This window comes from [Scytonema hofmanni] UTEX 2349 (assembly GCF_000582685.1).
GTDB lineage: Bacteria > Cyanobacteriota > Cyanobacteriia > Cyanobacteriales > Nostocaceae > Hassallia > Hassallia hofmanni.
Genome location: NZ_ALWD01000163.1, coordinates 115344 through 173014, shown reverse-complemented (window position 1 = coordinate 173014; position 57671 = coordinate 115344). Strand labels below are relative to the sequence as shown.

41 protein-coding genes and 2 pseudogenes (1 of these 43 only partly in view) are annotated in these 57671 nt (G+C 40.6%); 27 read left to right on the top strand and 16 right to left on the bottom strand.

The window, feature by feature from the left end:
* The 10 genes from TOL9009_RS41925 to TOL9009_RS0102310 all read left to right on the top strand — a co-directional run.
* Positions 1-250 carry the 3' end of a TrbI/VirB10 family protein gene (locus TOL9009_RS41925; protein ID WP_029630924.1) on the top strand. It extends 1757 nt beyond the left edge of the window, so 250 of the gene's 2007 nt are visible here — the last part of the coding sequence; its start codon lies off the left edge, out of view; its stop codon occupies positions 248-250.
* Between the two features lie 117 nt (positions 251-367).
* Complete coding sequence (locus TOL9009_RS37610) at positions 368-1153, top strand: hypothetical protein (protein ID WP_051502754.1); 786 nt, start codon at positions 368-370, stop codon at positions 1151-1153.
* A gap of 30 nt (positions 1154-1183) precedes the next feature.
* The gene (locus tag TOL9009_RS0102345) at positions 1184-3010 is read left to right on the top strand and encodes a hypothetical protein (RefSeq protein ID WP_029630923.1); all 1827 of its coding nucleotides are present in this window, start codon (positions 1184-1186) and stop codon (positions 3008-3010) included.
* Between the two features lie 8 nt (positions 3011-3018).
* The gene (locus TOL9009_RS0102340) at positions 3019-3585 is read left to right on the top strand and encodes a histidine kinase (RefSeq protein WP_144238121.1); all 567 of its coding nucleotides are present in this window, start codon (positions 3019-3021) and stop codon (positions 3583-3585) included.
* Between the two features lie 338 nt (positions 3586-3923).
* Positions 3924-5690 (top strand): type IV secretory system conjugative DNA transfer family protein, encoded by a 1767-nt coding sequence (locus tag TOL9009_RS0102335; RefSeq protein ID WP_242055223.1) that lies wholly within the window; start codon positions 3924-3926, stop codon positions 5688-5690.
* A gap of 454 nt (positions 5691-6144) precedes the next feature.
* Entirely contained in the window at positions 6145-6459 is a 315-nt protein-coding gene (locus TOL9009_RS0102330; RefSeq protein ID WP_029630917.1) for a hypothetical protein, read from the top strand.
* Complete coding sequence (locus tag TOL9009_RS0102325; protein ID WP_029630915.1) at positions 6459-8042, top strand: hypothetical protein; 1584 nt, start codon at positions 6459-6461, stop codon at positions 8040-8042. Before TOL9009_RS0102330 ends, TOL9009_RS0102325 begins: the two co-directional genes overlap by 1 nt.
* 178 nt (positions 8043-8220) lie before the next feature.
* Positions 8221-9990, top strand: coding sequence for an AAA family ATPase (locus TOL9009_RS42530; protein WP_029630912.1), 1770 nt, complete (start codon positions 8221-8223; stop codon positions 9988-9990).
* A gap of 46 nt (positions 9991-10036) precedes the next feature.
* The gene (locus tag TOL9009_RS0102315) at positions 10037-10369 is read left to right on the top strand and encodes a DUF5674 family protein (RefSeq protein ID WP_029630911.1); all 333 of its coding nucleotides are present in this window, start codon (positions 10037-10039) and stop codon (positions 10367-10369) included.
* Positions 10366-10728, top strand: a complete 363-nt coding sequence (locus TOL9009_RS0102310; RefSeq protein WP_029630909.1) for a hypothetical protein — start codon at positions 10366-10368, stop codon at positions 10726-10728. Before TOL9009_RS0102315 ends, TOL9009_RS0102310 begins: the two co-directional genes overlap by 4 nt.
* 227 nt (positions 10729-10955) lie before the next feature.
* Here TOL9009_RS0102310 and TOL9009_RS0102305 read toward each other — a convergent pair whose 3' ends face one another.
* Positions 10956-11894, bottom strand: a complete 939-nt coding sequence (locus TOL9009_RS0102305; RefSeq protein WP_144238120.1) for a hypothetical protein — start codon at positions 11892-11894, stop codon at positions 10956-10958.
* A gap of 633 nt (positions 11895-12527) precedes the next feature.
* Here TOL9009_RS0102305 and TOL9009_RS41920 point away from each other — a divergent pair.
* The 9 genes and pseudogenes from TOL9009_RS41920 to TOL9009_RS37590 all read left to right on the top strand — a co-directional run bounded on the left by TOL9009_RS41920 (position 12528) and on the right by TOL9009_RS37590 (position 25744).
* A complete protein-coding gene (locus tag TOL9009_RS41920; RefSeq protein ID WP_029630905.1) occupies positions 12528-16349 on the top strand; it encodes a tetratricopeptide repeat protein in 3822 nt (1273 codons plus the stop codon).
* Positions 16346-16531, top strand: coding sequence for a hypothetical protein (locus TOL9009_RS48715; protein ID WP_029630903.1), 186 nt, complete (start codon positions 16346-16348; stop codon positions 16529-16531). The genes TOL9009_RS41920 and TOL9009_RS48715 overlap by 4 nt, the downstream gene beginning before the upstream one ends.
* Positions 16532-16693: 162 nt before the next feature.
* Positions 16694-17551 carry a CHAT domain-containing protein gene (locus TOL9009_RS0102290; RefSeq protein WP_029630902.1) on the top strand — a complete coding sequence of 286 codons (858 nt, stop codon included), beginning with the start codon at positions 16694-16696 and terminating at the stop codon, positions 17549-17551.
* Positions 17552-17835: 284 nt separating this feature from the next.
* A pseudogene (locus TOL9009_RS37600) lies at positions 17836-19152 on the top strand (P-loop NTPase fold protein); the annotation flags it as partial.
* A 1958-nt stretch (positions 19153-21110) separates the two neighbouring features.
* Positions 21111-22328: a CHAT domain-containing protein gene (locus TOL9009_RS37595; RefSeq protein WP_051502753.1), complete on the top strand. Its 1218-nt coding sequence runs from the start codon at positions 21111-21113 to the stop codon at positions 22326-22328.
* The gene (locus TOL9009_RS0102275) at positions 22328-23104 is read left to right on the top strand and encodes a hypothetical protein (protein ID WP_029630901.1); all 777 of its coding nucleotides are present in this window, start codon (positions 22328-22330) and stop codon (positions 23102-23104) included. The genes TOL9009_RS37595 and TOL9009_RS0102275 overlap by 1 nt, the downstream gene beginning before the upstream one ends.
* On the top strand, positions 23101-24975 hold the full coding sequence (locus TOL9009_RS0102270; RefSeq protein WP_029630899.1) for a ligand-binding sensor domain-containing protein: 1875 nt from the start codon (positions 23101-23103) through the stop codon (positions 24973-24975). The genes TOL9009_RS0102275 and TOL9009_RS0102270 overlap by 4 nt, the downstream gene beginning before the upstream one ends.
* Before the next feature lie 116 nt (positions 24976-25091).
* Complete coding sequence (locus TOL9009_RS0102265; protein WP_029630897.1) at positions 25092-25355, top strand: hypothetical protein; 264 nt, start codon at positions 25092-25094, stop codon at positions 25353-25355.
* Positions 25352-25744 (top strand): annotated as a pseudogene (locus tag TOL9009_RS37590) (type II toxin-antitoxin system VapC family toxin). Before TOL9009_RS0102265 ends, TOL9009_RS37590 begins: the two are co-directional and overlap by 4 nt.
* Positions 25745-25770: 26 nt before the next feature.
* Here the strand turns inward: TOL9009_RS37590 and TOL9009_RS0102255 are convergent.
* Together TOL9009_RS0102255 and TOL9009_RS0102250 are read right to left on the bottom strand one after the other, a co-directional pair.
* Entirely contained in the window at positions 25771-26037 is a 267-nt protein-coding gene (locus TOL9009_RS0102255; RefSeq protein ID WP_029630895.1) for a type II toxin-antitoxin system RelE family toxin, read from the bottom strand.
* On the bottom strand, positions 26034-26282 hold the full coding sequence (locus TOL9009_RS0102250) for a hypothetical protein (protein WP_029630893.1): 249 nt from the start codon (positions 26280-26282) through the stop codon (positions 26034-26036). Before TOL9009_RS0102250 ends, TOL9009_RS0102255 begins: the two co-directional genes overlap by 4 nt.
* A 209-nt stretch (positions 26283-26491) precedes the next feature.
* On the opposite strand from TOL9009_RS0102250, the gene TOL9009_RS0102245 reads away from it, so the two are divergent.
* Together TOL9009_RS0102245 and TOL9009_RS0102240 are read left to right on the top strand one after the other, a co-directional pair.
* The gene (locus TOL9009_RS0102245; RefSeq protein WP_029630891.1) at positions 26492-28279 is read left to right on the top strand and encodes an Hsp70 family protein; all 1788 of its coding nucleotides are present in this window, start codon (positions 26492-26494) and stop codon (positions 28277-28279) included.
* A gap of 76 nt (positions 28280-28355) precedes the next feature.
* Complete coding sequence (locus tag TOL9009_RS0102240) at positions 28356-29660, top strand: clostripain-related cysteine peptidase (protein ID WP_029630889.1); 1305 nt, start codon at positions 28356-28358, stop codon at positions 29658-29660.
* 12 nt (positions 29661-29672) lie between these two features.
* Here TOL9009_RS0102240 and TOL9009_RS0102235 read toward each other — a convergent pair whose 3' ends face one another.
* Together TOL9009_RS0102235 and TOL9009_RS0102230 are read right to left on the bottom strand one after the other, a co-directional pair.
* Positions 29673-30110, bottom strand: a complete 438-nt coding sequence (locus TOL9009_RS0102235; RefSeq protein ID WP_029630887.1) for an HNH endonuclease — start codon at positions 30108-30110, stop codon at positions 29673-29675.
* A complete protein-coding gene (locus TOL9009_RS0102230) occupies positions 30103-30504 on the bottom strand; it encodes a hypothetical protein (protein WP_029630885.1) in 402 nt (133 codons plus the stop codon). The genes TOL9009_RS0102235 and TOL9009_RS0102230 overlap by 8 nt, the downstream gene beginning before the upstream one ends.
* A 96-nt stretch (positions 30505-30600) precedes the next feature.
* On the opposite strand from TOL9009_RS0102230, the gene TOL9009_RS0102225 reads away from it, so the two are divergent.
* Positions 30601-31383, top strand: a complete 783-nt coding sequence (locus TOL9009_RS0102225) for an HIRAN domain-containing protein (protein WP_038295755.1) — start codon at positions 30601-30603, stop codon at positions 31381-31383.
* A gap of 48 nt (positions 31384-31431) precedes the next feature.
* Here the strand turns inward: TOL9009_RS0102225 and TOL9009_RS44255 are convergent, their stop codons facing one another.
* The 6 genes from TOL9009_RS44255 to TOL9009_RS0102195 form a co-directional block, all read right to left on the bottom strand.
* A complete protein-coding gene (locus tag TOL9009_RS44255; protein ID WP_051502752.1) occupies positions 31432-33081 on the bottom strand; it encodes a hypothetical protein in 1650 nt (549 codons plus the stop codon).
* 56 nt (positions 33082-33137) lie between these two features.
* Positions 33138-33776 (bottom strand): Uma2 family endonuclease, encoded by a 639-nt coding sequence (locus TOL9009_RS0102215; protein WP_029630880.1) that lies wholly within the window; start codon positions 33774-33776, stop codon positions 33138-33140.
* Positions 33767-34969 (bottom strand): VWA domain-containing protein, encoded by a 1203-nt coding sequence (locus tag TOL9009_RS0102210; RefSeq protein ID WP_029630878.1) that lies wholly within the window; start codon positions 34967-34969, stop codon positions 33767-33769. Before TOL9009_RS0102210 ends, TOL9009_RS0102215 begins: the two co-directional genes overlap by 10 nt.
* Entirely contained in the window at positions 34959-35873 is a 915-nt protein-coding gene (locus tag TOL9009_RS0102205; protein ID WP_029630931.1) for an AAA family ATPase, read from the bottom strand. Before TOL9009_RS0102205 ends, TOL9009_RS0102210 begins: the two co-directional genes overlap by 11 nt.
* On the bottom strand, positions 35861-37444 hold the full coding sequence (locus tag TOL9009_RS48710) for a caspase family protein (protein ID WP_072022074.1): 1584 nt from the start codon (positions 37442-37444) through the stop codon (positions 35861-35863). Before TOL9009_RS48710 ends, TOL9009_RS0102205 begins: the two co-directional genes overlap by 13 nt.
* A gap of 72 nt (positions 37445-37516) precedes the next feature.
* Positions 37517-40744, bottom strand: coding sequence for an NB-ARC domain-containing protein (locus TOL9009_RS0102195; protein WP_029630876.1), 3228 nt, complete (start codon positions 40742-40744; stop codon positions 37517-37519).
* Between the two features lie 45 nt (positions 40745-40789).
* Here TOL9009_RS0102195 and TOL9009_RS0102190 point away from each other — a divergent pair, with 45 nt between their 5' ends.
* From TOL9009_RS0102190 to TOL9009_RS0102175, 4 genes are all read left to right on the top strand, one after another.
* Positions 40790-42946 carry a CHAT domain-containing protein gene (locus TOL9009_RS0102190; protein WP_029630874.1) on the top strand — a complete coding sequence of 719 codons (2157 nt, stop codon included), beginning with the start codon at positions 40790-40792 and terminating at the stop codon, positions 42944-42946.
* A 1-nt stretch (position 42947) separates the two neighbouring features.
* A complete protein-coding gene (locus tag TOL9009_RS0102185; RefSeq protein ID WP_029630872.1) occupies positions 42948-44591 on the top strand; it encodes a hypothetical protein in 1644 nt (547 codons plus the stop codon).
* Positions 44592-45005: 414 nt separating this feature from the next.
* Complete coding sequence (locus TOL9009_RS37580; RefSeq protein WP_242055219.1) at positions 45006-45479, top strand: hypothetical protein; 474 nt, start codon at positions 45006-45008, stop codon at positions 45477-45479.
* A gap of 117 nt (positions 45480-45596) precedes the next feature.
* On the top strand, positions 45597-46595 hold the full coding sequence (locus TOL9009_RS0102175; protein ID WP_029630870.1) for a tyrosine-type recombinase/integrase: 999 nt from the start codon (positions 45597-45599) through the stop codon (positions 46593-46595).
* Between the two features lie 205 nt (positions 46596-46800).
* Here the strand turns inward: TOL9009_RS0102175 and TOL9009_RS37575 are convergent, their stop codons facing one another.
* A complete protein-coding gene (locus TOL9009_RS37575; RefSeq protein ID WP_199341314.1) occupies positions 46801-47106 on the bottom strand; it encodes a helix-turn-helix domain-containing protein in 306 nt (101 codons plus the stop codon).
* Between the two features lie 187 nt (positions 47107-47293).
* Between TOL9009_RS37575 and TOL9009_RS0102165 the strand changes: the two genes are divergently transcribed.
* Complete coding sequence (locus tag TOL9009_RS0102165; protein ID WP_313770037.1) at positions 47294-47668, top strand: hypothetical protein; 375 nt, start codon at positions 47294-47296, stop codon at positions 47666-47668.
* Between the two features lie 136 nt (positions 47669-47804).
* On the opposite strand, the gene TOL9009_RS45000 is transcribed toward TOL9009_RS0102165, so the two are convergent.
* The 4 genes from TOL9009_RS45000 to TOL9009_RS41910 all read right to left on the bottom strand — a co-directional run bounded on the left by TOL9009_RS45000 (position 47805) and on the right by TOL9009_RS41910 (position 57649).
* Positions 47805-48116, bottom strand: a complete 312-nt coding sequence (locus TOL9009_RS45000) for a hypothetical protein (RefSeq protein WP_144238119.1) — start codon at positions 48114-48116, stop codon at positions 47805-47807.
* A gap of 119 nt (positions 48117-48235) precedes the next feature.
* Positions 48236-48862, bottom strand: a complete 627-nt coding sequence (locus tag TOL9009_RS37570) for a nicotinamide mononucleotide transporter (protein WP_084763072.1) — start codon at positions 48860-48862, stop codon at positions 48236-48238.
* A gap of 523 nt (positions 48863-49385) precedes the next feature.
* Positions 49386-51662 (bottom strand): caspase family protein, encoded by a 2277-nt coding sequence (locus TOL9009_RS0102150; RefSeq protein ID WP_029630867.1) that lies wholly within the window; start codon positions 51660-51662, stop codon positions 49386-49388.
* Between the two features lie 242 nt (positions 51663-51904).
* Entirely contained in the window at positions 51905-57649 is a 5745-nt protein-coding gene (locus TOL9009_RS41910; protein ID WP_051502751.1) for a CHAT domain-containing protein, read from the bottom strand.
* Between the last annotated feature and the right edge of the window lie 22 nt (positions 57650-57671).

Sequence of the window (57671 nt, the reverse complement as noted above, 5' to 3'; positions counted from 1 at the left end):
GATGAATCGACCCGATTTTGAATCATCGGCGAGTACAAGTGGCTTTAATTTTAGCACTTCCACCACCACTCGCAACTCGTCCCCCAATTTATTAGGTGCGGTATTAGAAGGAGGTTTTGCACCTCTCACCAAGCAAATTTTGCAGCGTAACCAGCGCGACCTTCAAGAAATACTACAGCGCCAAGACGTTTGGTATGTCCGTGCGGGGACAAATGTCCAGGTGTTTATAAATCAATCGTTTGAATTTTAAGTTATGGCAGTTTTATTTGATTTATGAGAATGAAATGTAACCGCACGCCCGCGCGGAGAACGCAGAGAAAGAGAACACTAGAGACGAATGATTTCAGGACTGATTTAGGAGTGTAAAATGAAAACCTCATTGCAGCAACGCATCATTTTAATTGCTTTGATATCGACTGGATTTGGATTGACCAGTGTCTTCTCTGGTCGCAGCGTATTTGCCCAAGAAAACCGTAGTTCGGTACGACGTGTTTCTGTCTCCATAGCAACAGGGCAAAGTGCAGCCTCACCAGTTTTGATTGAATTGTCTCCCGGATATGGAGTCAACATCAGTTTCATTCCCACCGGCGAGACAGTTGAAAAAGTGTGGTTCGATAATCCCTCCTTTGCTACCCTGGATGCGGATGGTTGTTTATCGGGTTTAGGGCGAGAGTGCCAACAAAATGCGGCAACTGTTTTACATCTGCGGCGGATTAATTCGTTAAATATGCCGGGACTCCCAAAAACAAATAGCACACTTTTAACTGTCGTTACTGCGGGTGCTGCTGGGCGACGGGTGTATATGTTCCGGGTGGCGATGGGTGGTAAAAACTCGCAATACCATACGGTCGAGGTTACACCCAAAAAAGCACCCGAAGTTATAGCGAATAATCCCCCACGTTTGACATCGGTTCTCACACAATATCAGGATTCGCAAATGATGAGTCGCGGTTTAATTGTTGCTCAACAACAGCGCCTTATTCACCGTGACTCTCCATTGTGGAAGCGAATTGAAAACTTTTTGGTAAGCGTTAAAGCGGGTGAACCAATTGAAGTCGCCGCAGCGAAGAGTGGAATTTCTTTGCAGCTAGTTCAACGCCTTCAAGAATTAGGTAAAACCTCGCCTGTTCCACCTCAAATGCAGGCAAGTTAAATCATTGAAATAATTATCAAAGAAAAAGTAATGAAATTGCTGAGGAATTTGTGCGGGTTTGTCACGGGATTAAGTTTATCATTGGTGATTTCTGGTATTTTTATAAGTGATTACAGTGAGCGATCGCTGGCTGTAACTGAACCTAGTAGTCCAGTTCCTACAATCACTTGGCAAAACACCCAGTTACCAGATTGGAATCAAATTACTTTTTCATCTCTACCTGGTATCACCGAATCTGGTTCTTTCTTGGCACCATCAGGTGTATCTGAGCAGTTGGGATATGACCCGTCTCGCACTTGGGTTACGGGACAGACGCCCGCTCAATACATGAAACTAGGAGATTTTCAGGATAGTTTTAAACTCCAACAATTCAATCAAGAGTCCATTAGTGAAATTGTCGGGCTAGATTTAAGTAAAATTAAACTCTCAGACTTTGGAGTGATGCAGTTCCAAACTTTAGAAAGTTTAGTACAGGCTATTCCAGCTTTAAAAAATCTGCCTATTACGGAAGTCAAACCAATTTTTGATTTACTTTCTCAAGAACTGGCGACGCAGTTTGATAGTACGCAGACAATCGGACAATTATTGCAGCAGTCTCCACATTTAGGTCAGTTAGAGTTTGCCAATCTCTCAATGGACTCCTACAATTTAGATGCGATTCCAGGGTTAGATAGTACGCCGATTGGGGCTTTTAAAGATTGGCAAGGTGTCAACATTGATGAATTGGCTGGTTTAGGTGATGTGCCTTTTTCGCAATTTCCTAATCCTGCTAATCCCGTAGGTGCAGATGTGGGCATTGTTGATATCGCCTTTGGCACCGATGAACAGCAACGCTCTGGCACAATTTCTGGAAGTAACAAACAAGGATTTAATGTGCCGTGTGAAAAAGATTGCGCCCACATCGAATTATCTGGCTCACCCTTGGTTTTAGGCAAACAGTGGATTAGTGGCAAGTACCAATTGGTACAGGGTGGTAAAGGGATTTTGGCAAGCGTAAATGGCGGCAAAGAACCAACCGGACGCCACCCCTTTGGTGATGCTTTTAAAGTCGTCGTCTGGGACACCTCAGAAGTCGATGGCATGGTGTCCCAAGCTTTATTCTTCCGCACTTGTATGCGGAAAGGATTGGTAGATTTGGGATGTACACCTTACTTTATTGGTCCGATTCCCTGGTTGACTTACAAAGAAAATGAACCAATTTTTTTAGGATTGGTGACAGGTAGTGCTTTTAACAATTCAGTTTCTATCCCAACGGGTAAAAAAAGTAGTGGATTTAGTTTTAATAATCCGGTAAACACGACTACTAAAGCTCCTACTTTGTCAAGTTCAGGTAATTGTTCTAAACAATATAAAGGAGTAGAAATAGATGCTTTATCGGATGCACTTTCAGAGATTGAAGGCAATTACGATTCTGTGGGAGCGTATGTATGTGATGGCGCGGGTAACTGTGGTCGTGGCTTAGGAACAAAGCAATTTATGTCGTATCGTCCGGACGTGCGATCGCTTATATCAAGTAAGTCTGGTGGTCAAGAATTTCTTGCTCTTGTGGATAAAGGTGCAACGGTAACGGGTGAAGAAATGATGATGTATTTTACACCCGCTGAACAACAGGCGACCTTTGAATCTGACATAACGAAATTATTGGAAAAAGCCTCCCAACAGATTGATCCAACAACGGGACAACCCTTTACTAAAAAGCGATTAATTGAACGAGTGGCACAAATGCACTTTGGGGGTGCAGATATTCCCATTGATGCAGCGGTAAGTGATGTACACGGGCTTTTTTCAGTTAAGGACTATGGCGAAAAGGCAGCTGCTAACTACACGCAAGCCTTGCAATCAATAGGATGTTTTTAAAGAGAATTATGCAGTCAATAATCAATCGTTTTTCTACTATTAAATCCACCAAAAATCAAGTAATACTTGCGATTGGGTGTATGGCATTGTTCGTCGTTCCCGCCTTATTGGTGAAGGCGACTTCATCAAGAAATCGTGTTCTCGTGCTAACTTGGACAGATGCTCAAAATATTGTACCTGCATCACTCATTAAAAGGGCGTTGCGAGAAAACTCAACTGGTGATGTTGAAGCTAAATCAATCAAAGTTTTGCAAGTCCCGTCTCAAGGTGCAGGTAAATTATACATTTTTGATTTCCAGTTGCCGCAACTTTGTGGAACGAATGGTTGTGTTTATCCGGTTTACCAAGAGTCGGGTAAGTTGGTTCTTTCAGTAATTGTTAACCCAAACTTACCCAAAGGTGAAGTGTTAATTCGAGCTGATAATACAGTGCAAAATGGATTTTCGTGCCTTGTAATTACCCAAACTACATCTATTGAGGGTATGGTATCACGCTCTCAGTATTGCTATCAAGGTGCGGGATTTGTCAAATTAAACGAGGCTTTGACGAAAGTGGGTGAAAACTTTGGGGGGTAGGTCAAAACAAGTAAAAAGTAAAAACTACTCCCTTCCTGCTATAAAACTACCCCTTTTTTTGGTGTTCTTCTTTGCTTCTTTACGTCAGCTAAAACTCCTTTAATAATTTCGGTATTCTTTGGGTGGGATGGGAGTAAAACAACTTTTTTGCCTTTTAACTTTCCCCAAAAGAGATTGGGGCTTTAAACCATCTTTGTCTATCTTTATTTTGCCTTTTTAACTTTTAATTTGTCACAAAGTGACCGTCAGCCATGAATACGCACGTCTCAACTCACTACCTGATACAAGTGCCAGCATCCCCATCCCAGTCTCCGACTGCACGGGTGGGTGAACAACTTATGGGTTTACTCAAATCACAATCCGGGCTAATGCTCTTGGGTTGTTTGGTCGTAGTCGCAGCTCTGCAACTTTGGAGTGCTAAAAGTGCTAAAAAAGGCAAGATTGCTACTAGCTATTGGGGAAGTGGCAAGGAGAAGCAAAAAGCAGCGATTATAGCTAAAAAGCAAATGTTAAAAGTGACACGTAACAATGTGGCGCTGTATGTGGGTACTCCAAGAGAAATGCGCGATCGCCTAGAAAATGAATGGCTAAATCATGGATTGATTAAAACATCATCTTTCTTCAGGTGGACAAAGCCACTGCAATTGCTTAACGCTAACCCCACTTTATATGTCCCGGATGCCCAGCGCGGAATTGCTGCTATCGGTGCAGCGGGTAGCGGTAAAACTTTCTCCGTGATTGACCCCCTGATTCGTTCTGCTTTTGACCAAGGCTTTCCCATGTGTCTGTACGATTTTAAATATCCCGCTCAAACGAAACGAGCCGTTGCGTATGCCATGAAGCGTGGCTACACGGTGCGTGTATTTGCACCGGGGTTTCCAGAGTCGGAAGTCTGCAATCCCCTAGATTTAATTAAAGACGAAGAGGATGCGATCGCCGCAGGACAAATGGCGATGGTGGTTGCCCGTAACTTCGACCGTGGCGGTGGCAACTCTGGCGGTGATAAGTTCTTCGAGGAAGCTGGGGACAGTTTAGTTGAGGGGATTTTGCTTGTCACCAAGGCGATTAAAACTCTGACTGGGGAAGATAAATACTGCGATTTGATGATGGCGCAGGCGATTTTATCTTTACCCAATCTGCCAGCGCGATTAGAGGTGGCTTCCAGGGACAAACTGAAAATTTGGACAACTCGACCTTTATCTCAGCTAATCAGCGTCAAGGACTCTGAGAAAACCGTCGCCAGTATCATTGGGACGGCACAGCGAATCTTTCAGCGCTTCCTCAAAAAAGACTTTGTAGGCGCGTTCTGTGGCAAGACTACCCTCCCCTTGGATTTGGATGGCAAGCAACTAATCGTGTTTGGCTTAGACCGAAATAACCGTGACATTGTGGGACCGCTGCTGGCAGCTATCTTACACATGATTATATCTCGGAATGTATCGCGAACGATTCCTCGCAAAGACCCCTTGGTTGTGGCGTTGGATGAATTGCCGACTTTATATCTGCCAGCACTGGTGAATTGGCTAAACGAGAACAGAGAAGACGGATTTTGTGGGATTTTAGGCTATCAAAACATTGTTCAGTTGGAGAAAGCTTACGGTAAAGAATTGGCGAGAGCTATTTTGGGAGGAACGGCAACAAAGTTTATTTTTAACCCCCAAGATCCAGAATCTGCCAAGCTGTTTTCTGATTACTTGGGAGAGATGCAAGTTAATTTCAAATCTAAAGGAAGAAGCACTGGCAAAGGTGGCACAACTCAAAGCTTAAATGACCAAAACCAAAAACGGCATTTACTGGAAGCTGCTGAATTTGCCAAGTTGGGGACGGGACGGGCAGTGATTATCAACCCAGCATATACCCGTGGTAATGAAGCATATGTTCCCTTGCTGCAATCAGTGAAAGTTCCCCAAGCGGATATTGCTCAAATGAATTGGAGTGAGGCGAAGTGGGACTTGATTCGTCAAAGATTAATTGCCAGCAAGGATTCAGGTGTGACTGATGAAGAGCGTTCTCGGCAATTTCAAGAGCGCCGTGATTTAGCTGAACAATTATTTCCTGTACCAACAGAAACACCATTAGAACAAGATTTAGCAGCAGTGTTTTAAATTTGTTAACTCTATGAATGTCAGTTTCGTATAAATTAACGATTTTATCAGGATATAGCCTACGAAAAATCAAGATTTCACTCCCGATTGACCAGCCCTTCGGGGAAGGCAGAAGGCAGAGGGCAGAGGGCAGAAGGAAGACGTAAGTTTTAATACAAAGCGTGAACCCTCTGTTCTCTGTCCTGCCTTGCCCAAATCGGGTACAAGCCCCAACAAAACTGGAGGTTGGTGGTCAACAATTGCGTTGGGGTTCAAGCCAAACTGTATTTTCTTATACCTTCTGCCTCCTGCCTTCTGCCTTTCTTATTGACATTCATAGGCTTAATCTGTGAAGCCTACAAGTTCCATATTTTCACAGTTGGGTAAAACTAATCAATTTTTTTCCCTCTCTTTCTACCAGCCTAAACTTAGACAAATTACAACTTTAACAGCTTAATTGACCTATATGTAGCCCATGAATACATTTTTACTTTCACAACTAGCAGAATATCCCGAATGGCAGGAGCGCGTAAAACAAGCGATGCAGCTACCTCCTTTTAAAATAAATTACTCACCTTTGGTAACTGAAGTATTCGACCAGCAAGGGTTACTTGTAGGTGAAGTACTAGGAAGTGTTGTTTATGAAGGTGAGCGAAATATAGATGAGCCAAGCAAATTTATTGCCTGGTTTTTTGATGGCAAGCTAGGAGTATTTTACCTCTGTAATCAAGTAATTGTGAATCGCTTGCATATTTTGGCGGCTGCGTACAAAAATGGAGGTGAATTATAATGTCCGGTGTTTTTCCTATCTCTGCGGGTGAATCTGGCTCTTTTACCGAGCAGTATTTACGGCTGATTGAAGACTGGCTACGGGAGTTTGTTGACAAAAATAAACAGCAACAAGATGCAGATAATCAACCAGAAATTGAAATTACTGTTAAGGAGCGTATCGTTTACGGTCAAGGAGTTAATGACCTTAGTCCCTCTATACTTGAGCGGTTAGGTCAGTTGCAAAATACTCCTGTTGGTGGTGTTGTAGAGAGCGCTGTTTCAATGCGAGTTAAGCTAGATGGCAAGGTCGTTCTCGAATCTGATGAGTCGGGTAAGGTAATTACCAATTCATTCTATGAGCAACTTCGTGATAACAAAACTGCTCATAAAATCACTGATAAATATGCTTTGGATAATCCTTTTGTGAATGAGGAAGAATTACCAGATAAATATGCTTTGGATAATCCTTTTGTGAATGAGGAGGAATTACCAGATGAATATGCAGATTTTGAGAATCTTTTTATAAATAATGAATTACCAGATGAATATCCAGATTTCAATAATCTTTTTGTAAATGATGAATTAAAAGCTGAAGACAACCAAATTGTCAATGGTGAACGAGAGCCTAATTTAGAAAAAGTTGTACCTCAACAACCTGATTCAGTAGTTACATATCCCACACCACCACAATTACAACCACAACCACAACTACAAACTCCTGTTGTTACAGAAACTGGCGGAGCAAGAGTAAAGACTGCTCTTGAGGCATTGCCCGATAGCAGTTTAAAACAGCTTTTAACTGCCCAACTAAGCCAAATGCAGGAGTTGCAACGCTCTGAACTACAAAATCAACAACGGCAGTTTGATGAGTTAATTAAAGCGCGGTTTACTGAACCTAAAAACACTAATTGGTGGCAACAAGCAGCGCATTCTGTGGCAAATACTGCTCAAAGTGCGTGGGCTTCTTTAGTAAGGCGATCGCGTGATGTAAAAGCAGCAGTTGCGATTAAAACTTTGTTTGATAAAAGTACATCACCAAGCACAACTGCTTATCACACTGCTGACTATACCATCGCCCGTTCTGGACAATCTTATAGCTTGAGCGATCGCTCAGGTAAAACATTAATGCAGTTTGACGCATCCCCGATTGGAGTGCGTGTCTCACCATCAAGCCAGCTGACAACATCAGCGCATCAAGACCTCAAACAACTCCGCATTTCTCTTTTGCGGGGTGAAGAACCTGCTGGGGCATTTGCAACAGTGGGTAAAAAAGAAACAGAGTATTTTGCCAGAGTCAATGCGATTACCACAGCTTTAAATCAATACGCTCAGAAGCAAGGAACGAATGTTCAAGTTGATGGTCAATTTTCGTACAAGTGGAAAGCCACTCCCGATGGCAAAGTGCGGATTGATGCTAAAGATGGGCGCGGTTCGCTGTTGATTAAAGCCCAAGGGCAGATGAAAACTCGCATGAGCGAGAGAGACTTAGCTTACTTCGAGCAAATGTTGCCAATTCTTCAACAATCTACACCACAACGTCAAAGTCAACTGTCTCCAATACAATCTCAAAAACAGTCTCAAAAACAACTAGAGAGAGCTTAATTAAAGCGGTGTTTTCTAATACGTGCGTTGCATTCACACAGAGAATGTTCTCTCTCCCTATCTCTTTTTCTGTGTTCTGGTACGCTTCAATTTGGAGTTTTTTATTATCTCTGAACGCAACGCATGTTTTAGCCTGTTTTCAAGAGAAGATCCTCATAAATAGAAATATTTTAAACGAATGAATTTACAAGATTTAAAAATACTGATTGCTGCCGATGAAAGGGTAATTTCTGTTGTTGCACCTGTAAGGGAGCGACTAACAATTTTATCATTGCTACACTCATATCTTACACCCCAGTTAAAACTGCCAATGTATTTGTGGAATTTGGGGCAAGGACAACAATTTAAATCTGTTAACTATAACGAGCATGATAAGCGTGTTGTGATCACGGAAGGTTTCGAGTTTAGGGAGTGTGACAAAAGCACACCTGGTCAACGTGCGATCGCTGCCTTAAAATTTGTTAGGGAGCTAACCCATACAGGAATCTTTGTATTAGAAAATTACGAAACTTGTATGACAGGTATTGACGGGGATGAATTGAAATCACTGTTAATTAATACTTACTCAGAGTTCACAGAGACTGAATCTGAAAAGGTTTTGATTCTGCTTGTTACTGATGAAATGGAGTTGCCTGCGACCTTAAATGGACTTATTAAGACTTTAGAGTTGCCGTTGCCTACAAGTGATGAGATAGCTGAATTAATTTCAGCTTATTTACCAACTTTGACGGGCGAAAAAGTTGATCTACAAGAAGTTGCTGCGCTCACCACAGCAGCTGCTGGGTTAACCAAGGAGGATATTAAAGCCGGATTAAGGCTGGCGATCGCGAAGGAGCCTCTCGGAAAGAAGCAAGTAAATTGCGATGCCTACGGCGGGCTACGCCATCGCTCGTTCGCGTCTGCTTCAGAAGCGTACATCGCAGCCCAAAGTGATATAGTGCAAGAAACCGACTTAGTGCGATGCCTAGGTTGGGCTACGCCATCGCGTTGGAGCGTGGACATCGCGCGATCGCTATTAAAATATAAAATCAATCGCTTTGCATCATTTAATTTAAATTTTATCCCAGAGCCTCCGGTGTACGATTTTGGGGGTTTGGATAACTTGAGGCAATTTATTCAAGATGCCAAACGCGATTTTGCACCAAGAGCACGAGCCGCTAATATCCCGCTACCCAAAGGGTGTTTGCTGGTTGGACCACCGGGAACGGGTAAAACGCTGGCAGCAAATGTCTCGGCGCGGGAATTAGGATTTCCTCTAGTTAGTGTAGATACAGGAGCAGTAGCTACCGGTGGGGCGACTTATTTAAAGCGGTTACTGACTCGTGTTGAAGCCTGCGCTCCGGTTCTACTTTATTTTGACGAACTAGACAAGTTGTTTACTGCTAATACAATTTCAGGAGAAGATAGCGGCAGTAAACAAATTTTGGGGACTTTGCTTACCTGGTTGCAAGATAAGCAAAGCCCTGTGTTTGTAGTGGCAACACTCAATCGACTAGATGCACTACCTCCAGAGTTAACTCGTGTGGGTAGATTTGATGAAATTTTTTATGTTGGGTTTCCTACTGCCATTGAGCGCAAGCAGATTGTTACACTTCACGCATCACGATTTGATGAGCGCTACCACTGCCCTGATAGCCCTTTGAGTGAAGCCCAATGGCGGATTTTGTTAGGTAAGACGGTTAACTGTACAGGAGCGGAACTGGCTCGAATGGTAGAAAAGGCAGCTCGTAAATTATTCCACCAATCTCTACCAATTCAAATAGGATTGCATGAACTTCTAGTAGAGAGAGAAGCGATGGTGCCGCTTTATGTCCGCGACACTGATAGAATCTTGGCAATTGAAAATCGGGCAAGATATGTTGCTCAACCAGCTGCTAAAGATGACACCAGCATTTATGCTCCGCCCATTACTACATTTTGGGGTGAAAAAAGACCAGCTGTGGGTTAAATTGAGTCAATGGTTACGGTTAGACTGGCATACCTGATTCATAATGTTGATTCTCATCATCCGCACCCGCGCCACCCCAGAACAAATGGAACTTCTTCTTTCTGAGCATAAGTTTTATATAAAAGTAGCGGTTGATGTAGAACGTCGTATCCTTGCTGGTGGTGGACAATTGCACTCCGATTGCGAGTCTGAATTGCTTGATGATGGTAGTAGACAAGAAAATTTGTGGGGTGCTGGTTTTATGCCTTTGACTAAAAAAGTCACTTACGACTCACTCATCAACCTTCGTCCCCGCCAAAATCGCTCGATGGAAATACTCGACGCTACGATAAGAGAACAAGTTGCCGAAATTATTCAGCAGTTGCTGGGGGGTATATGAAAGACTGGACTCAAAAACAACAAAAGTTCCAAAAAGATAATATTCCCACCCGTTTGGGGAACCTAGCAGCAAACTTGGCGCGGATTAAATCGTTTTCAGATGACTCAGCACATGGTGATTTAGTTGTTAGCCTCGTCGAAGAAAGCAAGTTTTTTATTGAGTGGACAGCAAGCGAAATGGATATCGACCAAGCCGCAGAATTGGTCGATATACAGCGTCTGCTTTCTCGTTGGCAACGGCACTGGAGTCAAATTTGGACTGATACCGAAGCCATAAGTCAGGTTAGTATTGTCGCAAAACAGGCATCAGAACGAGTCTTGGAGATGTCAGGTTTACTGTCTGAAACTACTGCACAGTAACAGTTTTAGAATACGGCATTTACATTCTTTGCGGATGTAAAATACTCTTATTTAATTAGAGTATTGATATTTGATTGCGCCAGAAAAAAAATCTCAAAAAAGTGTCTATTTTACACGCATTTCCTTATGTTTCAAAGTTCTAGTGTTAAAAGCACTCCCACCAAGGAGTGCCTACGCCGTGTCGCAGACACTCGCTTTCATTCAAAGTTGGTTCACGCGAAGCGCAATTATTGAGCTATTAAAAACTGACTCTCGTTTGAATTTGCCAGATTAAATCCAGTAGCAGCACTTGCCGCTCTTTTTTGGATACTTTCTTTGGCACATGCCTTTAAAACAGCGCTAGCTTTAGTATTGCCGTGGTTAGCGAAATACTCCCAAATTGTCAGCCAGTCGTCAATACTTAGAGTTTCAATTTCTCGGACACATGAAGACGTATGCACATAACACAATTTTGATAATCCAGAGAACCCTTTATTTTCTAACGCTCTTAACTTTCGAGGTGAATTTTTTAATGCCTTTAACCAGTTTAAATTAGTTCCAATTACAGCAAGTCCAGATTGGTAACTGATGCGATACTCCCCTGAAAAAAGTACTAGCACTTCTAGTTCTAGATTAGAAGTGCTGGTGACTAGTTCGTCTTGTAGTTGCAATTTTATGGGTTGAGCTGACACTACAGTTTTTAAGTTTTGGGTATCTATTTTGAATTTGGAAATAGGGGATTCGTTCAGAGAAAACTTGCTTGCCGATGTTTCTACCCATTCTAGAAATTCCTCCCAGTTGAAGGAATTGGATGAATTAGTAATTAAGTCCAGTGCTAGGAGTGATTTCCAATAAGCTGCCACTGTAGAGAGTGGATTTGCCCTCATCAAGGTGCGGTTGGGAAGTTGTACGAGGATCGTGTTTAAGTTGTTGTTGCGTACAAAATCTTGGGCAACTTTTTTAGATTGCCCAACAGCCAATGCCATTTGGCGATCGCTAAAAACAAGCTCTCCTGTTGTCAGTTTATAAGCAGTCCAACTGTATTGCTGCCATCTTAGTTTGGTTACAGTAACTTTGGGAATTTCCTTCGTATATGCAGATGACCCAGAAACTTCTGTTGTTAAACCTGCATTAAAACCTTGGGTAAATCCTAAATTCATGGTTGTCATGGCTGTTAAATCAGACACTTACTAAAAACTTTCAGTTCTTTAAGGAAACAGTCAATGTTTCGCTGCTAAAGCTGATAAATCGTTACTTTTTTCGCTTTGTAATTTCAGTATCCTAGAGCTTTAAAGCAAGTGTTATCAGCCTTTAGTTTTAGATAATTTATATCAAAAGTAATGTCTCTTTATTTGCTATTTTCAATATTCGTAAACACACAGTTATTAATTGTAAAGCTTCTCGCAAGTTACATGAAGATAATATTAATTATTAGTAAAATTACTTAATTACCTGTTTTATAAATAAATAGAAATGAAAATTGACAAACAAAAAAATTCACTCATCAAATAGAGAATGGGTGAATTGGTAAAGTTATGTTCTGCCAAATTAACAACCCGCTATTTTTGTGGGGTATCACAAATGATAGATAAGAATGGACAGCCTCTCTTACAAAGCTTTGATGCCTGCGGCAACGCTCCTGGGCGAACGCTCGTAACCTCCGCAGGTTAATGGTACAGTGTCAGACTTGTTTGCCTAATCTCCCATCTTAGCTATGCAGGAGGCGTTACTGCGGTAAATTTATGGTGACAAATGAGACAGAAAACTGAATAATCATTAGAATAATCTTAATTGCGACCAAGTAACCCACCATTTAATGTATGGCGCGATCGCTCAAAGTTAGCCAAAATTCGATTGAAACTCTCAAGTTAGCTTTAAGACGTAGTGGATATGCACGTCAAAAAGATATTGCTGAAGAGTTGGGGCTATCTTTGACGACTTTGACACGCTTTTTTAGTGGCCAACCCATTCAAAGTTCAGTTTTTCTAGAAATATGCCAAAAATTGGAGCTCGATTGGCAAGAATTAGTAGATGATAACCCTGAACTGTACTTTGAACGCGGTAACGCAAACATTAAATCTGGAAGATATGAAGAAGCGATCGCATCATACGATAAAGCTATAGAAATTAAACCAGACTTTTACGAGGCTTGGCTTTATCGAGGCGAGGCACTAACTAACTTAGGGCGAATTGAGGAAGCAATTCATGATTATGAGCAATCTTTGGAAATATGTGAGCAAATAGGCGATGTCAAAGGTAAAGCCACTATCCTCAACAACATGGCACAGGTATTCGCCCACCAACGGGACATACCAAAAGCGATCGCCCTTTTTCAACAATCTCTTGCTCTTACAGAACAAATCGGCGATGTCCAAAGTGAAGCCGCCACCTTGCACCAACTTGCAGGTATCTACGCCAACAAAGGGGAAGTAGAACAGGCGATCGCTCTCTACCAGCAGTCTTTGGTGATATCTAGAGAAATAGGCGATCGCGAAGGCGAAGGTACTTCCTTAATCGTTTTAGGCAATGCTTACTTTTCACTGGGACAGTACCAACGGGCGATTGAATGTTATCAAATGTCGTTAACTATTGCACGGGAGATAGGCGATCGCTCCAGTGAAGCTATATCCCTGAGCAATTTGGGTAATGCTTACCACTTTCTGGAACAGTACCAGCAGGCGATTGAATGTTATCAAATGTCGTCAACTATTGCACAGGAGATAGGCGATCGCTACGGAGAGGTGATATCTCTTAGTAATTTGGGTGGAGCTTATTTTGAGACAACACAGGGAGATAGAACAGAAAATATAGAAAGTGCCATAGCAGTCTACACCTCATTATTGGAAATATGTAACCGTGAATCTTTCCCTGAACAATGGGCTAAAACTCAAAATAATTTGGGACTAGCTTTTAGTGAAAGAATTAGAGGAAACAAAGCAGAAAATCTCCAAACGGCGATCGCTTGCTATCAAGCTGCACTAAAAGTTTATACTCGTGAAGCATTTCCCTATAAATGGGCAGATACCTGCATGAATATTGGAAATGCATATGAAAAAATACATGATGATAGTTTAGATAATATAAATTGCTTAAATAATATTGAATACGCTATTCTTTTTTATCAAGATGCACTAGAAATTTACACACATGATCAATTTCCCGATGAATGTTTAAGCGTTCGAGAAAAACTTAGTAATGCTCACTATCTTTTAGAGCATTACCAGAGGGAGGAAGTTGAATATACCAGTTTGCCTCAACCTATCACCCGTAATAAAGCACTTGCGAGTATTGAACTGCTTAGAGCAAACATTCTAGATTTAGAAGTAGACGTTATTGTAAGACCTACAAATACAACTTTTGGTTTTGGAGGAAACCTCAGTCAGCAGATTCTTGAAAGAGTGGCATCTACATCTAATTTATTTCAAATATTGGCTAATCCGCCAAGGTTATCGATTGGTGAAATATTTGTCACTGATGCAGAACTTTTCTCTGCTTGCTACTTATTCCATATGCCAATTGATGTAAATGCAAATGCGACGGAAGCGACAGTATTGCAAGCAATCAGAGCAGCTTTAAATAAAGCTGAAAGCTTAAGTAATGTCCGGACAATAGCATTTCCTTCTGTAGGTACTGGTCTGGCAAATTTAAGCGCAGATAATTTAGCTTTTAAAATATTAAAAACTGTAGCAAGTCACCTAGAAAATGGAAGTCGGCTGGAGAAAGTTATTTTTGCTTTCATAGATACTCGTGGGTATCAGGCGTATGTTATTGCCCATCAGATGCTCCTTTTAGAAACAACAGTAGCTTATGAAATTTTAATAACTACATCACAATCAGTGACAACAGTTGCCGGAAAAATAGAACTTTCAATTAATTTGAGGCAAGTTCAAAATACAAAAGAAGGTTATTTGCTTCAAATTACGCAAGACGAAGCTACCGGTAACGAACTCAACATATTTCTCACCGCGCTTGGCTTTCAATTTAATAGTGACAATACCACAAGCTTACCTCTCGACTCCGATACTGCCAACATAACCCAAACCGCAACTTTCAATCTTACCGCCCTGCGTCCAGGTAAAACGACAATCAAAGCAGAACTTTACTGTGGAGAAACTTACAAAACAACTCTCCAAACAGAAGTAGAAGTTACTGCATTTGAAGAAATAGAACTACGCCCACTCATCGCTGCCCGATCGCGTCCCGTTTCCCAACCAGATATAATTCTCCAAGTGCGTACTACTTGGAACGCAGATATCTCCGCGTGTACTTTCAATTATCACATCGATAGCTATCAACAACGCCTGCTATTCGCGGATGACGTTGACTACAATTCACAGTCTTTATCTGCTACTTGGGTCGAGCGATCGCACTCATTATTAAAAACTACCATTGAGGAAGCAGCAAGTAGCCTTAGAGAAGATTTCCATTCTCGCCTTGTTTCTCTCGGTCAGTACTTATTTCAATCCTTACTCCCAGAAGAACTGCAAAATACCTTTCGCGCCATAGCAGGTTTCAACCGCCCTTTTACTTTACTGATATTAGCTGACCAGGATGCTTGGTTTCCTTGGGAACTGTTGCATGATGGGCAGAAATTTTTAGGCGATCGCTTTATTATTGGGCGGTGGCTTTGGGAGTTAGAAAAAGCACGACCCTATGAGTTTCCTGTGGGTGCGGTCAATGTTGCCCATTATGCTAGTGTGGAACAACCGGAACTTTGGACTGAGCTTTTGCAATCATCAGGAGCGCCGCCACCTATTTCCATGCAAGCTGGTATATTTAATGATATTAGTTTGTTTGAATTAATACGTGGCTTGCATTTAATTCGCTATGGTCAATCTGTGGACACAACAAACCGCCAGGATGCGCCAGTGGGGGTTAATAGCAGTAGCGATATTCAGGATATTGAGCGTGAGGTGCAACCAGCCAAGCTGAGTCTGCGTCGCAATCATCCTCTTGTATCTTTGAGTTATCTAAATGCAGGACAACCGGAATTAACACCATTAGAGCAAACCTGGGCTTCTACCTTTGTCAGAGCAGGTTGTAGCGCCTTTGTTGGTTCCCTCTGGGCGGTGCAACCAAATGTGGAAGCAGCTTTTGTTAGTGCTTTTTATCACAGCATTTGGGCAGGGCAAACTTTGGGTGTGGCGTTCCAAACAGCTCGCAGATTGGCTAAAACCGTTGTCCCGGAATCATTGGACTGGCTGGCTTATGTATTATTTGGCGACCCAATGGCGCGTCCTTACCGACCTGTGCAGGGACAGGGATATGCGGTTGTGGAACCTATAGGTCAAGAAATTGACGACCTAGTATCCCCAGGAAGCACAGTCAGGTTTCGCGTTAGCCTGCGCCGTACCCCTCCTGTATGGTACGAGAATCGATTAATGGAGGTGGCTGAAGATTTAAGTTTTGATGATTTACGTGTTTTTATCGTCACGTCCGGATTGCAGGTTACTCCTGGTGATTCAATACTTATGACACGCACAGCCACGGGAGATTATTTAGGTTGGTTTACGCTTACTGTCCCTACTGAAATGGAAAGTCGCTCAGTTTTAGTTCAGGTTTACTTTGAGGACGGTGTGGAACCTGTTCACAATTTGCGTTTTGCACTGAATATTGTTAAGCAGGACGGTGAAGCGCAATGAGAGGAATTGGCAGTCCAGTTGGTGTAAACTTGGCTAGTTCTTGCTTAGAAATTATCATCGATAAAGATTACTACTCAATTGGTCGGTGGAGCTTTCCTAAACCTGATAATAAAGTTTTGGAAGTACTGACAGAAGAAATTTTAGATTGTTTTGATGCTTTAAGAATAACTCTTAATAAATAAAAAAGCCTCGTATTAGATGCGGGTTTATGCCATCAATATTTAATCAAATTAGCCGAATGGGGAAGAACAGCTTACCAATCATTTTTTGGTGAAGATAGACCAAATAAAATTCTTACTAGTCGCCTAAATCAAAATGTAGCTCCTACCTTTGTTTCTGAAGTTATGCCCTTTCCTTGGGAGGTTTTGTTTGAGGGAACTGAAGAGGACTATGAACAGGGAAATCCTGAAATGTTTTGGGGAATGCGCTACACCCCGGCTCGGATTCTCAACCCAGAAAAAGATATTGCAGATTATGTCTTGGAGCAAGCACAACCTTCTGATATGTTATTTTGCTTGCATCACAGGTTGCTTCATGCTCATAAAAAGGAAAGACCAGAAATTGAAAGGTTGGTGAGGGTGACAGGAAAAGACCGCTTCACATTGCTGGGGACAGCTTGCAATTTGACTAATGGTAAATCCAGCGATCCTTTGGGTGATGATTTGCTCAAGTATCTTTACAAGGCTAGCCATAATATGTTGCATTTTGCTTGCCATTGTAAGGAAAGTAAACTGGGTGATAAGCTACTGATTTCTTTTATTCAAGATGAAGAGATAACAGAAAATGGCTTGGTGCTAGAGTTAGAAACTTACAAATTTTTGTTGCGCCAGGGGAAATTTCTCTGTCAGCCGTTGGTGTTTCTCAATGCTTGTCAGTCGGCTGGGGGTGTGGATGAGTTACGGAGGACTTTCAATTTACCCAAGGTGTTTATTCAGCATGGTGCGGCGGCGGTGATTGCTACAGCTTGTCCTGTACCGGATATGTTCGCGGCGGCGTTTGCGAAGGTGTTTTATGAGTTTTTTCTGCGGGGGATGGTGGTGGAGAATGAAATAACTGGGGAGAAAGTCGTTAAGATTATGACAATTGGGGAGGCTCTACGGGCAACGAGATGGTATTTTTTGAAGGAGTTTAATAATCCTTTGGGGTTGGCTTATGGGGTTTATAGTCCGGCAGGTTATCGGGTAGGCATTTATCACCAGTAGTAGGTTCTAAGTAAGTCGGCGCAATTATTTGTAGGACAAGTAAGGCTATAACGAAACCCATTGAGTTCTTGAGAATGGTCTGTTTCGTTCCTCAACCCAATCCATACATTCATGGACTACGCACCTGTCTGGGTCGTGTTCATTCAATTAAACCCTATGCTAAACTCTCGTAATTTGCCGAAGTAATCGACATATAATAACAAATTAATGCTCTATTTGATTGATATGGGTAATTTGTGTAGCCAAGACAGGTTTTAGTTATAAAACCTGTAGGAAAATTGCTAATGCTCCTAGATTTTGAAAGATTTTATCAGGCTTGTAATCCGAGCAGACCTCTAATGATGGGAAATCTGCGCGATCGCCGATATTATATTGATTTTGCCTCAGTGCGGGGTGGTAAAATCATCGAAGCTTTGCAGCGTACCATTACGCGGATATCACCGCATATCCCAACCTGTCAGCTATTTACAGGTCATCTTGGCTGTGGAAAGTCAACCGAGTTGTTGCGACTCCAAGCTGAGTTAGAGGAGCAAAAGTTTCATGTGGTCTATTTTGAGTCTACTCATGTCCTAGAAATGGCAGATGTAGATGTGACTGATATTTTACTAGCGATCGCTGGTCAGGTGAGTGAAAGTCTAGAAGCAATCAAAATCCGTATCAAACCTAGTTATTTTACTAAGTTGTTTACGGAAGTTATAGATTTTATGCAAACACCAATTGACCTAGAATATGAAGGTGAATTATCTGTTGGTATTGCGAAAATTACTGCGAAAACCAAAGAAAGTCCGCAATTACGGCGTCGTTTACGCGATTATCTCGATCCGCGCACGGGAAATATTTTGCAGTCAATTAATAAAGAACTGCTAGACCGTGCGAACTCTGAACTTAAAGCTAGAGGTAAAAAAGGATTAGTCGTAATTGTCGATAATTTGGACAGAGTGGCAATTAGACCTTTACCATCTGGGCGATCGCTGCCAGAATATTTATTTATCCAGCGGGGTGAACAGTTACGTAAACTCAACTGTCATGTAGTTTACACGATTCCTTTAGCTTTAACTTTCTCTAACGATAGCGCTGAACTACAGCAACGTTTAGGTGGTGGTGTGGCCCCTAAAGTATTGCCGATGATACCCGTGCGATCGCGAACTGGGGAGGTTTACACTCCTGGACTAACTTTGATGCGTCAAATGGTTTTAGCTAGAGCTTTTCCTGATATTCACCCAGAACAAAGGTTAAACTTGATAACAGAGGTATTTGACAGTCAGGAAACTTTAGATCGGTTGTGTCTGATCAGTGGTGGTCATGTACGCGACTTGTTAGGATTGTTGTACGACTGTTTGCGAGAACAAGATCGACCTTTCGATCGCGATTGTGTGGAACTTGTGATTCAAAGACAGCGTGATTATCGTGCTAACGCAATCGATCCGCACGAGTGGGAATTAATTTTTCAAGTGGTGCAACAGCAGCGGGTTCGAGGTGATATCGAATATCACACTTTGTTAAGAAGTTTGTTTGTCTTTGAATACCGCGATCATCAAGGAGTTTGGTTTGCGGTCAACCCAGTTTTAGCAGAAACGCAAAAATTTCAATCATGGTTGAACTCCCAGCGCGTAGTGGTAGGGGGAAATAGCAACATCTACACAGAAACAGCGCGTACAAATCAACAGCGCGTAGTGGTAGAGGGAAATAGCAACATCTACACAGAAACAGCGCGTACAAATCAGCGCTGTAATGTCTTAATCACTACTCCTCAAAAAACAGTTAGTGTTGGTGAAGAGATAGAAATATCAGTCAATCTCAATCAAGCTGAAATTACCAAAAGTGAAACTTATACACTTCAAATTTCCCACAATGATGCTATTGGTAGTGAACTTAATGTAATCCTTAACGCCCCCAGATTCCAACTCAACAGCGACAACACCGCCAGCTTACCCCTCGATCCCGACACTGCCCAAGAAACCCAAACCGCCCGCTTCCGCCTCACCGCCCTCCGCCCCGGTTCCGCCACCATCACAGCCGAACTCTACCGAGGCGACACCTTCGAGACAAAACTAGAAACTCAAATCCAAGTCGCCGACATTGACGAAGCAACCTTCACGCCTCAACGCATCACCACCCAACCCCGTCCCGTCCCCCAACCAGATTTCATTCTCCGCATCCAAACAATCTGGAACGAAACAAACTCCACCTATAAATTCCAATACCAACTGAAAAGCTTCCGCTTTCCCTTAGTATTTCCTGGTAACAATATTTGTACATCAGATTCATTTTCTAGCAGTTGGATAGAACAGACGCGGGGATTGTTAGCAGCTACACTGGAAAATATATCTGGTAGTTTGCCCACTGAGGGAAAATCTCGTTTAATTTCCCTTGGTCAATACCTGTTTGGGCAAATCATCCCCATAGAACTGCAAAGCGAGTTTCGCAGTTTAATACCCCAAAATTCCACTTTTACACTTTTAATTGTCGCCGACCAAGAAGCTTGGATACCTTGGGAATTATTATATGATGGTCAAAGATTTTTGTGTGATCGCTTCATCATTGGTCGTTGGCTACAAGAATTAAACGACACTAGACCCTACGAATTTCCCGTAGGTGCGGTTAACGTCGCTCATTACGCCAACGTCGAACAACCTCAACTCTGGGCTACTCTCCTCGAAGCCCCTGGCGCACCTCTACCCCAGCCTTTACCAGCAGGTGTATTGCATGATTCCACTGAAGCTATACGGGGTCTGCATTTAATTCGCTACAGTCAATCCTCAGATGCAGCCAACCTTCGTAACGCTCCCGTAACCTTAGATAATATCAACGATACAGAAGACATAGAACTCCAAATGCGTCCCGCTAAACTAAACCTGCGGCGCAATCGTCCATTTGTCACCTTGAGTTACGTAAAAATCGATATACCAGAATTGACAGCATTAGAAAACACATGGGCATCCGCCTTTATCCGTGCTGGATGTAGCGGCTTCACTGGCTCACTCTGGGCTGTAGAACCAGCAGTAGAAGCTGCTTTTATTAGCTGCTTTTACAACCGTCTGTGGGCTGGCGCTTCCTTGGGCGAAGCTTTTTATACTAGCCGTCAGTTAGCCCGTGCAGCTGCACCTGATTCCCTCGACTGGCTAGCTTACGTTCTGTTTGGCGACCCAATGGCGCGTCCTTATCTACCAGTAGAAGGCAAAGGCTACGCAGTCGTTGAACCTATTGGTCGAGATATCGATGAACCAATGCCAGTAGGTGTACCGCTACGTTTTCGTCTCAGCGTTCGTCGTACTCCACCAGTATGGCACGAGGAACGAGTCATGCAAGTTGCGGAGAATTTAATGTTTGAAAATTTACAAGTTTATGTTAGGACTTTCGGATTACAGGTAACTCCGGATTCAACAATTACTATGAGTTTAGCTCCCACAGGAAATTATTTAGGTTGGTTTACTTTAGTTGCACCAGCAGAAATGGCAGGTAATTCGGCTTTAGTAGAAGTTTACTTTATGGATGGGTTACTCCCAATAGATAACCTAATTTTCTCACTCCATATTTCTAATGATAGAGGTGAACTAGCGTGAGTAAAGGTATTAGCACTTCTTTAGGTAAAAATGAGTTTTTTACCCTAAATCTCATTATTGAAAAAGAAGCTTACAGAATTAATGGTTTGCCTTTTGATAGAACAGCAACAAATGAAGAAATGTTGCATTTGACGAAAGATGTATTGCAGATTTTTCAGGAAATTGAACACAAAATTACAAATCAAGCTAGATTACATCTCAGTCTAGAAGATAAATTATTATTGACTCCAGAGGAATGCCAAAATTATTTAATAAAGTTAGCTAGATGTGGGCAAGACGCTTATAAACAATTTTTCTTTAATCAAGATGCTCAAGAAAAATTTTCAGAACTACGTTCTTATCCTGAAAATATGAAGTTTGCTCCTACGATTTTCTCTAACTATCTGCTTTTTCCCTGGGAAGTAATATATGAAGGAGATTATAAAAAAGGAGAATCAGAAATGTTTTGGGGATTTCATTATCCTATTTCTCGTTATTTACCTGTAAATCACACCCCTAAGAGACAATTTTTATTATCTCTCAATATGCTCTTTTGCTTGCATCATACACTGAGTTATGCCCATAAGCAGGAACAACCAGAAATAGAAAAAGTATTGATTAAAAATAATGGTAAATTATATTTATTAGAATTTTCTAGAAAGATCGGTAAGTTAGAAAATGGAGAAGATTTATTAGATCATTTTTACCAAAATCAGTATAATGTTCTTCATTTTGCGTGTCACTGTCGTCCTTGTAGGCAATATGAGGATGAGGTTGATGCCTTAATTATTTCATTTATTAATGAAAACAATAACAATCAACAAATTGAATTAGAAATAAAGCACTTTAATCGTGTTAATGGTAGTTTCCAGTGCCAACCTTTGATTTTTCTCAATGCTTGTCAGTCGGCAGGTGGTGTCGATGATTTGAGAAAAACATTCAATTTGCCGAATATATTTATAAAATATGGAGCGGCATCTGTAATTGCTACTGTCTGCCCAATGCCAGATGTATTTGCTGCGGCTTTTTCAAAGGTATTTTATAAATTTTTTATTGGCAAAAAAATGTTGATTGGTAAAGCATTATGTGAGACTAGACGGTTTTTTTTAGAAAAGTATAATAATCCTTTAGGGCTTGCTTATGGTCTGTACAGCCCTCATGATTATCAAATCGCTCAAACTCCTACTATGCAAGCCTTCGCTAAACAGACTCCCACCACAGTAGGTATGCACTAATGAGTAATGCATCTACCTCAGCAATTACCCAAGCAGAATTAGATAAGTTACTGACGCAGCTGCAACAACTGCGACAGGAAATTACTACTACGCGCGAAACAATTGCACCACTAGAAACAAATCTCGCAGCAGCTTACAACGAATTTCAGGCGGTAGTTGGTACATTACGTCGCCAGTCAATGCGCTTGCAAGCAGAAATTACCTCTCTTCGCAGCCAAATTCAATGTTTCACCCAGGATGAAGACGACGCCCAACAGCAGGATGTAGCAAACGATAATTTTCTCTACAAGGAGGAACAAACAACAGAATTTAGCCTCAAAGACCCAGAAGCGATTGATAAAGATATGCTACTGGAGCATATTTTTCGGTTACTAGATCCTGATGTCAACGCTGAGGATGCAGAGTTACTGGCGAATCTCCAGGGTTTATGCAGTGACGCTACTGCCAGTTTAGCTGATGTTTTAGAAGAATTACCTTGGGGAGTAGTTTGGATAACTCGTAACTCGCAAGAAAACTTGACACAGCAATACCAACGTCTGAAGATTTGGGAGGGAGCGTTAAACCGACAGCTACAAAATTTAAAGCAAGCAACAGAAGGTTTGTATAAAGATTTACGTTATGGACTTTGGCAGCAACAGCAAAAAAGTCAAGAACACTGGCATAATTTTCTTGATCAATGTATTGAACAGCAGCAAGACCAGAATTACGAATTACAAGCTGAGTTAGACAAACTAAAAGAGGAGTGGGGGCGTATTACCAGCACCAATACATTATGAGTAGTAAAGACTACCAACTTGATTTACCTGTACCAGTAGGGGGAGAAGATTTGCCCATCCCCGTTGCTGATACTGCACCGCAACAAGAACAACCTAGCGATAAAGCCTTTTTGGAATGGGGTAACTTAGTTAGTCAGCGTCATGTCCGTCACTTAGCTTTTGACCCAACACAAGGAAATTTATGGTTGGCGACCGGGGGAGGGATACTGCACTGGAAGCTGGAATTAAACCGATTTGTTAGATATGCCAGCGAACATGGTTTGCCAGGTAACTCAGTGTTAGCAGTTACCGTAGATAGTATGGGTCAAGTTTGGGCTGCTCACGAACAATTTGGAATTTATTATCTAAAAAATGATACTTGGCGACCTTACCGCATCCTGGGCGAGGTAAAGGTAAGTTGTTTGACCTTGGACTATACTGGTAAACTTTGGGCTGGAACTGCTAGCGGTATTTATGCTATCAACACTCCAGACCGCAAACCCGCTATCGAATTACCCCCTGCTGGTTTTCCTCCGAGAGCAATGTCTATTGTTGACGAAAATGATATTTGGCTGTGCAATGCTCAAGGCGTTTATAATTACAAAAATGCTAGTTGGATGCGTACCAGCGACAGCGTACAGCCGGATGTTCTCACACTAGCTCGTCAAGGTGAAAACCTGTGGTTAGGCACTCTTCGCGGACTGGTACGCATTGACTTAACGACGAACAAATCGCACCAAATTGATACTACATATCCTGGTGAAGTTACTGCCCTAGCTCCCCATCCGCAAGGAGTTTGGGCGGCCTGTGGCGGACAGGTGGGTTTAGCAACACAAACTGGTTGGACACCCTTGACAGAAAAGCGATTTAATGCACCTATTACCAGCTTGCTAGCAGGTAGAAACGATCAAGTATGGATTGGTACTCATGATGGACTCTTACGCGGAGAGAAAAAACAAATATTTTTGCACTTAACGGACAATCCCCCTGATGTCATTGGGTTAGCTTCCCGCGAAAAATCTCCACCCACTTTCAGCAGTTTAGTGCAAGCGCTGTCAGTACAGCAATTTGCAGACCGTTCTATTTTATGGATTGGGACGGCACTAGGTTTATTTCGATATGACTTATTTACCGAAAGTTGGCGACGCTATGGACAACTTGCTAGCCAAGATATCCGCGCTATCATCACCAGCCAAGACCAAGAAACTGTTTGGGTTGCGAGTTGGAGTAGTGGTTTACATGGCTTAAAACAGCAGAATGAGCTACAAACCGCGCCCAATATTTCTGAACCAATTTTAACCCTAACTGCTGCTGGAAGCGATCGCTACTGGGCAATTGGGTTAGATGGTCTTTATCACTACAAAGATTCAGCTTGGGTACAAGTAATTTCTAACACAGAACTGCCTGTGAGGGGATGGCTGCAAGCAATTGCCCAAGCTGTCACAGACCATGTTTGGCTGGGTACTTCGGCAGGATTGTTGTTATATAAAACTGATACAAAACGACTGACTCCAATTACTGGTAATTTAGGTAGTGCAGATGTGCGATCAGTCTTGGCAATTAATCAAGATGGCTTGGAACTGCTGTTTGTGGGAACAAATCAGGGATTATACGTGGGTAATTTGGATAAATGGGAATATGTATCTAAACTTGAAAATCGCCAAATAACAGCTTTGGTATGCGATGACCAAAATTTATGGGTGGGAACAGATAGGGGATTATTTTGCTTGCGATGTCAGGATAATAGTTGGCAAGTGGTAAATGAGTTTAATATTCACAATAGCGGTTTGGGAGAAAATCGGGTAATTGCGATCGCTATTAGTGCGGGTGATTCTGGGGAAGCTCGATTATGGGTTGGTACGGCTTGTGGTTTGAGTTGTTATAGCTATTAACGACCTTTCAAAAGTGAGGTAGATAAAATAGAAATATCCCATAAAATAACGATGTTATTGAGTTAAAACTGTCGATTGTATAAAATTACGAATATAAATCAGGAGAATTACTTGATATGGTTAATAAGGAATTACTAATTCAAGAAATAGAGTCTTTACCTTCAGAATTATTAAATGAAGCATTCGATTTTATTCGCTTCATTAAAATTAGCCATGCTAAACGACAAATCACAGATGATGCTAACTCAAGTTTAAAAGCTCAGATAAACGCTCAAGAACAAGCAGAAAAAACTCTTTATCGACTACATAATACCCAGCCATATCATTATCAAAACCCAACAGAACCTGTTGCTTTGGAAGATTGGGAATTTTTGCAGTGATTGTAATTGATACACATATTTGGGTGTGGTGGGTTCAGAACGATACAGCACGTCTGACGGTAAAATATCAGCAATGGCTACAAGAAAACGAGACTAATGGCATTGGTGTTAGTATCGTTTCTTGCTGGTAAGTAGCGAAATTAGTCGAAAAAGGGAGACTGACTTTACCTTTAGCGATCGCAGAATGGTTAGAAATTGCTTTGGCTTATCCTGGTGTCAGATTATTAGATTTATCTTTGCCAATAGTTGTTGATTCAACACAGTTAGCGGGATTTCACAGCGACCCTTTTGACCAGATAATTGTGGCTACGGCTAGATTTTATGATTCTGCTTTGCTGACTGCTGATGCGAAAATTCTGGCTTATTCGGGGGTAAAGACACTAAAGTAACAATACAAACCACAATTTATTATCAACTAACCTTTTTTCTTATAAACATCTTTGCGATGCTTGCACTGTAAAATTTGTACGAGTTGACTTTCATCATCAACCTCGTAACGAACCCTATAATCACCAGCACGAATGCGATATTCGTTATCCGAACCTTTTAATTTGACAACTCCATCAGGACGAGGTTCCAAAGCCAAATTTTGAATTTTTTCAAGCACGCGATCAATAACATCATTTGGCAAATTATCAATTTGCTTTTGTACCGACTTGGAAATAACAACCGTGTAACTCATGATGCTGGGTTTGAACGGCGAGTAAGATATTCATCCATAGTCATAGATTCACCAAGTGAATACTCAGCGCGAACAGCTTGAATTTCTTCCTGTGTCTCGGCATCGTCTTCGTGTAGTGCTTCTTCAGCTTCAAAAATTTGTTGTTCAATCATTTCTTGAAGTTGGCGTTTTTCTTCTAAATCCAGGGAAGAAATTGCTTCTGCTAAGGCTTCTAAGGAGAGTTGGAGTTGAACTATAGCTGGCATTTTTCTCCTACACAGGTGTGTTGTTTTCGCATTCTGACACCATTATGCTGATTTTACCATTTATATTTTTGTGAGATGTAAACTTATTTTGTTTGGATCGTGTTTACTTATACACACAGCAATTAAAGTCAACTAGAAATAAAATGATTCTCTGTCAAATTTACTAGGTATTATTAATACAAGCGAAAATTCCAACAAAAGGTTAGCCGATGAGCGAAGTAGATATCCTGGGGATTGATTTAGGGACAACCAATTCAGCGATCGCAATTTGGGAACCAGACACAGGACAGGCGAGAGTTTTGTCCAACTCAGAAGGCGATCGCCTCACTCCCTCTGTTGTGATGTTCGATACCGAAACAAATCAACCTATTGTTGGGAAATCAGCTTTGGGTTTCATCACCAGTCATCCTAGTCAAGTCATCTACTCCGTAAAACGCTTTATGGGCTGTACCTTTCGTGACGAACGAGTACGCATCGACCAAACCCAAGTTACTTATACTATTGCAGAAATGCAACAGAGCAAAGTTGCTGTTCGTATTGGTGAAGGAATTTTTACACCTCCACAGATTTCTGCCGAAGTACTGCGTAAGCTGAAAGAAGATGCTGAGGCAACTTTGGGTAAAACAATCTCCCAAGCTGTCATTACTGTTCCAGCTTACTTTAGCGAGTCTCAGCGTCAGGCTACGAAAGAAGCTGGAGAATTAGCTGGGTTACGGGTTCGTCGAATAATTAATGAACCAACGGCTGCGGCTTTAGCGTTTGGCTTGGGTACAGAACCCCAAACAGTCGCGGTTTATGACTTGGGTGGTGGTACATTTGATATTTCAATTCTGAGAATTGAACATGGTTTGTTTCGGGTAAAGGCTACTAGCGGCGATACTCATTTAGGTGGGGATGATTTAGATTTAGCAATTATGAGTTGGATGAAGAAAGCGTTCAAGCAGCAGCATGATGTAGATTTACCTATTGCAGAAGATAATAGCTTGCGTTCCCAATTCAGAAAAACAGCAGAAATTGCCAAAATTGCCCTGACTCAAGCCACAGAGTATCAAATTAGTATTCCAAATCTTTTTGCTGTAGAAAAACAGTATTTGGGGCTAAAAGCAACATTAACTCGTATTGAGTTAGAAAAACTTGTGCAACCTTTTATCAACCGCACTTTAGATATCTGCGATGCAACTTTGAAAGAAGCAAAGTTACAAGCCAAAGATATTGACCAAGTGTTATTAGTTGGTGGACAAACCAGACTACCCGCTATCAAGGAAGCATTGCGCGATCGCTACGGTTGGACAATCAACGACTCTGTAAATCCAGATGAAGCCGTCGCTAGAGGTGCGGCGGTTCAGGGGGCAAGATTATGCGGTTATCTTCGGGAGGAGGTGAAACTCTGGGATATAACGCCCTTGTCTTTGGGAATTGAATTGGCTAACAGCAAGATGGATGCGATTATTCGTGCTAATGAACCGATACCAGTTACCAAGTGGCGCAAGGGTTCCCAAGCTTTTACTACTCAGCGTGACGGACAAGAAAGTATCCGCTTCCGCATTTATCAAGGTGAACGACCGATTGCAGGGGACAATGAATTTATTGGTGAAGTGGTTCTTAACCTAGCAACTACTCGTCCGGCTGGGGAAGTTCGGGTTAATTGTATGTTCAAAGTTGACCACGATGGTATTCTCCATGTATTAGCAGAAGATATCACCACCGATGGACAACCTGTAGAGAAGACATTTGACCGCTTTTATCGCTTGACTCAAAAAGAGGTAGACCAGAAACTTGAAGAAGCGAAAGTGCATGAAAATGAAGACGCTGTTACCAATCGAATTTTTCAGTTAGAAGAAGAAATAATCCGACTCCAACGTGTGATTAATCAAGATAAAACATCTGACAATCTACTGTTAGAAACTTTAGAAAACTTCAAAGTAGCTATTAATAGCCGCGACGTTAACCAAGCAGAGGAACTACTTACCGAACTCAAAAGCAAAATCATCAACTAATAGTTTGTGGAATTTGCGGTAATCGCAGTGATAGATTTGTATAAAAAGAAGAACTTTAAATGCAGAATGTTGAAACATGACTCAAAATAATCGTCGCTGGACTATGATGGTCTACATGGCCGGCGACAACGGCAAAGTTTTCGAGCAACTTCAAGGTAAACGCCTGATGGCTCCGATGGAGGCGCAAGGTTATCAAGACATTGCAGAAATGGAAGTTGTCGGGTCTACTCCAGATGTGGCTGTTTTGGTGCAGTTTGATACTCTATCTGACCGCGAACACACATATCGCATATATATTCGCCCTTCAGAAGAACCCAGACAAATTGAGAATATCCCAGAGCAGAATATGGGAGATCCTCGCGCCTTACGGGACTTTATTGTTTGGGGAATTGAAAATTATCCCGCAGAAAACTACGCGGTGATTTTGTGGAATCACGGTACTGGCTGGAAAGAAGATGATATTTATGCTTTTGCGCGATCGCGTGGTGTTGAAATTCAGGCAAGTCAGGATGAAGTGCGATCGCTTACCCGAAATAATCGAAGATTGTCTCGTGCTTTTTTCCTTTCCTCAATTACGGAAGTGCTGCAACTAGATGATGAAGATTCACGAGCGATCGCTTTTGATGATTCGTCTTTAGATTTCCTAGATAATGCCAAACTTCAGCAGGCTTTTCAGGAAGCAGAAGCCATTACGGGTAAAAAAGTTAGCTTAATTGGCATGGATGCCTGTTTAATGGGCATGGTGGAAGTGGCGTACCAACTGCGAACAAATGCTAGTTATATGGTTGCATCCCAAGAGGTAGAACCCCTAACAGGTTATCCCTATACAGCAATTTTGCAGAATTTAACCGCCCATCCAGAAATGACATCGGAAGTATTGGCAAAGTTAATTGTACAGGAGTACGGGCGTTACTATGAGGGAGAATCGCGGGGCAGTGTCACTCAAGTTACCCAATCAGCGACTAATTTGAGAGTAGTTGAGAAACTAGCTGAGGTGTTAGAAAGATTAGCGGCTGTTTTGCGTCAATTGATTGCGGAGTCCGATATTTATACTGAGAATGCCCTATTTCATGCTCAACGTAAGGCAGTGCGTTTTGATGATAAGGATTTTGTAGATTTATATGACTTTTTGAAGGTGTTACGGGATAAATATGCTGGTGATAGTGATGAATTGACCAAGGTGATTGATGAAGTAATGGATTTGATGATTATTGAAGTGGAACCGCAGTTAATTTTAGCAAATGTTACTTCAGGGGTGAGATTTGAACGTGTGAAAGGGCTATCGATTTATTCGCCAGTGAGAGGTTATTCTCAGTTTTATGAGCGATCGCAGTTTGCTAGTTGTGGCTGGGGAGAGTTTTTGCAGTTGCTGAACAAATAGTCAAAATTGTTATCAATCATTAATATTCCCTGGAGGATGTTCCCCCATTGCGTATAAGACTCGGCGCAAATTCACAACTCCTTCTCGATTCAACTGTAGGGTTTCTACCGTAGCTCTCCCTGTTGGAGTCAAACCAATAACTAATGTAAAATCATTATTCCATGCAAAATTATCATTCCATAATTGTTTACGTGGGTGATACAAAGGTACAGTTTCACCAGTTACTGGGTCACTACCTTGGACTTTATTATATTTGTGATTGTTGCAACCCTGACAAGAAAGAGCCAAATTATCTAGATTTGTTTCTCCACCTTGACTCTTGGAAATAATATGCTCGGCAGAAAAAGCTTGAATAGCAAAGCGTTCTTGGCTTCTACAATATTCGCAACATCCATTAGCTCGCTTAACCACAGACTTTTTTTGCTGCGCTGTCACTCTATTTTCAGACATGGTTTGTTGCGTGAATACCTAAGTTTTCCATTAAAGCAGTTAGTGAAATCCCACGCAAACGTGATAATTCTGCTAAATTTTCTATACGCTGTGCTTGAATTTTTTCTATTCCCTCAGTTAATTGCAATAATTGTTGATGCTCATCCTCTGTAAGAATTTCATCATCTCGTTTAGCAATCAATTCTTTGTAATCTCTCTGAATATTTCCAGGAATGCCTTGATTTATTTTGAGTAATAATTCCGCTTCTGCTTGCGGTAGTCTAGTAGCTTTACGTTGCGCTTGTAAAACAATAACTTGCGATACAAATTGTTCTAATTCAGACAAGTTTAATTGCTCAACTGCTTTGAGCAACTCTTCTGAAGATAATTGTACTTCAACTTTGACCATTGACATTATCTGCCTCTTGCCTGCTAATTTATTAGTAATTTTATCCGAAAATGAAAACAGAATCTACCTCACAAAAAACCAAACACCAAGGGGAACATTACTTTGAAAACAGCAAAAACGAAAACGAAAACATTATTTTTAGCTTGGCAAGACCCTATTAGTCGCTTTTGGTTCCCCATTGGTCGGTTAACATTTGACCAAGGTATCTATCAATTTGTCTATACCCAAGGTGTAAAAGAGGCTGAAGAAAAATCTGCTTTTAAACCTTTGTCTTCGTTTCCACGCTTAGACGAGATTTATACATCAACTCAGTTATTTCCAGTATTTGCTAATCGGTTGATGTCGCGATCGCGTCCCGATTATTCAAGTTTTATTGAATGGCTCAATATTCCGAATGATGAAAATGACCCAATTACAATTTTAGCCCGCAGTGGTGGCGAACGAGAAACAGATACACTCGCTGTTTTTCCTTGTCCAGAAGTTGATGAACAAGGACAGTACCATCTTTACTTTTTCTCGCATGGGCTGCGACATCTGCCAAGCAGTGCCATTGAGCGGATTAATCAGCTTGAATTTGGGGAAAAGTTATGGCTAGCTCACGAATTTCAAAATCCCTACGATTCTCAGGCTTTAATTTTAAACACAAGAGACCATTATATTGTTGGTTATTGTCCGCGATATTTGCTGGCAGAAATTTTTGAGTTGCTTCGACACAATTCTAACTTAGAGGTGCAGGTAGAGCGTGTAAATCAACCTCCAACACCGCTCCAATTTCGCTTGTTGTGTAAAATGAGTGTCGATGCGATCGATGATTTTCGCCCCTTCTCAAGTCGTCAGTATCAGCCCCTCATTGCAGAGATAGCAACTGCAATAAAATCTACTTGAAAGGTAGTAAGGCTATAATTAGAATACCCTTTTAACTGCTAATTTTAACTAGATTTCTCTAAGTCGAGGGTCATCTTTGCCAGTGTGTAACCAGTAAATTGGTGCAAATATTCCAAAAGGTTTCCATGCTTTTGGTTCTGCAATTATAGCATTAATGCCCCGTTCTGTTCTGGATACTAATTTTACATTTGCTTGAGGAGGATTACCCACTATACCAAAAGCTGAACAAGCAAAGTATGCTGTCGAGCAACCCCAATCCTTATTCCATTTCTGAAAAGCAGCCCTTGTTTTGGGAAACCTTGTAGATAGAAAATTTTCTAAATTATCTCGGTGAATCCAAATTTCTGGTTGCTCAAATTTGGAGAAGACAATAGCTATCCGAAATCTGCTCAAATCTCTTTGGGCATAAGACATACGCTCTGCTAGTTCATAGCACAATCTCCTAAATGCTCTAGCATATTTAATATCTCTTGTGGAGTTTGCATCTATTAAAAATAGTAGAGCATTTGCTGTTGCACAATCTTCCAAATATTCATCAACAGTATTATCTTTAGTTTCTTCCATTAAGTTTTGAATCAACTCTCCAGGATATTCTCGAAAAGAAGCTTGTAGTCTAATACTACGTCCTGTAATAGCAGCAAGGGGATGTGTTCTTAAACTGGGTTTTAGCTGAATGATTAAACTGTAAAGTGGTAACATATTCACATCTTGCTCTACTCGACTTGCTGGAAAAGATATGCCATTTTCCAATATATCTTCTGCCAAACGAATTAATATAGCCGCATCATCAGCAAAAGGATCAACTGATTCAATTGGACTATTAGAATTTAGATTAGGACAATAAGCCAAAGCTGCCATGAAGGAAGTCTTGCCAGAGGCTAAATCACCAATAATTCTCATATCAGAAAAACCAGGTAAATCGATGGGTCGCTTTAAAGCATTTCTATTCCTACTCTCCTGGAACCATGAAACCTTCTGCTGTAAGGTATTATCCCTGTCTTGCTCAGATGTTTTTTGCTTTTCAATATTTCCTTCAGCAATCTCTACCAAAGAATCATTGTGAAGCAACTTATCGAATTGAATATTCGCATCATCTAAATCACCACGAGCAAAACTCCCCATTCCCCGACTGTAAACCAACAAAGGCTCAAAACCAGCTTCTACTAATGGTTCTGCTAAAGTTTCTACCAACGAAGCCAACCTCAAAACCTCCCCCATATCCTCCTGCTGCACTATCTCACTCAATCTCTGTGCCAACTCCCGCGCTGCCTCACTAGGTTTCGTATAAGCCAACGCTGTCCACTCCTGAGCTTCCCGTAAATCCCTTGTATCTGCGTCATCATCAGTCAGTCGCTGCGCTACATAATCCAGCAAAAACTCCCCTAATTCATCAAATCTTTTCTGTCCAAACTGCTCCTTCAATTCCCGCAACAACAAATTTCGGTCAGCAATATCCATCTCATACATCTCATAACCCACTTGCCGACACAACCGCGACAGCAACACATGAGCTACCGCCGTCCAAGGGGCTTCGGGGACAAAGTTTGCCCAAATTTGGTAAAGTAAATCGGGTGTAAGTACCAAAGGAAATGCCGCATGACGAGCCAAGTTGCGGTGTGCTTCCCCAAACTGCTGGGCAAACCCTTCAACCCTTCTTTGGGCGATTCGTATTTCCCGCTCCTTGTTTGTGGTAGGCATCAAATAACCTCAACTGACTGCCATTGCAAATAAATCATTCCAAATAAAAGGCACAATTAAATATTATCCCGCAGCCAATTTCTAAACGCTTGAATTGCTTGGCTGCTACCAACAACTTGACTTTGCTGGACATATTGATTTACTAGCTCAATTATCGGAATATCTGGAAAAGTAGGACTAAAATTTGACTCTACATATTTTCCACCTTGTAAGACGTTAATTTGTAAGCCTTGTTTTCCATATCGCCAAAGTTCTGGTACTCCCAAAATTTGGTAATTATCTAATTGCGTGCGAGAAGTTAAATCAATTTCTATGGCTAAGTCTGGGGGTGGGTCTACACTTAAATTTATGCGATTTTTACCAATAACTGCCACTTGATTTTGAATGTAAAAACAAGTATCCGGTTCTACTCCCTGACTCATTTTTTCGTTTTTTAGGGTGGTTGAACCTAAAGCATCATAATTGATACTTAGTTCATTCAATAAAATTTTTACCATATCGCCAATAATTTCTTTGGCTTTTTCATGTTCGGGTAAGGGAACCATAATTTCTAAAAAACCATGACTATAGGAAATTCTGGCAGCGCGATGTTCTCCTAATTCCGCCAAAATATTTTCAAATTGCTGCCAGCTAACGTCCTCAAGTAGCAGTTGCTGTCCCGGTTGAATCCTCAATTGTCTTAACTCTAATAGCATAAAGATTCATCCAACTCTTTTACTACAATATATCGACCCCGCAAGACACTAATTGCCGCATTCATCCCCTGTGGACTCATTTCAAACATCGGCACAAAACGGGCAATTTCCCCAGCAGTTGTTTGTCGCCAGCATTCACTCGGCATCGGATTGAGCCAAGCATAATAACGCACCGACTGCTGTAACTGCTTAATCCACGCCTTAGTATTATCAACCCGTTCTTGGTCAAAATTCCCCCGTGCTGCGCCAGCATCGCTAATAATTAATACTGCCGCTCGTTCGCCAATTTCCCCTAACACTTCAGAAACAGCTTTGGCATCAAGCATCGCCGGATGACGGTATAAGTATTCATCCGGGTAGTCGTGAAAATAAAATACATTGGTTGTTCTCAATCTTCCTCCCCGTTGTGCCGTTTCCACCAACTGCCGCGATAAATCGTGAAACGGCACCATCGAGCCTTCCTGGTCAATTAGTAGCACCAAATCAGTACGATTTGTACGCGGTGGCATCAGTACAGGTTGGAGTAAAGTACCCTCACGCCCAATTTTTGCTACCGTCGCCTCAATATCTAACTCTGTGGCTACTCCTTGGCGCACTGGACGACGCAGATAACGCCAGCATTGCTTCATTTGTCGCTTGGTAACAGGAAAATATTCTGTCAAAAGCATATAGCGGGGGCGTTTCATCTCCTTATCCCCGCGACTACTCCGCACAGCTTGGACAGCTTGGACTGGTTCTGGGGTGATAGTGGGAGTTGTCTCTAAATCAAGCAAAGATTCTTCTGGTTGAAATGGTTCAGGTGTTGCTGCTTCAGTCAAAGAAGTTTCTGGTGTAGTTCCAAAAAAACGTTTGAAAGAATTCTTAAAAAAATCTTTTGAAAAATCAATCAATGCTTTTAAAGCATTAATTTCCGGTTTTTCTGGTATTGGTGGTTGCAGTTGTGTATGACTTGGAGAATATAACTCGAATTGCTTCCACATCTGCTCAAATAACCGACGAATCAGGCGATTGTCTTCCTCAGACTTTGCCCATAACATACAGCAAAGCTGCTCTAATTCTTCACGATTGCTAATTCCAAAACCTGCTTCTAAACTACGTACAACCACCAGATATTCTTCAACCCCCAACGGCAAACCATGCCGTTGTCGCAAGCTGTTAAAAATATCCAACAGTGGTAGTTCTTCAAGCTTCATATTTTAAATACCGCAGATGATCTTCCCATTTCTTCAACAGAACTTCTGGAAAAGGTATTTCTCCCTCTAACTGCTTTAAAACCTCATCTTCAGGAAATTGCCGCAACACTGCAAACCAATCTAGCAACTCACTGGTGCTAACTTTTTTACCTGCTTTACCCTTCTCCATTTTCTGCCGCAATTCGCTAAAACGCTTCACCGCAGCTTCCACCAAATCAGAGGAAGATTCCAAAAAGTGTGACTTGACAATATTAGCTAACTGTGGATAAGGAAACTGAATATAATAAAACAGACAACGCCGCAGGAAAGCATCAGGTAAATCCTTTTCATCGTTGCTGGTAACGATGACAATGGGAGGGTAATTTGCTTTTACTTCTTCTCCCTTTTCTTCAATCGTAAACCTCTGTTCATCTAACTCTCGCAACAAATCATTGGGGAAGTCAATATCAGCTTTATCAATTTCATCAATCAGCACTACAGTGCGTTGTTCATTTTTAAACGCACGTCCCAAAGGCCCCAGTTTGATGTAATTGTCTAAATTCTCGACTTTGGAATTGCTAGCTTCTCCCATGCGAGCAAGTTGAGCATCATGTAAACGACCAACAGCGTCGTAAGTGTAGAGTCCATCCCTAGCTCTGGTTGTAGACTTAATATACCAAGTTTCGTAGGGTAAACCCAACTCGTAAGCTACCGCCTGCGCTAAAGTGGTTTTACCGCATCCCGGTTCACCTTTGAGCAACAAGGGGCGTTTTTCTAAGAAAATGGCAAGGTTAACTGCTTTAATAAGTTCTGAAGATGGCAAGTAAGGAGAAAGCCCATACTTTTGGCACTCCTGGGGTGAAATTGGCTTGCCTGCATAAGATTGCTTACCATTGGCGGTGAGTACACTTGCTAAATCAGCCATTTTGCCAAGCCTCCTTCCCAACTATGACCGCAGTGGCAGCAAATTTCTTCATAAACAAACTCAGGAATCCCGTTTTCTGACTTTTCAAACAATATTTGGGAAGTTAAATCAACATGCATTTGTAGTTTTGGTATTGTCACTACCCTATCAATTAACTCATCCAAGACATCTAGTGTAAATGGGCTGATGGGTGGTAAATGAAGGGGCATGAGAGGATAGCTTGGTTCATCATATTTCTGTGCTAGCAAAATATCCGATTTGCAAACGCTGCCATTATTATCTACCAGAAACATTAACAGGTGTGTATTCCTGTGTCTTGATGGGCAATGTTCTTCTACCCTAGCTACAAGCGGTTCCCAAAATTCCTGAAGCCACCCAGATAATACCCTTGGTTGCATATCGTTTACCCTGTCGAAAATAAAAATTACATCTTGGGTTAATAGGCGATCGCACACTCGTTCTATAATTTGATGTGATTGGGCATCTTTGGGTAAACCAAACCAGGAAGTAAGTTGTTGCCATAAATAAGGGAGACGACCACCTACAGCCCTTTGTCCGACATCAACTTTAATAGGTGATATATTTTTCCACTCGCGTTTGAGGTGAGATAAACGAGTTACCAAAAGTTGCTGTCCGCAATATTGCTCCCCGTGAATCAAAAAAGCTGCTGTTTGGTGCTTCTGTATAACTTCTTTGACCACAGGTACTTGGTGTTTGAAGTCAGCATTGAGTATTTCGTGAAAAAGTAACCGAAATTGGATGTTGACAGCATCCTCATTTTGCGATTCTGATCCGGGTTTTGCTTTTCCTTGCACCAGCTTAATAGCTTCCCCGTGGTTGCTAATCAGTGGGGTTTGGGGAATTTTTGCTAAATCGTAGTATTTTTGTAGGCTCTGCTCGACGGAAACCGCAAGCGTCCGATTTGTAATCCAATCATCTTCTGGGACTTGATGTGGGTTAAGTCCTGCTAAAATCGCACCTGTTAGTACCCCATGTTTCCCATCTAACTGCTGATAAGCTACTTCATAGTCACGGGATGCAGCAATTAACATGCGATCGCATCCTGAACTTTGTCTTCCCAGTTCCGTATCTTTAAAATTGAGCAATTCTCCAGCAAAGCAGCAATCTAACCAAATAATCTGTTGTTTGACTTGGCTTTGCTGCAATATATCCCATAAATCTCGTAGCGAAAAACCCCATATTTTACCTGGATTAACATCGCTGGCTGCTAAAAAACCCTGTGTTAAATTTTGCCTTAACTGCTTCCGCAGTCCATGTCCAGCGAAAAATAGTAATGCTGTTTCTGGGGGTTTTCCTGTTTCTGGGAGGAGTAGATCGAGGATTGCTTTTTCTAATTCTTCGGTTTTGAAGGATTTATCTGGGTCAACTTGCGATTTACCATTGATGATGCTAGCTGGAAAGCGTTTGACTCGGAAGTTGTTTTGGGCTTCTAGAAGTTTGGCGATCGCTTCTGCGTCATATGCGGGGGTAGTGAGATGCTTATTATTACCCATTGAATCTTTAAGGAAGAGGTATTTGTTGATTCCTACGACTAAAGCATCTCGGCTCATATTGGGCTAATTTATCCACATCATTTATATTACTTAATTAAAGTGTAAAAACTTACTAGGTTGTAGTTGATGTTAGTCCAGTAATGTTACCAGTGAAGTTTCAACTTCTTTGAGAGACTCTCTAGTTTCTGCAACCCTTTCCCGACGACCAATACGCTCAAAAATTTCCAATGCTTTTTTTAGCCAGTTTTCTGCCTCCTTTAGCTTACTTTCTTTTCTGGGAATGTAAGAGGATGTTTCAGATGAGCGTTGTTCGAGAAGCCCATAACCTCTGTAGCACCAAGCAATTGTATGAGTTCGACCAATAAATTCAGCTATTTTTAACGCCTCGTCAAACCTATGACGAATTTCTTCAATCGGCTTTTCTTGTAATAAAATTTCCACATGACCTAAATTTGCAGCACTAAAAGCAATTAAAGCTTCTCTATTTTGCCATTGACTTTTCTGAGCATTTTCCAGAACTTTGGAGTAAAATTTTTGAGCAGATTCATAATGTTGCCTACTTTCAAGATTTTGGTTAATTTCATTTTTCCAATAACCCATATCCATTGCTAAATCACCTTGATTTGAATCAATTAATGCTATTGCATAGTCTGGTTCCTCAAAAGTCCATTTTGTACCTTTATTCTCAATGTATAAATTCATTAGAAGCCGAGCATTGTCATGATAATCATTAGCTTTTCTGAAGAGTCTTTCTATTTTATTATTTGCTGAATTACTCTGATCTCTTTTGAATTGTTCCATAGCTTCACCATGAAAAATCAAGGCGTTTAACTGAGATATTTTAGCTGTATAAAGTGTAATGAATGTATTAATTTTAGGGATTTTATCTAAATTCTCTTGAGCTTTTACTAGCCACTTTTTTGCTTCTTCATAATTATTTTGGCGGCAACAAACCCAACCTGCTCCAAAAGCTGAACGCCATGCAGCTTCATAATCCTTGCTGGGAGAATCATGCTCTAGTTCAGAAGCAGAGGTACATATTTGAATACGAGTATCCCAAAATCCCCTTTCAAACAAAAAATGGTTTAAAGAATCAACTATTTTAAATGTATTTGTAAATTCTCTTTGATTTCTACACCATGAAAATGCTGATAAACAATTTGGTAAGTCTTGCTCTAATTCTTCATATTTATCCAGTCCTAATCCAGGTCTTGCTAATTTTTCCATTAGAACAATAAAATATCTCACTGCTTCACTATATATAGCTCTTTTCAAGACTATATCATCATCAACTTTCTTGCCAGCAAAACTTCGGGTCAAAGGATGAATTGAAAAACGAAATTTTTCACCTCCCATGCGATCCCGATTTGGTTGTATTAATGACATTTTGATTAAATATTCAATCTCTGATTGGAAATTTTCTGGTTCAACACCACTTATTACTTGAATTGCTTCTTCCGATGCTGGAGCAGTAAAAAAAGTCATACTCATGAGAATTCTACGAGTCGCTTTTTTAAGCAAATCCCAAGAATTTCCAAAAATACTCTCCAACATATTATTGACTTGGGACTCATTTCCAGTTATTCCATTACCTTGTTGTTTATTACGGTTTGTTAAATTTCTAAGAACATACTCCAGAGGAATTTTTTGGGATAGTTGTCCAATTATCCATTGAATGGCTAGAGGTAATCCAGATGTTATATCATGAATATTTTGAACATCATTCTCGCTAAAAAACTGCTTTAGACCCTGATTTTTACCAATTTCTTTCAACATCTGATGAGTTTGTGAAAATTTAAATCCCTCTAAATTAATGACTGAATAATCTCTTGGTAAAATATGTCTAGTTGTAATTAATACTTTACTTGGATAAAAATTATTTTCAGCCAGAAATCTATCAACTTCTTTGTCACCTATTCGTTCAAAACTATCAACAACCAAAAGATATCTATCTTGACGAAGTAGTTCAGAAACCTTTTCTTGCTTTTCAAGCATTGTTAATTGATCTGAGCGATAACCAATTGCTCTTAAGACTATATCTAATAAGTCAGCTAAATCAATGGGAGAATCATTTGCTGATGCCCAAATCACTTTTCTAAATAGTCCCTCTACTTTTCTCGCAGCTTCAGCAGCTAATATTGTTTTACCTGTTCCCCCCATTCCACGTATAACTATATTCCTTACCCATTTTTCTTGAGATTTTAATGCTTCTTCAATAAACTGTTGTTCTTGAGGTCTCTCAATAAATTGTATTGGTGATGGTATACTATATTTTGATGAACTTCCAGAAATAGAAGTCTCATTTGATGATATTTTTTCTTCCAAAAGCGAAATTTCGCGGCGCAATTCTAAATAGTTTTGCAACATGTTTTCTGGACATTTACTCATTCCTCCTCTATCTTCAATATTTTTTTCTAATTTTTTTAATTGAGATTTCTTTGTGTCAAAATCTTGGGAATAAGGTTGTTGTTCCATTTGAGTTTGTTTGTTGAAATCAGATTTGTTTATATTTGGATATTTGAGCGATTCTGCGTTGATTGGATTAAATTCATATCCTTCTTTATCTTCTCTATTTATAGAAGACTTACCCATTGTTTTAATTAAATTAATCGCTTTTCCATGTTTACTAATTTCCGGTTTCTGATAAATTTTTGTTTGGAGATAATATTTTTCTAGTTGCTTATCAACAAAATGGGCTAAAGCCAAATCAGTTATCCAATCACCTTCCTGCATTTGATAAGGATCAAGCCCTTTTTGCAAAGCACCAGAAAGTAACCCATATCTACCATCCAACTGTTGGTAAGCAACTTCAGAACTATGAGATGCAGCAATTAAAAATCGAGTACGTTCAAAACCTTGCGCTGTAATGTTAATTTGATTGAAGTTAATCAATTCACCACTAAAACAGGAATCTAACCAGATAATTTGTTCTATAACCGGACTTCGTTGCAATATATCCCATAAGTCTCTAAGCAATAAACCCTTTGGTTGATTTTTACTGGAACCTGCATCACTGCTTGCTAAAATAGTTTGTTTTAGATTTCCTAATGGACTAAGCAACCCATGTCCTGCAAAAAATAGTAACGCTGTATTTTGGCTATCTTCTGGGATAAATAGTTTGGTTACAGCATTAACTAACTCATTAGCATGAACTGCTTTATGGGGATCAACCTGCAATTTCCCATCAATAAAACTTTCGGGTAGACGTTTAACCCGAAAATCTCCATGTTCTTCCAACAACTGCGCGATCGCCTCTGCATCAGCAGCAGGTGTTGTCAGGTGTTTTGCCGGACTTGTCGGTGTATCCTTTAAAAAAGGATATTGATTGATACCAACTACAAGTGCATCTCTTCTCATAGTAAACAAATATACGTTTATACTTTGTATCAAACACCCAGCTTAATGAATTCTTCCATTAACACAACTCTCATAGCCCTCTTACTAGCTATTAAAGAGCTACAAACCCCTTTAAGCAAAGACGAACAAGCAATCCTGCAAGATGTGGGACAACAGCTTGATATCGACCCTGATTACTGGGACTTTATCGAAGAACAGATAACAGCACTTATTGAAGCTAATTATACCTTAAACCAACTTTTTCAGGCTAAAATACGCAAATTAGACGCATTAGATGGTCGAATACCTAGAGATTTTCTACCTAATTTAGCTGAGTTAAAAAAAGAAGTTTTTGGAGAAACAAAAGAAATAGTAACCTTCGATGGTCAAACCAGAGGTGAAAATTACGATCGCTCAAAGCAGGTAATTAACATTACTAGCACCATCCTACTTACGGAAAACCAAGACCAAACCACAAAGCAACTCGTTTTTTTAGAACAAATCTCCGAATATGTAGAAAACTATCGTTACTTTAATACTTACTTCACTGACACAAACAACAAAGTAACAATCGCACCAACCGAACCCCTAATCCACGGACAGACTTATTTTCTATGTATAAATATTAGCCCTGAACCGCAAGGAATAGATACAACTCTCTTCCCAGATAAAACCTTAACTCAGGTATGGAATAACCAAGAAACCCTGTTTCTAGATGTAGTGGTTGCTTCTAAGGATTTCATTATCGATACAAGCACCAAAAAACTAATCTTACCCCGCAGTGGTGCATCAGATATTGTACAGTTCACTGTTAAACCTAACTTATTTGAAGGTCGGGGCTACATGCAGGTGGAGTTGTTCTACCGTGGCTATCTACTTCAGTCCAAACAACTGACAGTCTTAATTATACCCATAGCCAATGCGGAAATTCCTGATTCTCTACGTCCACCTCAAACTGCTCGTATTACCTTCACCACCACTGACTTACTCACTACTGAGCAGCTAGCACTACTTCCTGAACGAGTGTTAACCGTAGATATGGAACTTGATCAAAGGGATGGCAGTATTGACTTTCGCTTCCTTGATCGCACTCAGGGTAACAAGGAACTAGCATTTTATGATACTACCTTGCAACCTGCCGCCTTGGGGAGTGCGATCGCAGGAATTCGCCAACAACTACACTCAACTTTACGTGACGGATATTGGGGTCAAGTTGAGGGAAGCATGGAGTTACTAAACGCTTGGCTTCCTAAATTAGCGGATGTGGGACGGGAACTCTACCGCCAACTCCTACCCCATCATCAAGGTAGCTTATTAGCTGATGACCAAGGGGAAATATTACAAGCCGTCCTCAGTCCAAATACAGTGATTCAAGTCAACCCAGTGTTAGGAAAAGTAACAATTCCTTGGGCGCTGTTGTACGAGCGTAAACTTAAACCTAGTAAACAGAATCGCGTGTGCGATCATTTTACCGAGTATGACTTAGATTGTACAAATTGCCCCAATAAAAATGACCCGAAATTTGTTTGCCCTCATGCTTTCTGGGGCTATCGTTACTCTATCGAACAACTACCATGCTGGGCGAGTAGCAAACATCTTACTCCCACAGCATTGGTTCGACAAATTCAAAATAATCAGCCATTGCAGTTGAGTTTCAATGTATATCGGGATTTTCAACTTTGGCGAGAGCATTTACCCAAACTAAAAGCTGCTGGCTCACTAAATATACTACGTGCAGAGGAAATGTTAGAACTAGAAAATATTTGGGAGGAACATGGTAATCTATTAGATTTAGTATACTTTTACTGCCACGGTGGTTTAGAGGAAATGCCCAAACGACCGTATATAGAAATCAGCGATGAGCGAATTTACAGTAATTTCCTTGAGTGTTATGAATCAACTTGGAAACATCATCCCCTAGTATTTCTAAATGGCTGTGCAACAGGGGACTACGGACCCGAAAGCTACGTCAGTTTAATTGATGATTTTTTGAATGCGGGAGCCAGTGGAGTCGTTGGTACGGAATGTCCAGTATCGGAAAACTTTGCTGAATACTTCGCTACTGAGGTATTTAAGCGTCTGTTTACAGGCGAACCAATGGGACTAGCAATGCTTGCAGTACGCCGAAAACTCCTGGAACAGCATTACAATCCCCTTGGCTTAGTCTATTCTTTGTATGCTGCCCATGAAATTGCTTTAGCACATCCTGTATCCCAGACATAATATGAAACGCTGGATTTTTGTTGTTGTATGCTTATTACTAATTTGCCCCACATCTGCGTTAGCTGAAACTAATATTACGGTGGATGCTAAAGACAATCCTTTGCAGATTAAGGGTTGGTTGAATGAAGAAAATACTCTTATAGGAAGTATACGCCTCTCTGCTCCAGCGGCGGTGGAACAATTCATATTTCTCGCTTCCGACTTGAAGCGTCAAGAAGGCGATGAAATAATTGCTCGCCAGCAGATATCATTTATTGGGGAAACTAAATTGCCACCAGGCGTACCTAAAGATTTTCAGGTTAAAGTCAGCAACCCCCAGTCACCAGGGACATATAAAGGACAAATTCAAGTATTACTTCCTGGTCAAAAACCGCAAGCTATTGATATCACTTTGTTGGTAAAAGCTAGACCAAAAATGACACCGTTGCGGGGAAATGAACAGGTACAGTTACAATTAACCCAATGTAGTTGGTGGTTGGATTGTAGTTTGGCACATTTATTGTTTCCTAAAAGTGCCTTTTTGCAAAGTTGGGATTTAGCTTTTGATAACACAGAAGATGCACCTGTGAAAGTGAATAGTGCTGAAGTGTTGTTAAAAGGAGAGCAAACTAGCTATCAATTAAATTCTAACCAAATTAAAGTAGCTGATATTCCCCAAGTTTTAAAACCCAACCAAATTGTCAAATTGCCATTAACTTGGGATACAACTAAAATCCCCTCAGACCGCTATACAGGAGCAGTCTATTTAATTTTAGAAGATGCTAAAGAACGTTTAATCATTCCAGTAAATTTGACTATGCGAATTGCACCCATAATGCCACTGCTGGTGTTATTTTTCGGGATTATTTTGGGGAGATTAATTAAATATATGCAAGAAAAAGGTATTCCCCAATCGTCAGCATTAGCTAAAGTCAAGGAATTAGAAAAGCAAGTTGCTCAAACTGCTCCAGAAGACCAAAATATTCTCTTGACAATGGTGGAAGAAGTTAAGCAACTAGTGCAACGGATGAAATTGGAAAAAGCAACAGTAGAACTAGAGAAAGTTACTGCTCGTTTGGAATGTTTACAGCAGCTACGCAGTATCGAGCAAAAGTTTGAACCACTCAAAAACCATCCCCAATTTCAGGGAAATAATGGTATTTTGCAAAAAATTAAAACCGTGCGATCGCAAATTGACTTTCGACAAGATGAACAAGCAAAAATCTTGGTGGAAGAAGTGCAGCAAGATGTAGTTAAATTGCAATCTCCAACAATGATGGGACCAGGTAAAATGCCTGATATTAACTTGTCAGAAGTGGTAATTAATTTAAGGAAAGCTGTTGCTGCTGTTGGTAATGTCGTTGAGTCTGGGGTAAAAAAACCTGTAGATAAATGGGTTCTGTGGTCGCAGAAAGTGCTTACATTTATTTCTGGAAGTGAGTTTCGCACTCAAGCAACTTATTGGTTTGCACGACCTTTATTTTCTCTAGTGTTGCTAATTGGTTTATCAGGAGTGGGGTTACGTTCTCTTTACATACAGAAAGGGGCAACTTTTGGTGCTGACCCTTTTTCTGATTATTTAGGGTTGCTAATTTGGGGACTGAGTGCAGACGTGGCAAGTCGCAGTTTGAGTAATTTGGCTGAGACAGAGGCAAAAAAAGAGTAACTTTTTCGCACTCGTAATGGATCTGATATCGTGTCCGGTTAAAGACTTATCATTTAGACCGCAGGGGGCACATCTTGCTTTCTTGTGTCGGTTCGCGGACTTATATGTACTCTCAACTGCTCAAATGGCTGAAACTCTTGTTACAACGCCCGTTTTACCTTGTAGATAGTGTCTACAAGGTGAATAGTTAAGAGCATTTGGTGGTTCAGGGACGAACCCACACTTTTCCGAGCTCCCCCCATTTTGGTAAACTATCTACACGTTGGTACATAGGCGGGTGTAGAAATGGCAAAAGTTGAACGCGAATCAATTAACTTCAAACTGCCCAAAGCCTTAACAGCAGCACTGAGGAAAGTAGCACGCGATCTGCCGTAGGCGGCAGCGCTTCGCTATCGCAACACCACCGCTACCGATTTGGTCATCGAGGGACTGCACCATGTCCTGGGTTCAGTCGAGGGTACAGAAGACAGTGTAGAAACCCGCCTTGCCCAACTCGAAGCTCAATTAAACCACCTCTCTAACAGTACAGATAAGCGTGTAGACACTGATGTAGACAACAGACTCAGTTTGTTAGAGCAGAAACTAGAAGCACAAGCTTTACAGTTGGCAAAGCTTGAAGGAGTTATAACAACCCTTAGTCAACAGCGATCGCATACAGGTGGTGGTTACAGAAGGCAATCTTTTAATTATCATCCCCCACAGCTAGAACTTCAACCTTACACGGGGGAAAATTTAGCTAAAAGATTAGGAGTTGATATCGCAACTCTAACAAGAGAGAGAGAAAACCAGAGTGAAAGTGAATTTGAAATTTGGTGTCGCCGTAAAGATCCAAGCCCGGTGGGGTGGCGGTTTAATTCTAAAGATGGGAAATACCATCCGGTGAAGTGAGGGACAACTTAGCGAAGAATGCTAATAACACTTATAACTCTTGTGATTTATCAGCCCCCGTTGTGTGGGTAAATAGAATAGTGCGGAAATCGTCATTATCACACCATTTATTCTGTTATGCCTGACCAGTACCCGTTGAGCGTCACTGTTCTCGAAAATGCCTACGCGCTAACAATCGGCGATGATTTTTGTATTGATGGCGACCCGGATGTAATTGACCAGTTGCTTAGTGATACGCGATCGCCTAATACAAAACGGGCATACGAGAAAGATTTACGGGATTTCTTTTTATTTATCTCAGGCAGGCTGCCAGATCAACATTTAGTGCTGGAGTTTCTACACCTAGAGCAGCGTCACGCCGTCGCGGTGGTGTTAAAGTACAAAGCTTACCTGGTCAATAAGAAAAAACTTGCAGAAGCAACAGTCAATCGACGGTTGAGTGCAATTAAGTCTCTCACCGCGATGGGGCGCAAGTTGGGGGTGTGTAACTACACCCTCGAAGATGTTAAGGGGGAGCATGTTGAATCATACAGAGACACAACAGGCATTGCCGCTGCCGATTTTGCCAAAGTGCTGGCGTTAGTGGATAGAAAAACTCTCAAGGGTAAACGAGATTATGCAATCTTGCGCTTGTTGTGGGATAATGCGCTGCGTCGAAGTGAAGTATGTAATTTAAATGTGGGGGACTTTAACGCCCAATCAAGCACTTTATCTATATTAGGTAAGGGCAAGGGGACTCAAAAAGTAGTAGTTGATTTGAGTCGCAAAACTGTGGAAGCTCTAGCTGATTGGCTGATAGCGAGTAAAAGGGCAAGTAAATTAAAACAGCCGCTATTTACCGTTATTGCCTACAACGGCAATGGTAAACGTCTAACTGGGGAAGCAATTCGGCGGTTGGTTTCTCTTTTATGCAAGGAAGTTGGTATTACTAAACAAATGTCACCGCACCGCATTCGTCATAGTTCGATTACTACGGTGTTGGATAAAAATAATGGTAATTACCGCGCCACGCAACGATTTAGCCGTCATGCTAAACCCGACACCGTGATGAAATATGATGATAATCGGCAGAAGTTGCAGAAAGCGATGACGGATATTTTGGCGGATTTAGTGTGACGTATGGCGCTCTTTACGCACGCCAATTGCTACAACTGACTGCTTAATCCCTTCTTCTCATACCCGTTTATTTACCTATATTCAATATGGTGGAGCCGTTGGGGTTATCCCGCAGACTCCGATTGGCATTGAGATGCATTGTGTTTTATTCCGCGATCACCCTCGTGGTCGATTACTTAGTGCAGATATAAAGGGGCGATCGACATCACGCTCGATACCCATGATCGCTCCCCTCACCTTCTCTTGGAACAACCTCAAACAATATGCCCATATCGCACCCAAAAAAGTCACACAGGACGGCTAGGGTATCAGCGTCGTAGCGCTTTGCGGTGTTCTCGCATAGTCCCCTGATGGCTGCACTGGTCAGTCCTGTCGCAGTCGCCAATGCCGATCTCGTCATGCCTTGGACATCGATTAAATCTTGTAAGCGGCAACGAATTTTGACCTTGGACTGCTGCACAGCTTTTCTTTCATGTCTTTTGGTGAATTTGGGTGGAACGGGAGGATTCATTCTTTAAGTTGTCACATACACATCCTTCGTTCCTATTGTCAATTACTAATTTAGTCGCTTTGTTGATTAAGCGTTTAAACGATTAATCGATATAATTATGAAATAACAAAGGCGATCGCTCAATTCTTGCCGGAACCAGTGCGATCGCCTTCATGTAGTAAACCCCCCATATCGGGAGATAAAAACAATGATGACACAATCACAAATTCTCTGCGACTCTCAAGCGATCGCCCAATTGGAACTTGAGTTGTACATAGCCCAACAAGCTTCTTCGACAGCACCCGAAGAGGGCGGAAATTATGAAGTACAAAATACGATTCGAGCTTTTTTATCCAGCACCGATCCAAATGCACCTGAATCAAACGAAACTAACCCCCAGACAATTCCATGCAGAGAACCACTCAGACACTTGCTGATTGGTACGCCCAAAGCCGTGACAAGTACCATTCACTACTTAAAAGTCGTTGGCTACGCAGAAGTTAGTGATTGGAGCAGACCACAACTAACAGCTAACCCTGGTGAGGTGATAAGTATTTTGGTGCGGTCAATTTTTGTGCAGTAAAAAATATGATTGTTTGTGCCAATTCGATGTGGCGTGGGAATTGAGGATTAAGTAGCAATGAAACAATCAACTGCAAACGCAATGTTTTGGTTGGCTTGAGCGTTAGTTAAGATTTATTGATTTTGGTATCGGCATCTCATCGACAATTGGGCTTCTCAAACATCACCTCGGTTGCTTTCACCGGGGTTTTTTGTTGTTGATTGTGAGTTGCAGTTGAGGAGTGGGGTAAGCGATCGCTACCCCTCCAACTGCGACTCTGCGCCAATACCATGCAACACCCGAAGCGCTCCGGGCGTACCCGGTACGCACAGAAGCGATCGCAGTTAGCACCTGGAATTATAGATAATATCTTGGGAATATAGCGCGGTGATGTTAGTTTGATTTCTGGGGAGTAGTGCGGGTCGTGGGTATCCCGTTTTTTGAAGGCACACAATAAGGAAATGCCCATGCTCAAAGAAATGCGATCGCATCCCGGTTCGGGCCGTCTTAATTGCTTTTTTGTATGTGGAGCGAAGAGAATGCTGTTACACCTTGGGATTGGAGAAAACAACATCGGTAAAATATCAATTAAAAATCTTGCATTTTAGCTTTCTTGAACCAAGAGATTAGACCGTTGATTGCCATAAACAGCAAAATAACGTAGAGCAAAGCAATGAATTTGACTCCTTTAACGTAATACAGTCCAATACCGATAACGTCAACTATAATCCAGTAAAACCAGTTTTCAATCCTCATTCGCGCCAACAGCCACATTGCCGTAAAGCTCATAGATGCTAATGGGTCTTTTCTAATTTGGGTACCTGAAATCGGAATAATTTTGCGATCGCAATCCACAAGGTAATTGACGGCATTCAGCGCTCGACTAACATGTTCGCCGTAAAATTCACTACAGAAAAAATGGGTAATTTTTCTTGATTCTAATCGCTTAAGAATATAATCGGAGTGCTTTTTTTCAATTTCAGGTGTGTTCCCTATCTCGGTCGGACCATCCCACGCTTCAATTACCTCAATTTTTGGATAAATTTTCCGCAACCAATTAGCACGAACCGCAAGAGGTACAGCAGTTACCGCAGGACAATCATAAATCATCACAATTACCTCATCCATTAAGGAAGTGGCAGTTTCAATAACTAATTGGTGTCCTTTATGAAGAGGAGCATATTTTCCTAGCGTCAACCCACACTTAATAGTCATGTTTAATTTTAGACTTCATTAAAGCGCAATTCAAAGTAGCAGTCAAACCGATTACTGCGATCGGTGTTGGGTGTGGCGAAAGAACCTTATGAACCCCACACCCCACACCCTTTTTGGTGATTCCCATGCGATGGTTAACGGTGAGTTTAGAGTTATTTAAGGGACTTCCAAAGAATAAATTAATCAACAAAAACTAAGAAGCCATATTTAAACAAGAATGATAATCATTTTTAGGTAGAGAAGAAAGCGGCTGTTTCTCCTTCCCTCCTCTAAATTGTATTGGGTGATTTTATTGCTTGGAAGTCCCTTACTACGATCGCTGCAAATGCATATTTTAAGGATGCGATTGTCTACGACGGGCGCGGAGCGCCATCGCAGGTGCATTGGCTTATATCTCCCGTTTAAGAAAACGGAGATGGTTGATAGAGGGTAATTTCTGCGACTGCCAAACACCGTTTTGGTCAAAGCACACTGTTGGGAGTGTATCGCTCAGTAAATACTTTTATCTATGCTGTATATTTATTTACGAAATAACCTCAAATGGAATCGACATTACAGCTAACTTGGTAGCATCACTTCCACGAGTATCTGGAGGAAGCTGTGTATTTTCATTACCAGTTCCCCCGCGTGTGCTTCTGTCTAAATCATCTAGCAAACTATTAGTTAAATCTAAAAATTCGTCTCCGGTAATATCTGGGATGGGACTGCGTTGATCGCTTATTCCTCTAGTATTTGCTAATGTTTTTATTATATCTATAAAACCACGTAATGGTTCAGTACTGGCGATGATAAGAGCTTCTCCAAAACCAAGTGGTTCTGAAATATCAAAGGTGGTAGGTTTTTCCCCTGGTTCAGGTGGTTGAGGAATTAAAAGTTTTTGCCTTGGTTGTATTATTGTCGCACCTTCTGAGCGATCGTAAGGGAAAATAACGTCCATTCTTCCGGTGCTGTCTATGCCTAAAATACTAACGTGGAGGGGTACAGATTCGTTGTTTTGAATTTGGAAGGCTATACTGATTCCTACGGGCAATTTTGCCATACCTGAATTGGAAAAGTTTATCGGTTTGGTTGGTTTGGGAGAATTTACTACTCCAGTATTTTGTTTAATACTACGAGTTGTGAAAGTTTCGGCGAGTAGTTTTTGACTACCAGCAACAACCATTGAAGCAGTTATACTTATTTTCGATGTATTTGTGTTGCCAAGTATATCTTTAACAATTCTGGCTGCTAGAAATGATTTTAGCTTCGGTCGTAAGCGTTCCACTGCACTACTTACTGCTTCATTTGCATTGCCAAAGGAACTGGAAATGATTCCATCCAATGTTGGTGAAAATAGCCCAAAACTGCCGACAGCAGGCAAGTTTGATATGCGCTTTTGTTGTAGTTCTTGGTATTTAGCTTGGGTCATGCGACCGAAGATATAATGTACTTCGCTTTGTTCCAATGACAGTGCTTCTATACGGTTAATAGCCTGTAGTGCTTGTTTGGCTTGTTTTATAGTGTTGCTATCTAAAGAAGTATCATCTAGTCCAATTTTTAAAGTTAAATCTTTGGGGATAGTGCGGATACGCTCTTGTAAAAGTGTACCTTTCTGTAGTTGGGTGCGTGGGGTGTTAACTAATTTGCCTTTAGCTGTTAATCCTTGACGGGATGAAATTTGCACCTGTCCCCGTCCTTGACCATTTGCATCTACTACTGTAAAAACTGCTTTTTCATTAAATCCTTCTAAGCTTTGTGAAGGTATACCTCCCAACCATAAATTTACTTCATCGCCATTAATATCGGTGACAACAGCCTCTGCTGGAACTGCTTTGAGTGTGGAATGATATATTGATGCATTTGAATTTCCTGGCAAATTTTGCTCTATTTCTGGTATCTGACGCTCACCGGCTCCTTCTTGATTCCAGATGATTTCTTGAGTGCTTTCACGAACATTCACAAAAGTTTTATTAAAAGATTCATCCCCTATTTGTTGCCAAAGATATTGAGTTAATGCGTAAGTAAAAGCTCCAGAACTAAAGTCACTTGTTCTGGCTTCAAGGGCTTCTTGGTCACGTCTAGCAGCAGTAATTACAATACCTTTGGCAACATTTTTTTTACGTTTATTGATAAACTCTTGTGCTGAAAGTCCGGTTTTTGCCAGCAATTTACGCTGTTCTTCATACTCTGCGGGACTGGGCAAAAACTTACTTCCTCCATTGCGGGAACGCACTACTAAATTACCTCGTTTGGTTGCACCAGAGTAACAACTATCTAGGACGACGGTGACATTTTCAGTTTTTAACGCATACATAAGCAGAAACAAAGTATGTCCCATAATGTCCTGGACTACACCACCATTAGGAGGTAAAGAACTATCAAAGGGAACAAGTGTACCGTTGAGTCCATCCGGTGTATCACGGTCTTTATCTTGTACTCTTGAACCATGCCCTGAATAATGGAATACTACCACATCGCCGGGTTTAGCTTGGTCAATTAAATGTTGTTCAAAAGCCTGTAAAATACCTTGGCGTGTTGCTTGTGCATTAGTCAAAGTCAAGATATCTTTGTCGTTAAAACCAAAGCGGTGAGTTAATAATTCACGTTGCAACAAAACATCATTTTTGCAACCTGCTAATGGTGTGATGTTATTTTTATACTCATCAATTCCTACCAATAATGCCAATTTGCGGGGTGTATTTTGTGCTAGAACTTTAGCATATTGTTCGGATTGGCGCATAATATCCAATTGGCTGATACCGACTGTTGCTAAAGCAGAACTAGCGAATTGCAGAAATTGACGGCGTTTGATGTGTGTCATAAGATTTTGGATTTTGAGTTTAATGTGAATGATGTTAGGCTTTATACTTTGATACTTAATACCGTTTCTTTATGAAGATGCGCCTAATTTAGCCCACGCAGGTGTTCCTTGTTTGTATAGCCCCAGGCTTATAGCCTGTTCGCGTAGCGTGCGCTCGGCGCAGGGCGAATAAAGCGCAACCTCACATAAAATTGGTATAAGTTGCATCAAAGTAGTATATTTCTAGCTTTTGGGAGGATATGCTAAAATTTGGCAGGTGTCCAATCTCCGGAAGGTATAAAAGCAGCCCAGAAAAATGGATGTTGATACTCCTGGGATTTCAACATTTCTAATTGCGTCTGCCGCAAAGCTTCGGAACGTCCTTCATTTTTGATTAATCGTCCGTAATATTTCACCATCAGTTCTTTAGTACCAGAATCGCTGACATTCCATAGACTAATTAACTGACTTTGGGCACCAGCAATGACGATCGCACGACGCAAACCATATACCCCTTCGCCGTTGGTTGCTTTACCTACTCCTGTTTGACAAGCTGAAAGTACGACTAATTTAGTACCCGATAAATTTAAGGAAGATGCTTCTAATGCAGTCAGTACACCATCTTCGCTACCACTGCGAAGTTGATTAGCTCCAGCTAAAGCGATACCGGAACGCAGTAAGGGATTTTCAAAGTTTTTGCTCACCCGACGACTGGAACCTGGGTTGACTTTGATTGCACGATTTTCATCAAAAGTATCGGTAACTTCTATTTTTTCATCGGTGCGAAAGAAGCCGTGGGTAGCGATATGGAGAATACTAGGCGATCGCACTTGTTTCAATGCGTTTTCTGTGGCTTGACTTCCTGTTAAAATGTTTACATTTATACCTCTTTCTTTCAGCAGAGGTAAAATGGCATCTGCTTCTTCCTTTGTTCCCTGTAAGGGACTAAATGTGAGTCTGTTGATTTCTGAGGAGCGTTTTAAATCTTCTTTGTTACCTACGGGTATAAGTGCGTTATTTGCCGCGTTATTAAAATCAATATTCGCCATCATAACAGGTGGTTGAACACTAGATGGCTGATTAGATAATCGCAGTAAGTCACGCCCTGTCGTTAAATAATTAATAGTATAATTTTCTACTAAATAGCGGTTATTTTCATCGACTAAGGCTGCAAAGGGAATTAAATTAAGTTGGCTGTCGGGAGAAAGTAGCAGTTTTCGCTTATCACCCAATAATTTGCGGATTGGTTGCATTAATTGGCTATCCAGACGACGCGCAACTGGTTTAACATCGCGGGATTTACTTTGCAGGATGTCACCAAATTCGGCAATTTCTTGATTGATGGCTTCTGCTTCCCCTAAATCTACCCATTGGGTTGAGCCTTGGGATGTGAGAATGTAGGCAGCATAGCGAGGTTTGCCATAGCGATCGCTTCGTTTTACACCTTTGATGTTGGTTAAGGGTTTATACTGAACAAATTCTACTAAAGCTGTATCCGCAGGTATCAATTTTTGTACTGCTTCAATAGTTACAGGTTGGGTTGTAATGCGAAATTCCGCGCTGCGTTTAGAGAGTTCTGCTTCTAAATTCTCGGCTTTAGTCTTAAGTTGGACAACTTCTTGGCGATATTGTGCGTTAGTAAAATTACTAGGTTTATTGTATAAAAGCCTTGCAAGTTGGGAGTTTGCGTTGGAAAGTTCGTCAAATAGTTTTTGGTTTTCCGGGGTAAGGTTTTGTCGCAACCAGTTTCGACTATCGCTGAGAACATCAAGTATGCGTCCTTTGCGACGGAGGATTGTAGTTAGAGCGAGGTTTGCTGCTTGGGGGTTATTTGGTGCTGACTGGAGGTGGGAAGATATTGCAAAATCACCTGACTCTACAAGTAACGCCATATAATTTTGTTTCTGGCGTTCCGAACCAATGCCAAGGATAATATTGAGATTGCGATCGCCTATTTCTAAACCGCGCTTTCTCAACTCAATCGCACGAGATGTGTCACCTTGGGCATTGTAGTACAAAGCTTGCATTCCCAAGTTATTCACAAAATCGGGATGTTGGGAACCAACGATACTTTCTGTGATGTCAAGAGATTTTTGCGTGAGTTCCACTGCTTTTTGAGTGTTACCCAAAACAAAGTAAGTCCAAGCTTGGTTGCTCAGGTTAATTGCGACTAGGGTATGTTTAGTACCATAGGCTTTCTCGTAAATCGCTAAGGAACGTTGTAACAGTTTAAGAGATTCCTGAGATTTACCCTGCACATTATATAAACTTGATAGATTATTCAGACTGAGAGCAACATCGGGATGATTGGAGCCAAATATTTTTTCTTGAATATCTAAAGCGCGTTTCATTAGAGGTTCAATTTGAATATTCTCTGTTGATTCGCCATATCTCTCTTGGATGTAATATAAAACAGCTAAATTATTAAGATTAAGAGCCACTCTTGGATGGACTTTACCAAATATTTTTTCATTAATAGCTAAAGCACGATTATACAAAGCTTCAGCTTCTCGATAATTTCCTAAATCATCATAAACAGTAGCAATATTACTGAAGCTTTGGGCAACTATTGGATGCTCATCACCAAAGACCTTTTGATTTATTTTTAGAGATTTTTGATATAAATCAATAGCCTCAGTGTATTTTCCTTGTAGTTTATAGGAACCAGCCAAATTATTATAACTTTGAGCGACTAAATAATGTTCAGAACCAAATACTTTAGTGCGAATCTCCAAAGCACGCTGATATTTTGCCATAGCTTCTGGAAAATTATCTAGGTCTTCATATATAGAAGCTATATTATTTAGATTTTGAGCAATAAAATAATGTTCAAATCCAAATTTTTTCTCATGAATTTTCAAAGCTGATTGGAATAATTTTAATGCTTCTGTGTAATTTCCTTGTTCCTTGTACAGAACAGCAATATTATTCAAACTAACAGCAACATCTGGATGCTCAGAACCAAATGTTTTACGGCGAATCTCTAAAGCATTTTGGAACAGTTTTAATGCTTCTGCATAATTACCTTGTTCTTGATAGACAGATGCTAAGTTATTCAAAATTCGCGCAATATTTGGATGTTGAGAACCAAATGTTTTTTCGGCTATAGTTTGGGCATCTTTTAAGTAATCAATCGCTTGCTGATATTTGCCCATGTCTTTATAAATATTTGCTAAGTTATTTAGACTTTGTTCAATATCTGGATGTTCAGGACTAAATATTTTTTTGCGAATAACGAAAGCCAGTTGATAGTTTTTCAGTGCTTCTGAGTAGTTTCCTTGTTCTTGATATAGAGTCGCCAAATTATTAATATTTATAGCAACTTGAGGATGGTCTGGTACTAATACTTTCTCGTTAATTGCTAGAGCTTGTTGATAACATTTTATTGCATCTGAGTACCTTCCTTGTATTTGGTAGGCACGAGCTAAATTATTTAGGCTAAGAGCGACTTCTGGGTGTTCAGATCCCAATGTCTTTTCTTTAATTTTTAACGCACGTTCATACAGAGATAATACTTCTGCATAATTACCTTGGTCTTGGTATAAATTCGCTAAATTCCCAAGAAAGCTAGCATATTCAGGATGTTCAGTACCAAAAGTTTTTGCAAATATTTTCTCAGCACGTTGGTACAGTTGCAGCGCTTCTTGATATTTTCCTTGCTCTTTATAAACCAAAGCTAGATTGTTGAGAATTGTAGCAACTTGAGGGTGTTCAGTTCCAAAATAATTTTCACTTATTGTTTGCGCTCTTTGATATAACTGAATCGCTTCGTGATATTTTCCCTGTATCTGATATAAATCAGCCAATTTTTGCAGAGATTTAGCAAGACTGCTTGCACTATTTCTCAGATAAGTTGCATCCTCCAAGAGTTTAGCATTTGCTGCTTTTGCATATTGTTTCTCATCTATTGTCAACGAGCGCTTATATAGTTCTTCAGATTTCTGATAATCTCCTAATTTTTCATAAGAATTAGCAAGATTAGCTAAATTTCTACTCATTTGGGAACTTTCATTACCCGATGTTTTTTCTGTTATTTTTATAGATGTTTCATATAAAATAATTGCTTTCTTATCATCTCCTAGTAAACTATAAACAATAGCTATATTATTCAGAACGTCAGAATAATTCTCTGCCTGATTAGGATTATTCTCAGCTATTTTTCGAGCGCGTTCATAATAATTTAATGCTTCTTGGTATTTAGCTAAATCCTTATAAACATTACCAACTAAATTAAGGCTCATTGCTACATCTGGGTGTTGTGAACCAAGATTTTTTTCTCGAATCGCTAAAACTCGTTCATAATATGGTAAAGCTTGCCCATATTTACCTTGAGTGCGATACAAAATTGCTAATTCTAAAATATTATCTACAATCTTAATACTATCCTGACCGTGTAAATCAGAATTTATTGCTAGATTGCGTTGAAAAAATGACTCGGCTTGGGTGTAGTTTTTTTGTAATTCGTTTATCTGTCCGAGAGTGCGAAGCATTGAAGCTTCGCGTTCTTTTTTATTGGGTATTTTTTCATAAATTGTTAAAGCTTCCTGGCAAGTATCTAAAGTTTTTTGATAATCTGTCATCAGATAATAAGTATCGCAAAGAGCGCCAAGATTACCAGCTATATCTTTAGGTTCTTTTAATTGTCGAGCAATAGCTAAAGCTTGCTGATAGTATTCTAATGCTTTGGGATAATCTTTTAATTGAATTTTGTAAATACCTCCTATTAAAGATAAAATTGTTTCTTGTGTGTCAGGTTGTTTAAGCTGTTGATAGATTACTAATGCTTTACCTAAAGAATCTAAGGCTAGCTTTGAAGTTTTTTGTTCCAAGTAACTTAAGCCAACGGCAAGTAAAGTTTCGGCTTCAGATTGGCGGTTTTTGAGCTTTTGATTAATGAGTAAAGCCTGTTGAAAATATTCTATTGCTTGAGGATATTGTTTTAAATCATGTTGAGATAAACCAATGGCAAGTAAATTTTCGGCTTCAGCTTCACGTTTATCTAGTTTTCGATTAATGGATAAAGCTTGTTGAAAATAATCTATTGCTTGGGTATATTGTTTTAAATTGCGGTGAGATAATCCCATGTAATTGAGTATAGAAGCTTCTCCAGAGAGATTTCCGCCTTTTTTGATGATTGCTAATGCAGGTTGATAGAATTCAAGGGCTTTATCACCTTGCTTCAAACCTTGATAAACTAAACCATTAAACGTCAAAGCTATTGCTTCTGAACGGACGTTTTTGACTTGACGACTAAGTTGTAAGGCTTGATTGAGTAATTCTAAACTTTCTTCATTTTTCCCTAAAGTTCTATTTAATAAACCTAAATAGGCAATCGTTTCAGGTTCATAAAAACTATCTTTAATTTGTCGTCTAATTTTTAAAGATTCTTGCAGTGGTTCTACTGCTTCTGGAAATTTACCCTGACTAATATAAACTACACCAATATTTGTTAGTGTTTCACCCTCCCCTTTCTTATCATTTGTTTCTCGGCGTATAGTCAAAGCTTTTTGAAAGGTTTCTAGTGCTTTTGAATATTCTTTTAATCCACCATAAGTATCACCCAGATTATCTAAGACATTACCTTCACCTTGGCGATTATTCAGCTTTTGATAAATAGCTAATGCTGGAGTTAATGCTTTCTGCGCTTCTGGATATTCGCCTAATGAGTTATAAACTTCGCCCAAATAATTTAATGCTTCTGCTTCACCTAAAGAATCTTGTTGTTTTTGACGCAGTGCTAAAATTTGTTGAAAAGTTTTCTCTGCATCTCTGAGTTTATATTCGCGTAGCTGGGTGATTCCTGCTTGCAATAATTTATCTGTAGATGTTGATTGAGGAGTAGAGAGAATTGAGTTTTGAGTAATAATTTTTTGTTTAGAAGAAAAAGCTACTTCGGTTATTCCACTCAATAAAACTGTAAGGCTAATAAATGTGCCTAATCGTAAAATTATCAAGTTAAATTTAGTGTTGGTTTTCACGGATTTTTTAGGAAATGATATATTTTGCATGATTTTTTGTCTCTTTTATGCG

Excerpts from the sequence above, each read along its gene's own strand:
- TOL9009_RS37575 (WP_199341314.1), bottom strand. The coding sequence starts at position 47,106 with ATGAATCCTCCCGTTCCACCCAAATTCACCAAAAGACATGAAAGAAAA.
- TOL9009_RS0102275 (WP_029630901.1), top strand. The coding sequence starts at position 22,328 with ATGAGTAATGCATCTACCTCAGCAATTACCCAAGCAGAATTAGATAAG.
- TOL9009_RS37570 (WP_084763072.1), bottom strand. The coding sequence starts at position 48,862 with ATGACTATTAAGTGTGGGTTGACGCTAGGAAAATATGCTCCTCTTCAT.
- TOL9009_RS0102255 (WP_029630895.1), bottom strand. The coding sequence starts at position 26,037 with ATGAGTTACACGGTTGTTATTTCCAAGTCGGTACAAAAGCAAATTGAT.
- TOL9009_RS0102290 (WP_029630902.1), top strand. The coding sequence starts at position 16,694 with ATGCCCTTTCCTTGGGAGGTTTTGTTTGAGGGAACTGAAGAGGACTAT.
- TOL9009_RS0102210 (WP_029630878.1), bottom strand. The coding sequence starts at position 34,969 with ATGAAGCTTGAAGAACTACCACTGTTGGATATTTTTAACAGCTTGCGA.
- TOL9009_RS0102195 (WP_029630876.1), bottom strand. The coding sequence starts at position 40,744 with ATGAGAAGAGATGCACTTGTAGTTGGTATCAATCAATATCCTTTTTTA.
- TOL9009_RS0102330 (WP_029630917.1), top strand. The coding sequence starts at position 6,145 with ATGAATACATTTTTACTTTCACAACTAGCAGAATATCCCGAATGGCAG.
- TOL9009_RS0102205 (WP_029630931.1), bottom strand. The coding sequence starts at position 35,873 with ATGGCTGATTTAGCAAGTGTACTCACCGCCAATGGTAAGCAATCTTAT.
- TOL9009_RS0102235 (WP_029630887.1), bottom strand. The coding sequence starts at position 30,110 with ATGTCTGAAAATAGAGTGACAGCGCAGCAAAAAAAGTCTGTGGTTAAG.
- TOL9009_RS0102230 (WP_029630885.1), bottom strand. The coding sequence starts at position 30,504 with ATGTCAATGGTCAAAGTTGAAGTACAATTATCTTCAGAAGAGTTGCTC.
- TOL9009_RS48710 (WP_072022074.1), bottom strand. The coding sequence starts at position 37,444 with ATGAGCCGAGATGCTTTAGTCGTAGGAATCAACAAATACCTCTTCCTT.
- TOL9009_RS0102340 (WP_144238121.1), top strand. The coding sequence starts at position 3,019 with ATGCAGTCAATAATCAATCGTTTTTCTACTATTAAATCCACCAAAAAT.
- TOL9009_RS41920 (WP_029630905.1), top strand. The coding sequence starts at position 12,528 with ATGGCGCGATCGCTCAAAGTTAGCCAAAATTCGATTGAAACTCTCAAG.
- TOL9009_RS48715 (WP_029630903.1), top strand. The coding sequence starts at position 16,346 with ATGAGAGGAATTGGCAGTCCAGTTGGTGTAAACTTGGCTAGTTCTTGC.
- TOL9009_RS0102215 (WP_029630880.1), bottom strand. The coding sequence starts at position 33,776 with ATGCTATTAGAGTTAAGACAATTGAGGATTCAACCGGGACAGCAACTG.
- TOL9009_RS0102240 (WP_029630889.1), top strand. The coding sequence starts at position 28,356 with ATGACTCAAAATAATCGTCGCTGGACTATGATGGTCTACATGGCCGGC.
- TOL9009_RS0102265 (WP_029630897.1), top strand. The coding sequence starts at position 25,092 with ATGGTTAATAAGGAATTACTAATTCAAGAAATAGAGTCTTTACCTTCA.
- TOL9009_RS44255 (WP_051502752.1), bottom strand. The coding sequence starts at position 33,081 with ATGCCTACCACAAACAAGGAGCGGGAAATACGAATCGCCCAAAGAAGG.
- TOL9009_RS0102325 (WP_029630915.1), top strand. The coding sequence starts at position 6,459 with ATGTCCGGTGTTTTTCCTATCTCTGCGGGTGAATCTGGCTCTTTTACC.
- TOL9009_RS0102185 (WP_029630872.1), top strand. The coding sequence starts at position 42,948 with ATGAAACGCTGGATTTTTGTTGTTGTATGCTTATTACTAATTTGCCCC.
- TOL9009_RS0102175 (WP_029630870.1), top strand. The coding sequence starts at position 45,597 with ATGCCTGACCAGTACCCGTTGAGCGTCACTGTTCTCGAAAATGCCTAC.
- TOL9009_RS45000 (WP_144238119.1), bottom strand. The coding sequence starts at position 48,116 with ATGGGCATTTCCTTATTGTGTGCCTTCAAAAAACGGGATACCCACGAC.
- TOL9009_RS0102165 (WP_313770037.1), top strand. The coding sequence starts at position 47,294 with ATGATGACACAATCACAAATTCTCTGCGACTCTCAAGCGATCGCCCAA.
- TOL9009_RS0102190 (WP_029630874.1), top strand. The coding sequence starts at position 40,790 with ATGAATTCTTCCATTAACACAACTCTCATAGCCCTCTTACTAGCTATT.
- TOL9009_RS0102150 (WP_029630867.1), bottom strand. The coding sequence starts at position 51,662 with ATGACACACATCAAACGCCGTCAATTTCTGCAATTCGCTAGTTCTGCT.
- TOL9009_RS0102345 (WP_029630923.1), top strand. The coding sequence starts at position 1,184 with ATGAAATTGCTGAGGAATTTGTGCGGGTTTGTCACGGGATTAAGTTTA.
- TOL9009_RS0102270 (WP_029630899.1), top strand. The coding sequence starts at position 23,101 with ATGAGTAGTAAAGACTACCAACTTGATTTACCTGTACCAGTAGGGGGA.
- TOL9009_RS0102245 (WP_029630891.1), top strand. The coding sequence starts at position 26,492 with ATGAGCGAAGTAGATATCCTGGGGATTGATTTAGGGACAACCAATTCA.
- TOL9009_RS37610 (WP_051502754.1), top strand. The coding sequence starts at position 368 with ATGAAAACCTCATTGCAGCAACGCATCATTTTAATTGCTTTGATATCG.
- TOL9009_RS0102310 (WP_029630909.1), top strand. The coding sequence starts at position 10,366 with ATGAAAGACTGGACTCAAAAACAACAAAAGTTCCAAAAAGATAATATT.
- TOL9009_RS41910 (WP_051502751.1), bottom strand. The coding sequence starts at position 57,649 with ATGCAAAATATATCATTTCCTAAAAAATCCGTGAAAACCAACACTAAA.
- TOL9009_RS42530 (WP_029630912.1), top strand. The coding sequence starts at position 8,221 with ATGAATTTACAAGATTTAAAAATACTGATTGCTGCCGATGAAAGGGTA.
- TOL9009_RS0102250 (WP_029630893.1), bottom strand. The coding sequence starts at position 26,282 with ATGCCAGCTATAGTTCAACTCCAACTCTCCTTAGAAGCCTTAGCAGAA.
- TOL9009_RS0102335 (WP_242055223.1), top strand. The coding sequence starts at position 3,924 with ATGGGTTTACTCAAATCACAATCCGGGCTAATGCTCTTGGGTTGTTTG.